This window comes from Bacillus sp. S71 (assembly GCF_016625265.1).
GTDB lineage: Bacteria > Bacillota > Bacilli > Bacillales > Bacillaceae_G > Bacillus_A > Bacillus_A cereus.
The window spans coordinates 173,014-222,279 of the sequence record NZ_JACVUW010000009.1; the positions used below are offsets into that span (position 1 = coordinate 173,014).

A 49,266-nucleotide genomic window follows, 5' to 3' on the forward strand; every position below is an offset into this window, starting at 1 on the left:
AAGAAAATCCCCATGATCATAATAACTGCAAATCCACCAATCATATCTGCTGGCAATTTATTATATACAGATGCCCCATAAATAATAGCAGCCAATACTACATATAACGGTAAAGGTATAACACCGATTTTTACATTCATAATTTTAGAAGCGAAAGATTCTCTTTGTACTTCATTTCCTCCAGAAAATGATACCGCTTCCACATTCTTTTGAATTCCCATATGGCACCCCCTCGTTTTCTTAATAACAATATTAAAACGCTTTCAATAGTAAAAATAGTTTTTGTAAGTTTTGTAATTGATTTTGTAATTAAAAAAAGTATAAGCGACTTATATTAAGTCGCTTATACGTAAAACTCTATTTTCTTTTGATCAACACATCTTAATTTACTTACAGGTCTTCCCACATGTTGGTACATCATTTCGTTTTCTAACACCCCAATGTCAGTCAAAAATATTACATATTTTCGAATAGAAACTCTTGAAATTCCAACTAATTGTGCCATTTCATCTGTTGTAAACACTCTTCCATTCAGCGACTCGATCTTCTGCCAAATTAATTGCAACGTTTGCTTCGTTAACCCTTTCGGAAGCTCTTTCGTAACAGTAGGCTCCCTTTTTTCTTTTTGTAAAATTAACGAATCTAATTCCGATTGACTAATTTTTTGTTGTTCTTTCATGAAAGTAAGTTTTTCTCGATATATAGTTAATGCCTCTTTAAATCGTTCAAATGTAAATGGTTTAATTAAATAATCTACTACACCATATTGTAATGCTTTTTTAATACTTCCCATATCATGTACAGCTGAAATCATTATAATATCGATTTCTTTTTCTTGATTCCGAATATACATTAAAAGCTCAAAACCAGTCTCTTCAGGCATAAAAATATCAAGTAATACTAAATCTACTCGTGATTTCTCTAATATTTCTATCGCCGACTTTACCGAGTTAACTGCTTGAACAAGTTCAAACCCTCCTACTTGCTCTAAATAATGCGTATTTAACATCGCTACCATCGGGTCATCTTCTACAATTAAAACTTTAATCATATTTGCCTCTCATCCCTACCTTTAGGTATTTCAATTGTTATCGTTGTTCCCTTTCCTACTAATGAATGCATATGAATTTCCCCATTTATTCGCTGTATACTTTCTTTTACAAGATACAAACCATAACCGCGGTTATCTCCCTTTGTGGAATAACCTTTCGTAAATAATTCCTCTATTTCTTTTTCTTGTATACCTTTTCCCGTATCTTGCACTGTAATAATTAATATATCCCCGTGTTGTATCTTAACTTCAACTTGTTTCTGTTCACAATTCGTAACTGCCTCTAATGCATTATCAATTAAATTTCCAACAATCGTAATAAGTTCATGGATAATACTTTCATCATCTATTTCCGGCATATAAGAATCTTCACTTATAATTAATTTTATATTTTTCTCTCTAGCATAGCTGAGCTTACCGAGTAAAAAACCAGCAAATACTGGACTTTTTATTCTTTTCATAACTCCACCAATTTCATATTGATGCTCTGATACCATGCCGCTTATATACTTCTGTAATTCTTCATACTGTTTCATATGTGTAAGCCCTAATACGACATGCATCTTATTCATAAACTCATGAGATTGTGCCCGTAATGCTTCTGCATATAGTCTAATACCAGTTAGTTCCTCTGCTAGTTTTCTAATCTCTGTTTTATCACGAAATGTTGCAATTGCACCAACTATTTCTCCTTTTACATATAAAGGAACTCGATTCGTCACAATCGTAATTCCGTAAATATTTTGTTCTTCGTTTAATTGTACTTCTCCCGTTTGCAATACTTCTTTTATACGTGAATTTGGCATATACAACTCAACATCTTTACCGATAAAATCTTCTTCAAGTCCGCTTTTTTTAAATAGACGTTTCGCTTCATTATTAATTAACGTTACTCTAGCCTCTCTATCTACAGCAATAATACCTTCCTTTACAGATTGTAGCATCGTATTTCTTTCTTCAAGAATTTTTGCTATCCTGTGCGGCTCAAGACCGAATAAGCTTTTCTTTATATGTCTAGCTAGCAATATTGCTCCTATAATTCCGACTAATACACCAACTCCGACACCAATATAAATGATATGTCTACTTTCCTTAACTCTCTCTTTTACATTATCTGCTGAAATACCAACAGCCACTGCTCCAAGTTGTTCACCTGTTTTGGAAAATATCGGTACAAACACTCGCATGGAAATACCTAAAGTTCCTTCTGCTAACGATACATGTTCTTTTCCTTTCAATACAGGCCCTTCATCCCCGCCAATAAAATGATGACCTATTTTTTGAGGATCTGGATGAGATTTTCTTATTCCATCCATGTCCATAACTACAATAAATTGAACACCTGTGTTTTTTAATATCCTATTTGTATACGTTTGGATTGCAGAGGTATCTGCTTTTCCAACCAAGCCATCGATTACAATCGAATCATTCGCCACAATGTGTGCAATTGTTTTTGCTTTCTCTGCTTGGCTATCCTCCGTCGTCCGTTCTACATTATGACTAATTAATATATCTGTCACAAGTAAAGAAAAAATTACAACTGTACAAACTAACAATGTAATCGTTTTCCACAAATTCCATAGTCTTTTTCTTTTGTTCATCCCGTTAATGACTCCCCTAATTGCTGAATAGAAAAATAAGTAAGGTGATATTATTTTCACCTTACTTATCTGCTATTATTATACTTTAAATTTACTAGTCATCGCTTGTAGTTCTTCGGCCATCTCAGCTAAGTTTTGCGAAGCTGAACTAATTTCTTCCATGGAATTAACCTGTTCTTCTGTTGAAGCTGCAACACTTTGCATACTAGCTGTATTTTCTTCTGCAGCAGCTGCAATTTCATCAATAGCATTTGTCACTTCATTTGCATCTCCAGCAATTCTCTTCGTTGTTTCTACCATTTGATTAACTTGAGAAACAATATGTGTAGTAGAACTTAAAATTTCCGTAAAACTTACTTTCGTTTTTGTTACAACATCAAGGCCTTGTTGAACTTCTCCATTCACATTATCCATTGCCTTAACAGTATGTTCAATATCCGCCTTAATTTCTGCGATTAAATTTGCAATCTCTCCAGATGACTCTCCTGATTGCTCTGCTAATTTTCTAACCTCATCTGCTACAATAGCAAATCCTCGTCCCTGTTCACCTGCTCTTGCTGCTTCAATAGCCGCATTCAAAGCTAACAAGTTTGTTTGAGTAGCGATATTTTGAATTGCTTCAGAAATAGCTCCTACCTGCTTTGATTTCTCATCAAGAAGTTTAATAATAGCATCTGACTCGGATACCGATCTAGAAATAGACTGCATTTGTTTTGCGGTTTGTTCAACTAAATCTTCTCCCTCTTCAGCTCTTTCTCGCGCATGTAATGAGGAAATAGAAATTGACTCTGCGCTTCCAGTTACATCTTGAATTGCTGTATTTACTTGTTGCAATGTAGCCGCACCTTCTTCAACACCTTGACTTTGTGATTCGGCCCCACCTGATACTTGTTCCATTGCAATTGTAATTTGGTCTGTCGCATCATTTGCTTGCTGCACGCTTGCTGTTAACTCTTCTGCCGATGCTGCAACATGTTCTGCTGAAAAGCTAATTTGGGTAATAACATCTTGTAAAGACGTAGACATTTCATTAAATGAATTCCCTAATTTTCCTATGTCATCCTTGGAATGGATTGTAATTTTCTCTGTTAAATCTCCCTTACAAATTTTATATGCCGATTCAGCTATTTTTCGTAATGGCCTTGTAATAGACTTTGTAATGAAATAAATTAATACACTACCAAATGCAATAGCAATAGCAATGACAATCAAAGTCTTATAAAACACTGGACTGGCAGCTTGGGTAATTTCTTCATCGAACATAACGCCAACTACTTTCCAGCCCGTTTTCTCATTTGTTGCAAAGATTAAATTCTTTTTATCATCTTGTTCTGTATAAGACACATTTCCTTGTTTATCTTCATAAATTGGTTTAATCCAAGGATCAGTAACTTTTGCACCTGGTTTTCTAGATGGATGACTAACAATTTGCTTATTTTGATCTAAAATAACTGCATAACCTTTTTCACCAATGTTAATCATTTTGGAAATTTTTAAGATGTTATCTAAGTTTAAATTAATTCCTATAACACCTTTACCATCTTTTACTTCTTTCGCAATCGTCACTACCATATTTTTTGTAGATGCTGACTGATATGGCGCAGTAACAATTACTTTCCCTTTATTTTCATGTGCTTCTTTATACCAAGATCTATCTGTTGGATTATACCCATCAGCCATTTGAATAAATGGTTCTCTTATAAACTTTCCCGTCTCTGTTCCAATATAAATACCTTCTACTTCTGGATGAAGCTTTATATATTGTGCTAACTTCGTTCTTACTATTTCTTCTTGTCCATTTGGATATGTATCCTCTGTTAAGATGTCTGCAAAGTACGTCGCATCAACAAATTTCTCTTCTATATTTTGAGAAATAACAGTATTTAAAATCGAAATATTCTCCTTTGCTTTATCTGTCATTTGATGTTCAAAATTTGTTTTGGCAGTTTGATATGAAACACCACCGATAATAATTCCTGGTATAGTTAAAATAATAAAAAATGAAATGATTAATTTTTTATTGATACTCATACATTTAACCCAGTTAAATATTTTTTGCATAATAAGCCTCCTTTATGTAATGTAGATACTTGTGTCATTTTATACAATTAACATGTATAAAACAATATATAATGATAACATGTAAATTTTTCGTCAATTATGCATTTTTGCATATTCACTCCTTATACGTATTTTAATCATAAAAATAAGAGAACTTTAGCATTATATATGCTAAAGTTCTCTCATTTCTTAACAGCTTCTACTCTACAAAACTTCTCTTATAATCCTCAAATCTTTACCCTTCGCCTTATAGTCATATTACTAAAACTCTTCGTCCTAATTTATTTGGCGCTCTTTACATAACTAATTGCCTGACTTCCCATTTGTACCCATGCCTGTTCAAAGGTTTCTCTCGGTACTTTTACATCTAAGCTATCCTCAAGTGGATCTCGAATATATACAGATTCCTGATCATATCCAATAAGTACAACACAATGTTCATTATACGTAATAGAAACATCTCCACTATTTGTTTCCCATGTAGTAAATTCATCTTCATCTAATGGTGCAAATGTTGCATTCGTGATCATGACTACAGGTTTCCCTGCTTTTACACTCTTATAAATTTCTTCTATATTCTTCCCTGTTAAGTCTACAGCTTTATTAGGTAAATATTTTTCCGCTAACTGAAAAAGTGGCCCATGATATACACCGTATCCTGATTCAGAGAATGTATAAATATTACCTACAAATCCTTCATTTGGATTCCCGCGCACACCATCTTCTATAAAATTAACTTTTTTTATTTCATTTGCTAATGTCATCTTATCCACTGAAACACCAGCGTATTGTAACATCATCGCTAAGCTTGTCACTTCACAGCCTCTATCCAATTCTGGTAACTGCTGAATTAATGGAACATTTGATAAGATGACTTTTTCATCGTTATTACTAAACTCCGTTTCTTTTCCTCTTTGTATATTTGAGAGTGTTAACTTCTCTACATACTTTGGAATTCCATTTGTATATACACTCCATATTGCTGCACCTAGTAAAGCTGTACATATATACCACTTCAATTTTCTTATCGCTTTCACGCCCTTATTAATTCGTTAAATAAGAATAAAATGCGTCAGCATCCGTTCGTATCATCGGTACAAAATTTAGTTCTTTTCCTTTTTCAGGCTGATCTTTTTTTATCTTTTCCGCTAACTCTTGAATATTCATATTCATTTTATCCATATTAAGCTCATCTGCCATTTGTAGCACCTTTTGTTCATTAATTTCTCTTAATATTTGATATATATCTTTACCATACAAATCAATATGATATTTTTTTGCTTCTTCCTGTACTTTTTGTTCGTACACTTCTTGTGCTAACTCTTCAATCTCTTTTCCTTTTTGAGAAATGTCTAACTTTCCTGCTTCTTCTCTTACTTTCTTTCCGTAGATTTCTTCCGCGATGTCTTCGATTTCTTTTCCATCTGTCGAAATACCTAATTTATCTGCTTCATCTTTAATTTTAATCGCATTAATTTGAGTAATTAAATCTACAATTGATGCATTCTCTATAGATATACCTAGCTTTAATGCTTCTTGCTTTACTTTTGTTTCATAGATTTCTTCTGACAGCGTCCCAACATCTTTTCCTTCAATCGATATGCCTAACTGCTCTGCTTCCCTTCCTACTTCTGTTTCATGAATTTCTTTTTCTAGTGTAATTTGTTCTTTTCCTTCCGTTTCAATACCTAGTTTCTCTGCTTTTTCTTCTGTATGCACTGCATGTATCTTACCATTGTTCAATTGTTCTTTACTGCGCTGTGTGTAATCTGTCTTTCCTTTTTGTGTTTCAGAAGGAGAGGCACCCCCTAATATACTTAAACTCATTACTCCAATAGTGAATACCGTCATCATTTTCTTTTTCAAAATCAATTCCTCCCTCTTCCACTTTCTTTTACATCATTCCCTATACATAATCGAAATAACGTTATGATCGATATAATCTGCTCAAATACCTTTTTATAATCGCTTCTTCATACGGCGAACTTTCTGTATATCATACATGTTATAAATAGTTTCTTAACTTTCCCTTAAAAAAAGACGACCTTGTAAAAACAAGGTCGTCTTCTTACTTATATTTTTTGGTTTTTAGGGAAAATCACTTCAAAACAAGTGCCATCTCCCCATTTGCTCTCTACTGATATTTTTCCATAATGCTTTTCTACAATCCAATTTGCAATTGAAAGACCTAATCCAGCTCCTTCTGACGTACTTCTTGCTTTATCCCCTTGATAAAAACGATCAAATAATTTCGGGATATCTTCTTCTTTCACTCCTATCCCGTCATCTTTCACCTGTATACGAATTGAACTACTCGTTTGCGTGCAATCGATTTGAATATGCCCACCTTCGTTTGTATACTTCATCGCATTATCTAACAGTATGACCATCATTTGATGAATCCGCTCTCTATCCCCCATAAAAGATACACCACGTTCTACTTTTAGCATCATTTCTTTTTCTTGATAAGAAGCAATCTCTTTATATGGAGCTACTATTTCTTCTAACAATTTATCAAGTTCAAATGTTTTCTTATCCATCTCAATTTGATTAGAATCAGAACGTGCTAGCAATAATAAATTACTAACGAGTTTCGATAACCGCCTACATTCTTTTGAAATTGTAGAAATATCCATCGCTTTTTCTTCTATCGTAGCCGATGGTGACTGGAATAAAACATCCGTTTTTGATTGAATAACTGCAAGTGGTGTCCTTAGTTCATGTGATGCATCAGAAACGAATTGCTGCTGTTTCTCCCATGAATTTTGAATAGGTACGAGTGCTCTACCAGCTAGGAAAAAACCGATACCTATCGCACAGAGGCTTCCTATGCTACAACCTATAACGAGGATTAAAAATAAAGTATTTAACATTCTTTCTTCCGCTGTTATATCTCGCACGATTTGAACTATTTCTCCATCTTTTTGAAGCGAAAATGATCTAAAATATCGTTCTTGTACTTTAATATCTTGTAAATCCTCTAATTTTTTTGGAGAAAACTTCTCCAAATTCTCTTCAAAAATAGAACAAAGTTTACGGTTATCTCCCTCTATTTTCACTGTTTTTCCATTCCAAGTTATTCTAACTATTCGCGGATCTCCAATTTGGATATTCTCCATGCGTTTTCTTGGTGGTATTTTAACATCTAATTTTTCTCTATACTGAGCCAGCATTTTTATAGATTGATCCACTTCATTATAAATACGCTTATATGTGTACGAATAAATAATACTACCTAATATACCTATTAATAGGATAAATACTAATGAATTCACTATAGTCAAACGAATGCGTGTCTTTTGAAACATACTTCCCTTTTTCATTGTTCTTTTAATATATATCCAATACCTCGAACGGTTTGAATATCTTTCTGATAACCGAATGGCTCTAATTTTTTACGCAAATGATGCACATACACTTCCACAATCGCTACTGTCGTATCTGAATCAAATCCCCAAACACGATCAAAAATTTGTTCACGCATTAAAATCTTCTCGCTATTTTGAATAAGATACTCTAGTAGCTCATATTGTTTCAATGTCAACTTAATACTTTGTCCATCTACTTGAACATCTTTATCTTTTCCGAACAATTCAATCCCTTTATAGCGAATCGTTTGCTGCGTTGTTAAACTACCACTTCTGCGTAGTAAAGCGCGAATTCTCGCTTTTAATTCAGGGGCCTGAAATGGCTTAACGATATAGTCATCTCCACCAAAGTCCAATCCCTTCACCCGATCTTCTAAAGAATCTCTCGCTGTCAAAAACAGGACTGGTGTTTCAATCTTTTCATCACGTATTTTTTGAATCACTTCAAATCCGTCCATCCCTGGCATCATCACATCCAGCAAAATTGCATCATATATATTTTGAAGAGCTAAAAACAATCCATCTTCTCCATTTATTGCCGTATCTACTTCAAATTCATCACGCAAAATTTGTACGATAGACTCTAATAACGAAGCATTATCTTCTACTACAAGTAAACGCATGCTCTCACCTTCCATCAAATAGTTCAATTCTATTTATTATTACATTTCTTCTCTTCATAACAAAAGAATGTAGTTACATTACGTAATTTCATTTTTAACTATTTCCTTCTAAAATTTTGAAGTTTTATTATAAAAACTTTGTCTTAAATTTAGCTTAATAAAAAATTGAAAGAGATAAGATTCCTCTTATCTCTTTCAATTTTTTATTACATATACCTTTTTACTCGGCAACTCTAAACAATTTAGCTGACCGCCATACACAGCCCCGCCATCAATTCCAATAATACGATTACTACCAAAATACACTCCGCACTCCTCACTACCATGAAGCGTTTTTGTTTCCGTATGCCCAAATACAACAACCTTTTCACCGCTATATCCATTATGAAATTCATTACGGATCCACATTAACGTATATGGTTCAGATTCAGAAACTCGTTTCATCGGTTCAACCCCAGCATGTACAAATATATACTCTTCTGTTTCAATATAATGATCTAATTCTTGAATAAACTTTATATGTTCCTCTAATACACGAGAGTGTAAAATTGGTTTTTGGAAGTCTTTCTCATTAACCACAATATCTTCTTCTACAAATCCATAGCTATATAATGTCTTATCTCCACCATTTCTTTTTACCCAATGGTTCCATGAACGTTCCTCATTTGTCGTTAACGCCTTAATCATCATATCTTCATGATTTCCCTTTAAAATGAGTGCTCCCTCTTCTTTCAATTCTCTTACCTTTTCAATTACAGCACGCGCATTTGGACCACGATCTACATAATCTCCCAGTAAGATTAATTGATCCTGTTTCGCATCATATTGAGCTTCTTCCAATAACTGTTCGAACTTTTCTATCTCTCCATGAATATCACTAATAACAAGAATTCTTTTCATATTATCCCCCCTCTTTCTAATTATAGTTCAAAACAACAGAAAATTCCGAATCTTAATCTTGAATCATATTTATCACGCATTAATGGGCCGTAAGACCCCCACTGATTAAAGTTTCACTTTATTACAAACTAAACTATTATCCTTACAACAATGTAAGTCTCTTGTCATCCAATTCGATAGTTGTAATTACTGTATTTCCTTATACTGAAAGTAAGAAATGAAACAAAAAACAAGGAGAGATGAGAGATGAAAAAAGTAATGGAAGTTGTAGTAGCGGTAGTAGAGGTTTTCGTAAATGGTAAACAAGTCGCAATGGAGTTAAATAAATAATGAAAAGGACAACATTCACTCTAGACCCTTTACTCATATAAAAGAGATAAGACTTCATCATTTCTTTGATCCCTTATCTCCCTATAAAGAAAGCCGTATCCCTTTTAAGGATACGGCTTTCTCTTATTTTTGACTCGTACGAGCTGAAATGCTAATTGCTCTATCTGTTGCTTTGGCAGCTTCATCTAACGCTTCTTTACTATTCTTCCCGTCATACATCGCTTCTAATGCTTTTACAACTGCATCTCGTGATTCTGGGAATACACTAATTAAAGCCCCTTGTGTTGCTGGAGATTGCTTCGTCGCTTGCAATTGATCTACTGTTACTTTCAACTGTGGATATTTTTCATATTGCTCTTTTACTAATGGCTCATTATATGCATCTGGATTAATTGAGAAATAACCTGTTGCAGTATGCCATTTTGCTTGTACGTCTGGCTTCGTTAAATATTTCATAAAGTCCCAAGCACCTTGTTGCGTTTCTTCTGAAACCATATTCGTCATCCATAATGATGCTCCACCAATAACAACACCATTTTGTTTCGAATCCTCTGGATACGGAATATATGAAACACCTACATTAAACTTAGATGCATCAATTAAATCACGAACACCTGCTGAAGAATCTAAATACATAGCAACTTGTCCAGATTGGAACGCGGCACGAATATCATCCCAACTTGCTCCATACTTTCCAAGTGCGCCAGCTTTATTTAAATCATCTAACATTCCAAATACTTTCTGTCCTTCTTTACCGTTAAATACCGCCTTCTTTGCAGCATCTTTACGGCCGTTTTCGTTATCTACATATAAAGCACCTTGTGTCGCTAACAATTCTTCAAAGAACCAACCGTAGTTAAGCATGGAGAATCCATATTGTTTTACATTTCCGCCTTCTTTAATCGTTAACTTTTTCGCTGCTTCTTGTAATTCCGCATATGTTTTTGGAGCTTTCTCTGGATCTAAGCCCGCCTTTGCGAAAGCATCTTTATTATAAATTAATACTGGTGTAGATGAATTAAATGGCATAGAATACATTTTTCCATCAACTGAATAATAATTTGTAATTGCTTTTTCTAATTTTGACGTATCGTACTTATCTTTTTTTATCCAGCTATCAATTGGTGTGATTTTTTTACTATCAATCATATATTTCGTTGTAATTTCACTCGATTGAACAAGCGCTGGCGCTTCTTTCGTTGCAGACATCGTTCTAAATTTTGTTAAAGACTCTTCATATGTCCCTTGGAACTCTGCCTTTATCTCATATTTATTTTGTGACTTATTATAGTCTGCAACAAGACCATCTAGTACCCCTTGTGTTTTTCCACCCATCGCATGCCAGAAGCGAATTACAGTTTTATCACCATTTTTTTCAATTGGTGCTACTTTTGCCTGTGCTTCAGGTTTTCCCTCTGTTTTACTATTTGAACAAGCTGCACTAGATAATGCCATTGTTGCTGCCATTAATAGAGCAGCACCTTTTTTAACTAGACTCATTTAAATCTCACCTTCTCTTAGTTATTTAATTGCACCTTTTGTTAATCCTTGTTGTAATTGCTTTTGCCCTAAAAATAGTAAAATCAATGTTGGAATAACGATAACCGTAACACCGGCCATTACGCTTCCCCAATCAGTTGCAACTTCTTGAGACTGAAGCTGCTTTACACCGATTTGCACTGTTCTTACTTTTTCATCAGTGGTCACTAAAAGTGGCCATAAATACATATTCCATGTTGTTAAAAAGCTATATACTCCAAGCGTAATAAAACTCGTTTTACAATACGGTATTACAACGCTGAATAAAAATCTTATATTTCCAATCCCTTCAATAAAAGCAGCTTCTTTCAGTTCATTCGGGAGTGTCATAAAATGTTGACGTAACAAGAAAATACCGAAAGCTGTTGCAAAAAACGGCACTGTCATCCCAGCGAAACTATTGATCCAGCCAAAGTTTTGAATCGTTAAAAAGTTAGGTACCATCGTTGCTTCCCACGGAATAAGCATCGTTGAAATAAACAGGAAGAAAATTAAGTTTCTCCCTTTAAATTGAAGAAAAACAAAAGCATACGCCGCTAAGCTTGATACGATAAGTTGTCCAATCATAACGACTGTCGATACAATTAAACTGTTATATAAGTATGTAAAAAGTGGTACTTTTTGAAAAATATTAATGAAATTATCAAAAGTAAATTGAGTTGGAAATAACCTTCTCATTTGAATATCGTCTGGTGTCATAAAGCTTATTAAAAACGCATACAGTACAGGAAAAAATACCATTACTGCACTAATTATGAGCAGCATGTATAATAAGAAATTTTGCTTCCACTGTTTAACAATCATTTATAATGCACCTTTCTCTCAGCAAACTTAAATTGAAGTAATGTAGCAATGAAAATGAAAACAAATAATACCATCGCTTGTGCACTTGCTGTTCCAAATTGATGATTCACAAACGCCTCTTTGTAAATCGAGTACACAATTAAATTCGTTGCATCATTCGGTCCACCGTGCGTTAAAATATCAATTTGTCCAAAGCTTTGGAACGCACTAATTAACGTTACTGTTACAATAAAGAATAAAGTTGGCGATAGCATCGGTAATGTAACACGGCGAAGCTTATATAAATAACTAGCACCATCTATAGATGCACTCTCATATAAAGACGTATCGATATTTTGTAAACCACCTAATATAACTAAAAATGCAAACCCTGTATTCACCCAAACTGTTGTAACTGATACAGAGAATAGTGCCCAGTCCGGACTCGTTAACCATGCGATTGCAGGAAGATTCATAGCGGCTAATATATTATTAAATAATCCTACACTTGGATGAAATAAAAATAGCCAAATCACTGCACTAGCAGCTACTGAAATTCCCATCGTCGAAGAAAACAGAACTCGGAATAACCCAATACCTCTTACCTTTCCATTTGCAATCAATGCAAGAAACAAAGCAAATATAATACTTGTAGGCACTGTATATAAAACAAATAGTAAAGTTGATTTTATACTTTTGTAGAAGGCTGGATCAGAGAATAAATATTGATAATTTTCTAAGCCAACGAAAAGATTAGCTTCTCCATGTATATCGGTTAAATAAAAACTATAGTAAATCGTCCTAAACAATGGATAGAACAGAAAAATCGAAAATAGCAAAATAGATGGCGCCAAAAACAATAATCCTATTCTTAAATCTTTCGTTCTCCCCCATATTTTTTTCTTTTTTGACACCTTTGTTTGAACTGGTAACTTACTTACTTCGATCATTATTTCGCCACCACTTTCAACTCTTCTTCAGCTACCACTTTTAAGCGTTCATTCGTGTTTTCGTTAAAGAAGCATAACTTTTCTTGTGAGAATAATAATTTTACTTTGTCACCTTTGTTCAAGAGTAACTGTCCGATGACTTTCGCACTCCAAGTTGTTCCATTTACCGCAAAGTTTAATATAGATTCATTCCCTAATACTTCTACAGATTGCAGCGTCACTTCTTGTCCTTCCTCAGACAGTGCAATATGCTCAGGACGCATGCCTATACGAATTATTCCTTCTGGTAATTGCTTTAACTGTCCAATAGATAATGGAATTTGCAATTTCCCTATATGTAATACACCTTTTTCTTTATCCACTTCTCCATCATTTATATTCATAGAAGGAGAACCTATAAAGCTTGCAACAAATTCGTTTGCTGGTTCGTTATATATGTCAAGTGGTGTTCCAACTTGCTGTATACTTCCTTTATTTAAAACCATGATACGATCTCCCATAGTCATCGCTTCTATTTGATCGTGGGTAACGTAAATCATCGTAATTCCTAATCGCTGCTGAATTTCTCTAATTTCAATTCTCATTTGCGCACGTAATTTCGCATCTAAATTCGAAAGTGGTTCATCCATTAAACAGATTGGTGCTTGACTCACGATCGCCCTAGCAAGCGCAACACGCTGTCTTTGTCCGCCTGATAATTGACCTGGTTTCATTTTCACATACTCTTTCAGTCCTACCATTTCAATAGCTTCCATTAGTCGCTTTTGTCGCTCTTCTTTTTGTACTTTTCTTACCTTAAGTCCAAATAAAATATTTTCTTCTACAGATAAGTGTGGATATAATGCATAATTTTGAAATACCATTGATAGATTACGGTCTTTCGGCTCTAGATCATTTGCAACACGTTCATTAATAATTAAATCTCCCGAAGAAATCTCTTCTAAGCCAGCGATCATTCGTAATAATGTGCTTTTCCCGCATCCCGAAGGTCCAACTAAAACAAAAAATTCGCCCTTCTTAATATGAACCGATACGCCTTTAACCGCTGTCTCTTCTGCATTTTTATATACCTTTGAAACATTTTTCAATTCAATCACAAAGTTGCACTCCTTTTTTCTTCATGTATCCATACTTCATAATGACTTGTTGAAATCGCACTTGCTCCTGCACGAATTGCAATTTCCGCATCTTCTCGCGTTTGAATCAACCCGCCTGCAATAATAGGAAACTCTATTTCCTCTACTAGCTGTTTAATTATAGAAGGCATAATCCCCGGCATAATCTCTACTGCATTTGGTCTAGTCGTTTTACAATTTTCAATTGATTTAGTAAGAGATAAAGTATCTACAATAAAAATACGTTGAATTGTTTTCAATCCAATTTTATTAGCATTTCGAATTGTCGAACCCTTTGTTGAAATAATACCTTGTGCCCCGATAACATCTTGAATATACAAAAGCGCTTCCTCTGTATTCGTATTTAAACCTTGTATAAAATCACAATGAAGAAATACATCATGTCCATGTTTCTGCAATTCATATACACGCTCTGGTAATTCCAGCATTGAACCAGTCATAAGAAAAACTGTTTTCGGCAATTTTTTGTATGCTTTGTATCCTTTCCAATCCTTTATCATCGCAATATAAGGTTCTTTAAACATTTATTCCACCTAACTGTTCTATTTTTATCCAAACTAAAAACACCTACTTACATAGAACGCCTTTCTCCTTATTTGAACTCTAGGGAATAGAGCACACCTAAGAAAGTGGCACATTATATGTAAGTGGGTGTTCTCAAATGTTCTCTACCCTAGTTATTTTGTTACCTTTACTATATTACGCATTTATTAAGTCAGTTTTGATAGATTGTTAATTAGGTGTTAACCGAATGTTAATATTCACCATATCACCATTTACATTAATCTATATATTTAAATACAAACAAATAGAACGAAACAATACTTAAAATTCAATCAATATGTAAATTCATTCCATAGTTAATAAGTTTTAGTTTGCTTACCACTGCTTGCGAAGCAAAGTTATCCCAAGCAGTACTATAAAGTGGAATGCGCTTTTCCTCTTGTATTGATAAGGCCCAGGCTGTAACAACATCAGTACCATATCCATTCCCTTGAAATTCCGCTAAAGTTTCCACACTTGCCTCAGCAGCTACGGGCGTACTTCTGGCACTGCAACAAACAGAAACTACCTTTTCATTTTTTACAATTGCAAAATAAGGTTTCCTCCATTCCATCTGTTCTATTAGATTAGGAAAATTTTCTCGCAAAAGCTCTCTATTCTTCTCAGTTATTTGTATTGCTCTAGTCGGCTTATGTAAATTACTATGAAACATGAAAGCAGGACCCATCCAAATATTTTCCACTGTTCTTTCTTCATTTAATATATTAATAATCTTTGCTATCTCTATATGCTTTGAAGGTTCTCGAATTAACTTCTCAATCTTACTTACCGTTTCATCATCCACATTACAATGATATCTCGTTATACTCCCTTCACGAGTTCTGCCAAGAAAAAAACGTGGTGCTTTCGGATTTCCTTGTTCATTTACATATTTCATTTTTCCTACTTGATTATGAACAAATAAAACCTCTGCCTGAATTACTATTAAATCAAGTTTTGAGAGCCTCATTTTTATCCTCCTTATTTACTCCATATACCATCCATTCATAATCTATTTTTCATGTTCAAAATAAAAATCCCATTTAAATACACATTACTGAATCCATCATACTAACTGATTTCTTCATTCTGTCTATCTAAATGGGATTATTTTTCGTTTTTTACTCTACTGGTTGTTGTGGCTGTACTACTTCATTCGCTCCAGCTAACCTCAACATATTTACAATATCTTTAAAACCTCTTTTTTCAGCGTATTGCAGTGGCGTCAGATGTTCCTTGTTAGCCATGTTTACATCTGCACCGTGATCAATAAGCAATTGAATTACTTTCTTATGGTTTTCACTACCATTTCCTAATACAATTGCTTCTAATAGCGCTGTTCCACCACGTTCATTTTTATAATTCACATCAATATCTGTATGCTCTAATAATTCTTTAACAACCTCTACATGGCCACGTTCAGATGCAGAAATAAGTGCTGTCCCACCTGACCTAGTCGTTTCTTTCGTATTAACTCCTGCATTAATTAATACTTTTACAATATCCGTATATCCTTCTCTACTTGCATAAAGAAGTGGATTACTTTTTTTCTCATCTTTAATTTCAATATTAGCACCTGCACCAATTAATGCTTTAACTGTCTCTACATGATTTTGGTACGTCGCTGCAAGGACAGGCGTTTCTCCGTTGTCACCTTCTACGTTTATATTCGCTCCATCCTGAATCAACTTCATAGCTGTCTCTGTGTCTCCAAGAGTAGCTGAAAGTAACAACTGTTTGTCCATTAAATTTATACTTTTCTCTTCTTTAGATTCTTCCTGTTCTTTATGCTTCTCTTTTTTCTTTTCATTTTTCACATGAACCGGTTTCGATTCTGGTTCTTCTTGCTTATCGCAAGCCACTACCGTCATTAAAAGTCCTAATAAAATACATAATAAAATTTTTTGTTTTCTCACAACTACAGCTCCTATGAAAGATAATGTTTTCTTAACCATTCCTCCATCACATACAATAACTCTTCTTGAGTACATTTATCCATAAGCCCTTTAGATTCCTTCTTTAATCGGATTATCTTAAGCTTATACTATGTTTCTCAACCTATTGAAATGATACGCCTGATGGCCCCATCATTAACATTATGAAGCAATTAGTTTAGCACGTTTTTACCGCATTTGTATACATTTCTAAAAAGTACATAAATGATTGCTTTAGGTTACTATATTCCATTGTAACCGTTCTGCTAAAAATTTTACACCTTTTCTATATTTGCACCTGAGTAATAATAGAAAAAGACAACTACATAGTTGTCTTTTTCTATTAATGATGTCCACCATGATTTCCTGCTTTCGGTTTCCCCATCATCTCTTTATTCATTTCCCATTTATGCTCTGCTAGCTCTTTATACGAAAGAACTTTCCCCTTATAGTTAGATACAAAGCTCTCTGCATCTTTTTTATTTTTAAATGAAATGACATTATAAGCCATCGGTGTCGTTATTGTTTTATCATATACGTAAGTAGCGTCTTCTAACGAAATCCAATCTTTCGAATCATAATCTCGGACAAATTTCTCTTTCGTCTTTTCATCTGAGTTGATCTCCATCCATTTATACATACAACCGATATCATCAAACTTTAACGCTTTTCCATTTTCTAAAATAATTTCTGTTGCAAATTGATTATCTGTTACCCCAATTTGGCAAATATCACATTTATCATGTTTCTCATCAATGGTAACAGCTGCTGTTTCCTTTTTTCCACACCCGACTACTGTAAATACGAAACATAAACATATAACAAGTACGACATATTTTACTTTCATCAATATTCCTCCCTAGAAACCGTATACTCCACGAAAAGAATACCAAAAGGTTGTGTGAGATTTGTGAAAAAACAATGTGCTTTTTGTAATATAGGAAACAAAAAAAGATGTGTAGTTCTTTCTACACATCTCTCATCACTCACAACCTGTAATTAATAAATCATCTTCTAATTTAACTAATAATGTATCCGCACTAATTTCCTGTCCAACTTCTACATTTACCAATCTTATATTTCCACTAATCCCGACTGCAATTTTTTTTAGCTCACCGTCATTTTTTCGGATCATCAGTAATTTTTCCCATTCATATACGTAAGAAGATTCATTAATAAAAATCTCCTCTACTTTTCCTTCATAAGAGCTATAAATCTCTTCTATTCTCGTTTTCATATAACATCTACTCCCTATTTCACACTTCACTATTTTCATCTTATTCTACCATTCTTACGAGGAGTGGCTTACTTTTTAAAAATTCAAATTAACTACCGTGAACAAAATGAACAAAATAAAAATTATGCTTCTAATGATGTTATTTTTCAAATTATTTACCATTTGAATAGATGCTTTTATTATAAATAAAAAACCTTTTTCTGAATTTTTATTCTATTTTGAAAGCGCAATCATTCTTTTGAGGGGGAAATTACATGTTAGCACTACTTGGATTTGCGATGGTATTTGTCTTTATGTTTTTAATTATGACGAAACGTATGTCAGCACTAGTAGCCTTAATATTAATTCCGAGTGTTTTTGCAGTAATTGGCGGATTCTATGCCAATATGGGGCCTATGATGTTAGAGGGGATTCAAAAATTAGCACCTACTGGTATTATGCTTATGTTCGCTATTTTATATTTTGGGATTATGATTGATAGCGGTTTATTTGATCCTGTCATTAGTAAGATTTTAAAATTTGTAAAAGGAGATCCTTTAAAAATCGTTGTCGGAACGGCTATATTGACTATTATCGTTTCTCTAGATGGTGATGGTACAACAACATACATGATTACAGTTTCCGCAATGTATCCACTATATAAGCGCCTTGGAATGAACCCCCTCATATTAGCTGGAGTTGTTATGTTAGGGGCGGGGGTAACAAATCTTACACCTTGGGGTGGACCCACAGCTCGTGTTATGAGCGCACTTGGACTTGAGGCTTCCGAATTATTTACACCTCTTATTCCAGGAATGATTGCTGGTGCAATTTGGGTTGTTTTCGTTGCCTACTATCTTGGAAAAAAAGAAAGAAAACGTTTAGGAATTATGGATGTACAGTATTTAAAACAAATGCAAACAATGGATGAGCAAGCTGCAACTGTTGAAGCTGCAGCGCATAAACGCCCTAAACTTCTATGGATTAACTTTTTATTAACCGCTGCATTACTTGTTTGTCTCATACTAGAAGTTATGCCGTTACCTGTTTTATTTACAGTCGCTTTTGCTATTGCTGTTATGATTAACTATCCAAACTTAGAGCAACAGAAAGAACGTATTGCTTCTCATGCAGGGAATGTATTAGCAGTTGTTTCTCTCGTATTTGCTGCCGGTATTTTCACTGGTATTTTATCTGGAACAAAAATGGTAGATGCAATGGCTAACAGTGTAGTAACTCTTATACCAGATGCACTTGGACCACAACTACCAATTATTACAGCACTTCTCAGTATGCCATTCACATTTTTCATGTCTAATGATGCATTTTACTTCGGGGTATTACCTATTTTGACGAAAGCTGCTGCTACTTACGGAATTAGTGCAGCTGAAATGGGACGCGCTTCCTTACTTGGGCAACCCGTTCACTTATTAAGTCCTCTTGTCGCTTCCACTTATTTATTGGTCGGAATGGCCAAAGTTGATTTCGGTGAACATCAACGCTTCACTTTATTGTGGGCCGTTGGAACGACAATGGTTATGTTAATTACCGGAATTGTAATTGGGATTATTCCAATATAAGATGCAAAAAAACAGTAGAAGAAATAAAATCCTCTACTGTTTTTTATTATGAAGAAGCAAGAAAATAACGTCTCTCCGGTCTCCCAACACTTCCATATATTAGCTCTGCGTGGACTTTCTTCCCAGATATTAAATACTCTAAATAGCGCCTTGCCGTTGATCGGCTTACTCCAATCATTGAGCTTAACATTTCTGCTGTAATCCCTTCTTCATTAACTGTTAACATATGCTTTTTTACTTTCGCTAAAGTATAAGGATCTATCCCTTTCGGGGCATATTCTATTTGATCTCCCTTCACGCCTCTTTGAGACCATAAATATTCAATTTGTTCCGTAGATAATTGATTGTTCTTCTTTAACTGTATAATCTTTTTTTGATAGCCTTCTAGACTTGCTTTAAATCGATCAAACATTAGTGGCTTTACGATATAATCTGTTACTCCGCCCCGTAGGGCGTGCCTCACTACATCTGTTTCCGATGCCGCTGTAATCATAATGATATCTGTATCGTGCAAATGATTCCTAATATATGTGACAAGTTCCGTTCCTTGCATATCAGGTAAGTACACATCTAATAACACGAGCTGTGGCTTCACAAGCTCTAGCCATTCTTTCGCTTGTTCTCCAGTCGTTGCCGTTCCAATTACTTTAAATCCCTCAATTTTTTCAGTAAAACGACGATGAATGTCAGCAATCCGAATATCATCTTCTACAATTAATACTTCAATCTCCTCACCCATTACTATTCGCCTCTCTCTTTCGGTAGTGCAATAATAAATAACGCACCCCCTAAATCCCCTTTTTCTATTGCAATACTTCCATTTAAATCTTCTACTAACTCTTTCACTTTTGCTAATCCATACCCTCGCTCTCCTCCTTCTTTCGTCGAAAAGCCTTTATAGAATATGCTAGTAATTATTTCATCATGAATCCCTTGCCCTGAATCTTCCACTTCAATTAATATTTCTTCTCCAATATCAGTTACAAACATCCTTACTTTCTTATCATTCTCTTCATTTTTTTCAATTGCTTCAAATGCATTCGTAATTAAATTCCCTAAAATAGAAACGACATAATTACTCTCAATATGTGGACTTAATTTGTCTAAACCACTTTCTCTATCTAGCATAAAATCAATCTTCAACTCTCGTGCTCTATTGTAAAATCCAATTAAAATTCCACCTAGCCATGGATTTTGAATCCGCTTCATAATAAATTGAACAAAATCTTGATATACCGCTGTTTCCTTATGAATAAGCTCTAAAGCATCTTCGTATGATTCTAATTGGATAAGACCTGAAAGCGTATACAATAAATTGTTATATTCGTGCGTTTGCGCTCGTAATGCCTCTGTATATTGCTTCGTCTGAGATAATTCTGCTGTTAACTGATCCATTTCAGATTTCAAACGTAAGCTCGATACAACGCCAGTTACTTTATTCTTTACTTTAATAGGTAGACGGTTCGCAATAACAGCCTGTCCTTTTATATTTAATTGACGATCAAACTGTTCTTCACCAGTTTGAAGTACATCTAGTATCGTTGAATTAGGAATTACATTTAAAATAAATTCCCCAATAATATTTTGTTGCTTATCTAGCGAAAGAATATCATAAGCTGCTTGATTGACTAAACTAATCATGCCATTTTTATCGATTACAATAATCCCTTCACGTACAGATTGAATCACTGTACTATGCTCTTCATATAAAGATGAAATTTCTTCTGGTTCCATCCCGAACATCATTCTTTTTATACTTGCCGCTAAATATATAGAGCCGATTATCCCAATTAAAAGACCTATTATTGTAATCCAAAATACACGCTTTCCATACACTTCTACCGCTCCATGAATATCAGCCATTGAAAACCCAACAGACACCACACCAATAATTTCATTTTCCTGGTTACGGACTGGGACTTTCCCACGCAACGAAGGGCCTAATGATCCATTAGCTTTAGAAACATAAGATTTCCCTTCTAATAAAACGCCTCTATTATCTCCGCCAACCATTTTTTCTCCTATTTTATCTCGCTCAGGATGCGCATAACGAATCCCCTCTTTGTTTCCAACTACAATAAAGTCAGCCTCTGTATCAATTCGAATTTTTTCTGCGATTGGCTGAATAATAGAAGCTGGATTTTCTTTTTGAAAAGCTTCCTGAATTTCTGGTATCGCGGCAACTGTTTTCGCAACATGCAAAGCCCGTTTACCAATTTGCTCTTCTACCGTTTCAGATAATATGTAATAAAATAAATAACTCGTTAGCATAAGTACAACTAAAATAAGTGTACTAATAGTTAATGTAATTCTCGGTTGGAGTTTTAATTTTTTAAATTTCAAAACCATTCCCCTAACATGATTAAAGATAGAATTTAAAGAAAATACAGTTTTTTTATTATCATAACACGGTTACTATATATTTCTTTCTTTTTTATCTTCATAAAAAAAGAAACGAAGCATAAGTACTACTTCGTTTCTTAACAGTTTATTATTATATTTTAAACTTACCAATCATCTCTTGTAATTCTTCTGCCATTTGTGATAAATGGACTGCTGCTGCATTTATTTCATCTACTGAAGCTAATTGTTCCTCAGAGGAACCAGCAATATTTTGAACACTTGCGGCATTTTCTTCAATCGTAGCTGCAATTTCATTAATAGATGCACTTACTTGTTTTGCATCTACCGTCATTTGTTTTGCTACATCTACCATGCTATCAATTTGTACAACTGTATCATTTGTAGACTTCAATATTTCGACAAAGCTTTGCTTCGTTTCATTTGCAACTACAAGTCCTGATTGTACTTCTGCTCCAACTTGATTCATAGAGCTTACTGTTTCTTTTATATCAAATTGAATCTCTTTCACTAGTTTCCCAATTTCCGTAGAAGACTGTCCTGATTGTTCTGCTAGCTTTCGCACTTCATCTGCTACAATTGCAAATCCTCTACCTTGCTCTCCAGCTCTCGCAGCCTCAATTGCCGCATTTAACGCTAATAAATTTGTCTGTTCTGCAATATGTTGAATTACTTCAAGGATTGCTCCAATTTGTTTCGACTTATCGTCTAACAAACCAATGATTTTGTCTGATTGTGAAACAGACTCATGAATTAATTGCATTTGATTCACAGTTTGTTCAACTAACTTCCCACCATTTTCAGCTTTTTTCTTCGTATACATAGAGGCTGTAGATACTAATGAAGAACTATCTGCAACACGCTGAATTCCTTCTGTAACTTCTTCTAACAATGTTGCTCCTTCTTCAACTTCTTTCGTTTGTATTTCTGCACCACTTGATACTTGCTCTATAGCCTGTGTAATTTGTTCCGTTGCTTCGCTTGTCTGCTTCATACTAGCTGTTAATTCTTCTGAAGATGCCGCTACATGACTTGCTGAAGTGTTTATATTGGAAATGACACTTTGTAACGATGCAGCCATCTCGTTAAAACTTTCTCCTAGCTGTCCAATTTCATCTTTAGAATGAACTGTAATTGATTCTGTTAAATCACCTTCACTAATCTTCTTCGATGATATGACAAGTTGTTTTAACGGTTTAATAATAGACGCAATTATGAAGTAAATTACAATCCCACCGATTATTAGTGAAATTCCAAGAACAGTTATTGTTTTATAGAAAATAGGTTCAGCCGCTTCGATAATTTCTTTGGAAGGCATAATTCCTGCTATTTTCCATCCAGTTTTCTTATTCGTTTTAAAAGTGATATTGCGATCTTCACCATCTAATGAATAATGAAAATCCCCAGCTTCCTGTTTATACAATTCTTTACTAAGTTTCTCTTCTAATTTCTCTCCTGGCTTCATTTTCGGGTGCGCTACTACATTTTTATCTTGATCAAATATCGCTACATATCCTTCCTTACCGATATTAACCATCTTGGAAGTAGTAACGATATCATTAATGATTAAGTCAATCCCAAGAACTCCACTTTTATCCTCGTTTTGTTTTGCTAGTGTAATAACAATATTTCCTGTCGTTTTTGACTTATATGGAGCAGTTACAATTACTTCTCCGCCTTTCTTCACTGCCTCTTTATACCAATCTCTTTCTGTAGGATTATATCCATCTGGCATCTGAATAGCTGGTGATTGAATGAACTGTCCATTACTAGATCCTGTATAGATTGCTTCCATTTCTGGATGCAGTTTATTGTATTCTTCTAGTTTATTTTGTATGTTTTGAATTTGATCTGCTTGGTAACTTGATTGTGTAAATAATTTCGTAAAATAAGTTGCATCTATTTTTTTACTATCCAATTCCTTATTAATTACATTATCCAAAATTTTTATATTATCTTTCGCCGAGTTTAAAATTGTTTCATTAAAATTCGTCTTCGCCTGTTGATAAGACGTCCAACCAATTACAATACTTGGAAGAATTAAAATAATAATAAATGATACAAGTAACTTTGTTTTTAAACTACTACTCCTTAATTTCCCTTGAAACATACTTCTACCCCTCCATACCGTTTTAAATGTAATTAATTAACATTTAATCTTTCTATAAAAATAATACGATTTAAATGTATCAATGAGACTCTCTATCTTTTTATACATCTAAAGAATTGATACATATCTTTTTCATTCTATATAAATTAAATAATTAAAACAATGTATAAAAATGTATATTATTCGAAATATTATAATTCATAGGAGAACCTCTAGTATTTCACTTACTAGAGGTTCTTTCCACCTTACTATTCTTTATCTTTATCTTTTTCTACTTCTTTTTTCTCATCTTCTACTACAGATACAATAGGTTTATCGCTTGATAATTGTTGTACCGCTCCTTTTCCTGCAAATCCTTCTAATAGCTCTTTTAAGTCAATGCCAGAAGAAGCTTTTAACGTTTCTTGCATCGTTGCCATTAAATCAGTCGCATAACCCGCAACTTTTCCGGCCCCGCTATTTTTACCACCGCCGCCTGTATCGACAACTGTGATTTTATCAATATTACTAAGCGGACTTGCAAGTTCCTTCGCATAACTTGGAAGCATTTTAAGAACCATATCCATAATTGCCGCTTGACCATATAATTCAAATGCTTCTGCGATTTTTTGTTTCGCTTCTGCTTCTGCTAAACCTTTTAATCTAATAACATCTGCCTCTGCTGTACCTTGTGCTTTTTGTACTTCCGCTTTCGCTTGACCTTGTGCTTTTTCAATTTCCGCCTTCGCTAAACCTTCTACACGTACTTCTTCTGCACGTGCTCTCGCTTCTGCTTCAATCTTATATTGATCCGCATCGGCTTTTTTAATTTGTTTTACTTTTTCTGCTTCCGCTGATTGCTCAACAGCATAGCGATCTGCATCGGCTTTTTTCTTAACTTCTGCATCATATTGCTTTTCACGACGCGCAATCTCTTTTTCTTCTAATTCAATTTGTTTCTCACGCTCAATGATTTTAACGCGCATTTGCTCTTCTGTAACACCTTGTTGTGCTTTCGCTTGTTGTAATTCGTAAGAAAGATCCGCATCTGCACGTGCTTGCTCTTGTTCCCTCTTATAGGACTGTACTTTTAATTCTTTATGTTTTTCAGCTTCAGCGATCTGTGCATCACGTTGATATTCTGCTTCTTTTGCTTCTTTTTCTGCACGTGCTTTTTCAATACGTGCCTCTTTTTCACGCTCTGCGTTCGCAATTGTTGCATCACGCTTAACTGTCGCAATTTGTGGCTGACCAAGCGCATCTAAGTATCCGTTTTTATCCATTATTTCTTTAATTGTGAAGGAAACAATGCGAAGTCCCATCTTCTTTAAATCTGTAGAAGCTACTTCATGTACCTTTTGAGCAAATTGCTCTCTATTACTATACGCATCTTCTACTGTCATAGAAGATAAGATAGCACGGAGATGCCCTTCTAAAACTTCTTTTGCTTCTATTTTTAACTCTTCTGTTTCTTTTCCTAAATATTGTTCAGCTGCCGTGGAAACTTCTTCAATTGTTGATCCCACTTTAATAATAGAAACACCGTTTACTGTGATCGGTACACCTTGTTTCGTATACGTATCACGTGTACCAACTTCTAATTTATAGTTTAATAAGCTTAAAGGCTCTGCTCTTTGCATAATTGGAACTACAAAAGTACCGCCCCCACGAATAATCTTAATCTTCTTTCCATCATCAGTGGTAACTACATTCTTTCCTCCACCAAGCCAGTTCCCTGTAACAATTAACGCTTCATCCGGACCAACCGTACGATACTTCGTAATAAATACTAAAATGAGTAGAATTAAAATTGCGAGTAAAACTCCACCGATAATTAATGGAATCGTCATGTAAATTCCCCCTTATAATTTTGGTTTCTTTAAAGAATAAGCGATGTTTTGTACAAGTAAAACACCATCTTGGACTCCCTCGATAATAACCTCTGTTCCTTGCGAAATATCTTTTTTTCCAACTGTTTTAGCTGGGATTGCATTACTTCCAAATTGGGATGAAATTAATACTTCACCAAATCCTTCTGTAGGAATTGTCGTAATGACTTCTCCTTTGCAACCGATAAATTCATCCATACGTTGTACGGTATTTTGTTCTGCTTCTGCAATCGGCTTTAAAATTAATATTTTCATTATAAATACACCAATAAAGGATATAGCACATGCAGCCCCGAAAATAAGAATGCTATTAAAGGAAAATAAATATTCTCCTATATAACTAAGTCCACATAACATGGCGAAAAAACTAAGTAATAAAGTAACAACGGATACAGATCCGCCCCCAAAACTAAATATCGATTCAAATATATCTCCAAAGAAGATATAAATAACAGTGAGTATAGTAGCAATAATAAATCCATATAAATAAATTGTTTCAAGTGGATAACCAAACAAAGCCATTTCTTATCCCCCTCTCTTAAACAATCCCTTTTTTGTTATGTGTATGCCCCACCTCTTTCAAAGATTATTGTTCTTAATTTTCAGTTATTTACCTTTTAAATAAAAGCCTGTAAGACAGGCCTCTAAAAAAGAACAGGAGAAACCTATTGTGACAGGCTCCTCCTAGAAAATAACCGATATATTATATATCTATATAATATACTATTTTCCACAAAAAGTAAAGTTAAACATACATTGGAAAAGCACTTATTTTACTGACAATTCGTATGTTCCATCGCCATTATCATATTTATATACATACAAGTAATACTTACCTGGTTTTGCATTAAATTTTGCTTCTATATGATTCCCATTAGCTTGACCGTAAGCCGCATAATTTTGCATATCTGATTCATGGTGAAGTACCCATGTCATCCCAATTCCATACTCATTTAAAACAGAAATGTCGATATCTTTCGCTGATGCTACATTAAATGTATAAACATCAGTGTGGTCCCCGCCAATAAGACTACCTTTTATAGTACTATTTAGCCCGATACGATTTGCTTCCTCTGGACGATTATTTGGTTCTGATTCTGTTAAACTTCCATCTTTAATCGTAACAGTTGTTTCGCTTCTGCTCTCTTTTCCCTTATCATCTTTTACTCTTAACGATACTTTATAAGAACCTTCTCTTTCATATACATGTACTGGATTCACTTCTGCACTTGTGCTTCCATCTCCAAATTCCCATAAATAAGAAGCAATTTTTCCATCTTCATCGTTTGAGCCATCACTTTTAAATTGAATTCCCTCTTTTACAAGACCACTATAAGGGCCATTTATATTAACCGTTGGAGCTTTATTTTCTCCATCATCTTTTGCGATTCCATGGAAGACTACATCATATTCAAATTCATTTGAGCTATTCACACGATAATTGACGAAGTATGCTGTAACAGTTTTGTAGCCACTCCATTCTTTTTGCGCCAATTGTTCTAAAGATTCATTTACTCTTTTACTCATCGCTTTCCAATCTTCTGATTCACCTTTTGTGACACTACCTGTATACGTACCTTCTAATGTAAATGTATTAAAGAATTGAGAATTATGTTTTGTCATTTTTGTATCTTTCATAGGCAACGTATCACTAATTTCTTTCTTCACCGCTGCTAACGACTTCGTTGCATGTTCAGCTAAATAATCATCAGCTACTTCTGGTACAGTGTATGTATCTTGCTTATCAATTAACTGCTGCATATACTCTTGATACTCTTTATTTAACTTAGGATCTTTACTTAGATTTTCACGATATGCATCATAATTTTTTACGTCATTCGCACGAATCAAATCTTGAATTTTATCAAATGTTTCAAACTGATGCGTATATAAGTAAGACTGCAATGCGAACGAGTAATTATAGAAATCCCAAGAACCGTATTTAGCAAATAGTGTACGCTCTGCTGTATAACGGCTTGCAGGATCAGATGATAATCCGCTAATTATACTCTTTCTTGGTACAACGTTATTCGTACGAGTAGATCCTGCGAAAAACTCTGCATTTCCTTCTTGGAACCAAGTTAGCCTTTCATTTTGATACATATCTCCTCTTCCAAATAGACCTGGTACTTCATATCTTCCTTGCAGGTAATGAGTAAATTCATGACGGAATAACTCTTCTAAACTATAAATACTTTGCTCTGGTGTACGCTCATATGTAAAGAATGTTCCTGTTTCTTCTATATAAATTCCACCGTTGTTTGTTTCATATCCATACAATTGCCTATTTAACTGATATTCATCTGGACTATTATAAATTACGATTGTTAATACATCATCCGCATTTCCTGGCTCTAACGCTTTGTCATTGCCAATTACACGGTGATACTGTGCCTTTACTTCCTTCGCAGCCCAATATAGTCTCTTAATTTTTTCTTCTGATACTTTATCTCCTGTTTTGAACACAATTGATCCATCGTCGAATGTATACGTTTTTGGTAAGTATTGCTCTTTTCCTTCTTTACGTATTTTCTCTAAATCTACTGTATTCCCGCTATAATCTTTACCATTATAATTTGTTGTAATTTGTTCTACCGCAACAAAATACGGTTCACTTAAGCGCGGGTACATATGCATTGCTTGTGTAACAACCTCTAATCCTTTATTTGGATTGCTATGAAACTTCCCTAAACGGCTAGCAAAATAAATTCCATTATTAACGAGCCATTTATTTTCTGACGTTACTTCATTTAGAAGAGCAATACGATTTATTTCATTAATAAACCCATCTACTTTTCCATACCACATCGTTTCATTCGCTTCTTTACGAGCCTCAGTTAAGTAAGACTGTATATCATAGTCAATACCTTGCATAATATCGTATATTGCTTGTCCCTTCATTCGATCATTTACATAAGTAGTATAATTATCATTGTATTGCTTTAAAATATTCGATGCGTATTGAACCGTTTCAACATCGCTTGAAGCATTACTAATTAATTTACCGTATGCAGATACGACTGTATCTTGTTCAACTGTACCAAGCTTAAAGTTTGGATTTTTTGCGATTGCTTTTAAAGCAGGTAAACATTTATCCTGGAAGCTTCTTTCATTTAAGTCGCTTAATTCACTATTATAAAATGCAAGATAAAAAGCTGAACGCAACACTTCAGTAAACGTTTGAATTCCTTTTGAATCATCTTTCGTAAATGTACTACCTCTATGAGCTAATTCATCTATAATGACTTGCATTTTTCCTTTATCTTTATAAAAAGCCTTTGCATCTTCATTAAACTGGAATAAGTCTGTAATTTGGTGCCACTTAATACTGCCTAACGTTTCAACTAATTCTTGATCATTCATTTTGTTTAAATCAGCCATTGAATAGCTTTCTTTAACTTGCTTTACTGCAGTTTTCTTCGTAATAGATGCTGGTCGCTGTGAAAAATCTCCTACTTTTAAACGTTCTTTAAATGATAAAGTTTCATCAACTTTTGAAATATGTCCAACTTCATCTACCGACTTTTCAATTCCAACCGGTTTCGTTTTCAACACGTTATACGGTACTTTTTCTTCCGCTGCTGCATGAGTTTGAAGTGCGCCTAACGATAAAGCCATTGTACTAATGCTAAGCATCACTTTATTGATCTTTGATTTCTTGTTCATATCCTTGCCCCCTATTTTAATATTCCATTCAAGAATTTAACATAAAATCTGGATGTAACAATATAAAATGCAATATTTCATATTATTTCTTCCTATAATTTGTACATATCGTGAACGCATTTCTCTTTACCTCCCTAAAACAAATTACATCCTTTCATGTTACATAAAGGGAATTTTTTGACAATTAAAAACTTAATTGTTATGATTATTATAATTGTTAACTTTATTAAATAAGGGTGGGATTCTATGATAAAAAAAGAAAACAGTGTATTTTATATCTCCTTCTTGCTAACAACATTATTCATTATATGGGGAATTACCCCAGCAAGTTGGATACAAGGCTACGATTTACAAAGTGTTACATCTTCTTTAAACTCATTTATCCTCAATAAATTTGGGTGGTTTTACTCTCTACTTATGACTACAATGATTATTTTGGCTGCTTATTTAGCATTTTCTAAGTACGGTTCTATTCGTCTTGGTAAAGATGGAGAAAAGCCAAAATATAATTATCCATCTTGGCTATCCATGTTGTTTGGGGCAGGAATGGGAATTGGACTCCTCTTTTATGGAATCGCTGAACCGATTTCACATTTTACAGATCCATTAACAGGAAAAGCAGGTACAGAAGAAAGCGCCAAACTCGCTATGCAATATTCATTTTTCCACTGGGGACTCTTTCCGTGGTCACTATACGCAATGGTCGCTTTAACAATTGCATATTTCACATTCCGCAAACAAAAAGGTAGCACTATCGGGGCTACAGTTACTCCATTATTTAATCGATCGAAAAATTCCCGTATCGGAAAAACAGTTGATATTTTAGCTGTTTTAGCCACAGTGTTTGGCATTGTACCATCTGTTGGGATTGGTGCTCAACAAATTGCTGGAGGATTAAGCTATTTATTCCCTTCCATTCATAACACTTTACTTACCCAGCTCGTACTTATAGCTATCTTCGCTGTTTTATATTTAACAAGTGCACAAACTGGCTTAGATCGTGGGATTAAATATTTGAGTAACTTGAATTTCTCTCTTGCAGGTATTTTACTCATCTCTTTCTTACTTTTAGGGCCAACCGTATTTATTATGAAATATTTCACATCTACACTCGGTTCTTATATTGGAGCTTTGCCTAGTATGGGATTAAATTTAGGAGCATTTAATGAAAAATCTTCTTCTTGGATTGAAAACTGGACTATTTTCTATTGGGGATGGTGGATTTCTTGGTCTCCATTCGTCGGCACATTTATCGCACGTATTTCTAAAGGGCGTACAATAAAAGAATTTATTTTTGGAGTTGTATTAGTCCCAACTCTTATCTGTACATTTTGGTTTGCAGTATTTGGTGGTACCGCAATTCATATGGAAATGTTCCAATCGCTTGGAATAGCTGATGAAATTGCAAAAAATGGTACAGAGATTGGATTATTTGCTGTTATTTCACATCTACCATTCTCTACATTTTTAACGATTATCGGGTTAATTTTAGTAGCCACATTTTTCGTTACTTCTGCTGATTCAGCAACATTTGTTGTTTCCATGCAAACGAGTAACGGAAGCTTATCACCGAAAAATAGTTTAAAACTTATATGGGGATTAACAATCGCGATCATTGCAGCTCTTTTATTACAAGCTGGAGGATTAAATGCACTACAAATTGCAGCTATAATCGCAGCACTACCATTTTCTATCGTAGTCGTTCTTATGGTTACTTCGCTCTTTAAAGAGCTGCGAAAAGAAGATGTTAATTCGCAAACGAAAGAAGTATCTCAAAAAATAAAAAAAGTTATGTAACAATTGGCACCTCAAATTACTTCTGAATCCGTGATGACTGAGGAAAAAAGTAAATTAATAAAACCCATTCATATGAAATATTATTTTCATACGAATGGGTTTTTCACTCTATTATATAGTGTTGTAAACATGCCTTCTCCTCAAATCCTACTTTCTTGTACAATTTCATCGCACGATCATTATTCGTATTCAAACATAATTCTATCTCCTTCATTCCTTGGAAGGAAATAATATACTGAATTGCCTTTTGTAATAACCGCTCTCCGACACCTTTTCTTCTACTATTTTCAGCGGTTGCAATAAATTCGATATTCGCTTCTTGAAACTCTGGATTTACTTCCACATATACATAACCTTCTAACTTATCATTCTTCATACTTACAAATAATTTATTCGTATTACTTAAACGTTCAATAATTTCGTTTCCGTCATAATACGTATTAGAAAACACATGATTGTGTAAAGCGATAAACTGCTCAAACACTTGTGGTAAAGCCTCTTCTACATTACATATAATACGGTGCTCCACAATATTATTTAAAACGAGAATACTATGTCGACCTTGTTCTTTTGCATGTAAATTCCTCATTAAACGGGCACAATTATTATTTTCCACATGATAAAAACCATAAAATCTCTCAATATGAAAAGGCACCTTTTCTATAAGTTCCTTCCACATATGTAAAGCAACTTCTTCCCAATTCTCTGCGATAATAAACGGCCCCCATATCTCTGCACATTTCTTTACTTCATCCACATCAAATCCTAATAAACCTATTAAATTATTATTCTCATAAGTAGCAACAAAAGATTGTTCCCAGCCTATATCTGAAAAATCATGAATAATTGTCTGTAACAACTCCTCTTTCTCATCTCCACAATAGCCAACATGATGAGTAGCATCTTTATTCATATTCGCAATAAATGCTGCCACCTCTTCAATTTTCAAAATAGAACTGACATACATAACCTCTCCTCCTTCACTAATATATTCACACCTTTTCCATTTATATCCTTCTAAAAAAGACATCACCATAAGCATATTTCAAAATGAAATCGCCATGATAATGTCTTCTCAAAAACTCATATAATCATCTTACGTTATAATAAGATAAAACGTTTTTTATTTCTTAAATAATCTCTTTCTAAATACAAACATACTCAGTGCTGAAAGAACTAACGCTATGCCTGAAAGTAATGTTGATGTATTCTCTTGTCCACCTGTTGCTCCTAATGATTTCTTACTTTCTTCTTGCTTATTAACAGCTGGTTTATTTTCTTTCACAACTTGATTATTCACGTTTTGTTCTTGGACTACTGCTGATTGATTTACCGCGTCTTTTGAACCTTCAATTTCTTTTCCTGTTTCTTTTACCTCCGCTTTCGATCCTTCAACTCCTGTTGTTGGCTCGTCCACTTCCTCTTTCGCTTCTTCAACTTCTTTCGTTGGCTCTTTTACTTCCTCTTTTACTTCTTTTACCGGTTCTTTCACTTCTTCTTTTGTACCTTCAACTTCTTTTATCGGTTCTTTCACTTCTTCTTTTGTACCTTCAACTTCTTTTACCGGCTCTTTTTCTTCTTCTTTTGTTTCTTCAACTTCTTTTACCGGTTCTTTTACTTCTTCTTTTGCTTCTTCAACCTCTTTTATTGGCTCTTTTATTTCTTCTTTCGCTTCTTCAATTTCTTTTGTCGGCTCTTTTACTTCTTCTTTTGCTTCTTCAACTTCTTTCGTTGGTTCTTTTACTTCTTCTTTTGTTTCTTCAACTTCTTTCGTTGGTTCTTTTACCTCTTCAACTTCTTTTGTTGGCTCTTTCTCATCTTCTTTTCCCACTATATTCTGTATAACTGTTCCGTTAAATCTTATACTAATTTCATCAGAATCTAAATCAAATTTATACACCTTTTCACCTGGGGTACTCCATTTTATTACTCCGTTATTAAACGTCCCTCCCTCACTTGCCAATTGAATATTTTCAATACTTTCTCCTTCTAAATCATATACAGGAACTTGAATTTCTTCGTTTATTTTTGCATCATTTAAAATGATATTTTGTCTTCCCACGTCAATTGTAAACCACTGACCTAATTGTATTAACGGCCTTACATCACGAATCTCATTTCCAGCTAAATTTAAGCTAAATAAGTTTAGCATGGAACCAATAACCGTTACATCTTTAATATGATTGTCCGCAAGATTTAACCACTGTAAATTTTCCAATGAAGATAGTGGTGTTATATCTTCAATTTGATTATGAGATACATTCACATTATTCAATTGTTTCAAGTTTGAGATGAACTCAATATTTTTCAGACCTACTCCTTCTAAAGTGAGGTTTTCTAAGTTCGTCATGTACTCTAAACCTGTTATATCTTTTATCTCATTTCCTTTTTCTTTAAGTATCTCTAATTTTTTAAGCTGTAATAAATCTTCTTTTGTGATAGGAGCGTTTACATTCTCTCTACCTAAATTCTCTTTATTAATATGTTGTTGTAAAGTTTTATCGAGAATTACATTTTGACTTTCTTTTTGTTTTTCAACTATATTCTGTATAACCGTGCCATTAAATCTTATTTTACTTTCAGTAGAATTAGTATCTAGTTTAAATTCATATATTTTTTCTCCAGGACTATTCCATTTTATAAATCCGTTATTCAGAGTAGCCCCCTCACTTTGTAGATTAATATTTTGAAGTGGCTCTCCTTTAAGGTTGTATACTGGGATTTTTATTTCTTCATCTACACTTGCTTCATTTAAAAAGATTTTTTGTCTTTGAATGTCAATTGAAATTCGCTTACCTAATTCCTCAACAGGCCTTACGTCAGAAATTTCATTTGCTCCAAGATTTATCTCATGTAAATTTGTTAAAGTGCTCAACGGCGATATATCAGAGATATAATTCTCTTCTAAATTCAGCACTTGTAAATTTCCTAATTGAGATAGTGATGATATATCTTTTATTTCACTATCAGAAATTTCTAGTTCAATAAGATTACTCATTTTACTAATAGATTCAACATTATTAATTTTATTGTTCCCTATCCATAATAGTTCCACATTATTTAATCGATCAATTCCCGTAAGATCACTAATTTGATTATTTGCTAAGTATAATTGTTTCATAGTTGATAATGTAAATAATGGCTGGATATCTTTAATGTTATTACCGATTAAATCTAATGTTTTAATTTTTTTCATTTTACTTAATGGTGTAATATCAGAAATTTTATTATCTCTTAAAAAAAGCATATTAATATTCTCTAGCTGCTCAATTGGGTGAATACTTTCAATTGAATTAGACGTTAAATCAACGTACTTCAAACCTCTCAATTTCGAGATGGCTGATATGTCCTTTACATTAGACTCTCGTAACGTCAACTTCTCTAAGTTTGTCATATACTCTAAACCAGTTATTTCAGTTATTCCTTTGCCTGAATAAATGGATAATGTTTTAATTTGTAATAAATCTTTCTTTGTGATTGGCGCATCAACATTATCTCTATCTAAGTTGTATTTATTAATATATTTTTGTAATTGCTTATCTAATATTACATTTCCGTTTTCATCTTGTTTCTCCTCTTTATTTTCCTTTTGTTTTTCAGGAACATTGTTCTCTAAATTCAATGTATTTACTTCAAACTGTACTTGGTACTTATTGTCATAGGCCATTGTTGGAATATAAATATGCATTCGCATATTATATCTTTTTCCTAATTCCCCTACTTCAAACTGAATCACTTTCGTTCCATTTTTCTTTTTATCTTCTGATATTACTTTCACATCATGAAACACACCTGGAGTATGAATATCCTCTGTTTTCAAGTATTGAAAGAAATCACTATCACTTAACGTTGCTGTTACAATTTTCTTTCCATTCTCAATTGTTAATTTCGGATCCTTTATATAAACAGCTGCCATAGACTCTTCATTCGTTTTATCTTTATAGGCTTTAATAACAGCATCAAATGTACCATCTTTTAAACCTTGTCCAGTTTTATTCGCCTCAATCGCTACCGCTGCTAAAGCAGGTGTCGAATACACAGCAAACGGAAGTGATAACGTCGCCACTATAATCATTGCATTTATACGTTTTCTTTTATTTTGTTTCAACTTTACATCTCCTCTGAAATATATAATTCGAAATGTAATCATTTCTCGAATAAATGATAATGATTTTCATTATCATTGTCAACTAAAAAAATAAAAAGTTTACAAAAAAAGAACCTCTTTAAAAGAGGTTATGCCATTTTCTCACCTGATTCTTCTCTAAAAAAGCTTTTCATCGCATGAAATACGTCTGCTTTTTGCTTTAAAATATAGTATCTAAAGTTTTCATCTTTAATATTTTTATAGGCTGACATGAGTGTACTGTGGCGATTGTATTGGTTCACTTCCCCATACCCAAACATATTACACTTCTTCATTAATTCTTCCACAAGCTTTACACATCTAGCATTATCTGATGTTAAATTATCACCATCTGAAAAATGGAATGGATAAATATTATAGCGGTCTGGTGAATATTTATTATCGATTAGCTCGAGTGCTTTTTTGTATACGGAGGAGCAGATTGTTCCACCACTTTCTCCTTTTGAAAAGAATTCTTCTTCTGTAACGACTTTCGCTTCTGTATGATGAGCAATAAATTCAATATCAACTGTTTCATACTTTGTGCGTAAAAATCTTGTCATCCAGAAAAAGAAGCTACGTGCCATATACTTCTCCCACATTCCCATCGATCCACTCGTATCCATCATCGCTAAGACAACAGCCTTTGAATCTGGCTTTAATACTTCATTCCAAGTACGGAACTTTAAATCTTCTTGATGAATTGGATGGAAAGACGCTTTACCACGCATCGCATTTCGTTTATATGCGGATATCATTGTTCGTTTCTTATCGATATTTCCCCATAATCCTGTTTTTCTAATGTCATTAAATTCAACATGTTCAATCCGGTTTTCATCTATTTCTTTTCTCTTTAAATTAGGCAGCTCTAACTCTCTGAAAAACGCTTGCTCTAATTCTAAAATAGAGACTTCAGCTTCATAGTAATCTTCCCCAGCTGCATCTCCTGCTCCTTGCCCTTTTCCTGGCCCTTTTTGTTTTTGACCACCTGATCCATCTCTCGCAACGACATCACCAACTTTGCTGTCACCGTTTCCTTGCCCTACATGTTTATTTTTATCATAATTGTATCTAATCTTATATTCATCTAGAGAACGAATTGGTATTTTTACAACATCCTTGCCATTAGACATAACTATACTTTCTTCTGTTACAAGATCGGGTAAATTATTCTTAATTGCCTCTTGTACTTTTTCTTGATGGCGCTGTTGGTCGTCATATCCTTTGCGATGGAGGGACCAGTTTTCCTGTGAAATCGTATAATTTGGTTGATTTTCTTCGCCCATTCCTTTCCCTCCTTACTGTAATTGTCTTCCTGTATGAACAGCAAGCTACAAATTTTGTTCTGTAATGTGCAAGCTAGAATATTTGAAAGGTAACTGCCCATAGAAAATCATCCCATAAACATTTATAACGTTTTTCATACAATACCCCGAGCATCCTAAACAAAATTTTGCCACTCACATAATAGAAAGAAATATTCAGCCACTGATAAGAAAGAAACACAATGCATTGTTGCACACATTTTTACTTTGCAACATATTGTATTGTGTTGGCTTTTTTCGTATGAATGGTTGGTTACTCTATCATATGCATATTGTAAAAATAATTGACAATAAATTCATCAAATTGCATCTTAATTTATTACATTTGGACAAGGTATGACACTTTACACACATATGAACGGATAATAAAACGCTGTCCCGCAAAATACAAGAGACAGCGTTTTGTTATCAAACTATCGGTTTAACAAGCTACCTACATAGCGTAGTAATTCATTTGCTGAAGAAGAATTATAGCCATGCTCATCAATTAAACGCGCAACAACATCATTGATTTTCTTAAGCTGATTTTCGTCCGGTGTTTTCGTTGATGTTGTAATTTTCACTATATCTTTTAAATCAGCAAATAGTTTTTTCTGAATCGCTTCACGAAGACGTTCATGTGAATTATAATCAAAGCGTTTTCCTTTACGGGCATAAGCAGAAATGCGAATTAAAATCTCTTCACGGAATGCTTTCTTAGCATTTTCTGAAATTCCAATTTGCTCTTCAATTGAGCGCATTAGTTTTTCATCTGGACTCATTTCTTCCCCTGTTAACGGATCACGTAATTTCGATTTATTGCAGTACGCCTCGACGTTATCTAAGTAATTATCCATAAGCGTCTTAGCTGATTCTTCATATGAATAAACAAACGCTTTTTGTACTTCTTTCTTCGCGATTTCATCGTATTCTTTTCTCGCTAATGAGATGAAATTCATATAACGTTCACGGTCTTCATTACTAATCGATGGATGCTGATCCAGCCCATCTTTTAAAGATCTAAGTACATCTAACGCGTTAATAGATGGTACCTCTTTTCGAATGATTGTAGACGAAATTCGGTTAATGACATAACGAGGATCAATACCCTTCATACCTTCATCTTGATATTCGCGTTGTAATTCTTCTACATCAATCGCATTATAACCTTCTACCGTTTCTCCATCATACAAACGCATCTTTTTAATTAAATCAATATCCGGACGCTTCGGATCTTTTAAACGAGTTAAAATAGTGAACATTGCTGCAACGCGAAGTGTATGTGGTGCAATGTGAACATTCGACACATCACTTTCACGAATCATTTTTTCATAAATATGTTCTTCTTCACTTACTCGTAAATTATAAGGAACTGGCATTACAATAATTCTTGAGTGTAATGCTTCATTTTTCTTATTTGCTATAAATGAGCGATACTCTGTTTCATTCGTATGCGCTACAATTAATTCATCTGCTGAAATAAGCGCAAATCTTCCCGCTTTGAAATTCCCTTCTTGCGTAAGCGATAATAAGTGCCATAAAAACTTCTCATCGCATTTTAACATCTCTTGGAACTCCATCATTCCTCGGTTTGCCTTATTTAATTCTCCATCAAATCGATACGCACGCGGATCTGATTCTGAACCATATTCTGCAATCGTAGAAAAGTCCAGACTACCTGTTAAATCTGCAATATCCTGTGATTTTGGATCAGACGGGCTAAATGTACCAATCCCTGTACGGCGATCTTCAGAGAAGAAAATACGCTCTACAACTACATCCTCAATTCTTGATCCGTATTCTTGCTCTAAACGCATGACATTTAGTGGTGATAAATTTCCTTCAATTCTAACTCCATACTCATCAAAGAAATCATCTCGTAAATGATGTGGAATTAAATGCAGTGGATCCTCATGCATTGGGCATCCTTTAATTGCAAAAATTGCTCCGCGATCTGTTCTTGAATATGTTTCTAATCCTCGTTTCAACATTGTAACTAACGTTGATTTCCCTCCACTAACAGGACCCATTAATAATAAAATTCTTTTTCTAACATCTAATCGTTTTGCAGATGGATGAAAATATTCCTCTACAAGACGTTCTAGAGCATCCTCTAATCCAAAGAGCTGATTACTAAAGAAGTTATACTTTCTTCTACCATCAACTTCTTCAATTCCGGCATCTTTTATCATATTGTAAATGCGAGAGTGTGCTGTTTGAGCCACCCATGGTCTTTCTTTCACAAGCTCCAAATACTCCGCAAACGTACCTTCCCATTGTAAACGTTCTTCTGCTGCTCGATGCTGTTCAATCTTTTTTAGAATATCCATTATAGCTCCTCCCCCATCTCCTTGTTCAATCGGATTATTATAAAAGGTATGCTAGGATGTCCTTAAACATTCTTTAAATCAAAACGAAATATATAATAGCACGCTAAAATTCTCTCCAAAATTCAAAGAAAATTCTGTATAATATAGGTATTAACGTTTTTACACTGCTATTCATTATAAATAAATTCTTTTCTTCTAAGAACCTTACATACATTTTGGGTAATAAATAAAACTCGTGAACCGAAAAAAGTAAGGAGGATATTAGTATGAAATTATTATTAATTTTAGGTGTATCACTCACATTTCTTACAGCTATTTTTACATCCGGTTACAATGACAAACCAGGTACACATAAAAAATGATGTGCTTTTAGCACATCATTTTTTTATGCATTATTTATAATACATATTTTCCATATCATATTTGGATAGTGGTCGGCTATAATAATAACCTTGTACAAGCTTCACATTCTTTTCTTTCAAAAACTGTATTTGCTCCTTTTTTTCTACTCCCTCTGCAATTACATTCAATTCTAAGGTATGAGCTAAATGGATAATTGCAGCTGTAATATTCGTATCACGTTCATCTATATGTATACCTTCCATAAAAGAACGATCAATCTTTAAAGTATCAATTGGATATGTTTTTAAGTAACTTAAAGATGAATAGCCTGTTCCAAAATCATCTAAATGAATCTTTAAATTTTGTTCTTTTAATTGTAGTAACACTCTCTTCGATATATCTTTATGTATAAGAGCTCCTTCTGTAACCTCTATCGCTAATAAATGAGCTGGTACATTGTACTTATTTAAAGCCCGTGTAATCATCTCTATTAATGTAATAGAGCGAAAGTGTCTAGCTGAAATATTAACTGCAATTGGGACCACTTCATATCCTTTATTTAACCATTCGCGCAGTTGCTGACACACTTGATTTACTACCCATTCATCGAGCTTAATAATAAATCCTGTTCTTTCTGCCAACGGAATAAATTGGTTTGGAGAAACAAATCCTAATTCCTTATTCTCCCACCTTATTAAAGCTTCCATACTAGCTATTTTTTTCGTTTCAATATTAATTTGTGGCTGATAATATAAGAAAAATTCATTTTTTTCTATAGCACGATGTAACTGGTTTTCTATTATAAACCTTTGTTCACGCTCACAGTCTAATCCACTACAATAAAAATGATAATGTCCTTTTCCTTTTTCTTTTGCTTTTTCTAAAGCAGCATCGACTCTCTGAAATAGTATTTTTTCATCTTCTCCATCTGCTGGAGCCATTACAATTCCAATTGACGCACTTAAATATACATCTTCTTCCTCGATTACGAAATATTCACTAATATTTTTCAGTATGCTTTTTGCAACTTCCTCTACACATTCTTTCGTTATATTTTCTATCAACATAACAAATTGATCATCGTGTTCTCTAAATAAGTGCATACCTTCTATTTTTAGATTGCTTAAACATTCTGTCACTTTTTGTAATACTTTATCTCCCTCTTTATGACCAAATGTATCATTAATACGATGAAACTCATCTAAATCTATAAATACAAGAGCAAAATTTATACTCTCTTTTAAAAAAGTATTTAACTTATTTGTACATGAAATTCTATTCATTAATCCTGTTAACTGGTCATAGTAAGCTAAATATTCTGTTCGCATTTCGTTTAATACTTGCCTTGTAACATCTCTCGTAACAATATAAACTCCAACAATTTCACCGTTCACAATAATCGGGATAGTTCTCAAAGAAATATATAGCTCGTACCCTTCTTTATGAACATATTTCTTTGAAACAATTTGTTTTGCTTTTCCTTGCATCGATCCCTTAAATATAATTTGAAAATCTTTTTCATATTCTTTATTAATAAATTCAAAAATAAATTTATTATTTAATTCCTCATACCGGTATCCAAATATTTCATACGTTGCCGGATTTGCATATGTAACTCTCCCTATAGAATCTATAGATATAATTGAGTCATTATTATATTCCAGTAACGACTTAAATAACATTTGTTTTTCCTCTATCTCTTTCTTCTCCTCAATTTGAGCTGTAATATCTCTTGTAATACAAATAACAAATTGACATATTCCTTCTTCATCGCAGACAGGATTAAGTGAAGATTCATAATGTATCTCACCTTTTGGTAATTTGACTACATCACAAAAGGTGTGTGCTTTCGTTTCTCTCACTACTTTTTCATATTGCCTTTGCAATATCCCCGCTATATCTTTTGGTAATACTTCTGCAAAAGTTTTTCCATAGCACTCTTCGCTTAACCTAGCATAATCCATTCCTATTTTATTCACATACATATATTTAAACGTTTCATCATCAATAACTTTCAATATAAATACTAAATCTTGAATAGCATGTAATAACCCTTGTCTAATTAAATCCATATCTATCATACTTAAAAAGGTATTTTGATTACTATATTCTTCCTTCATACTTATCTCAACCCGTCTTATCTATTTTTAATCATATATCCCATTCTATATGATTATGTCCTCTCTTTTAAATGTATGATTACATATTATTTTTATTTTATAAAAAAAAGTCGCCATATGGCGACTTTTAATAAACGATTTCTAAATCTAATCCAGGGTAATTTTGTTGACGGAATGCTTCATAAATTAAAATTGCTGCTGTATTAGATAAATTTAATGAACGTACTTTATCTGTCATTGGAATACGTAAACAATGATCAAAGTTTTCTTCGATTACATTAGCTGGTAAGCCGTTTGTTTCTCTTCCAAATACAAAATAGTAATCCTTCTCGCGCTTGCTATAGTCAAACGCTGTATGAGCTTTCTCGCCATACTTCGTTAAATAGAAGAATTCACCATCTTTATTTTTTTCATAAAATTCTTCAATTGAATCATAATACGTAATTTTCACGTGCTGCCAATAATCTAATCCGGCACGCTTTAACATTTTATCATCCGTTGAAAATCCAAGCGGTCTAATCAAATGTAATTCTGTTCCAGTTGCTGCACAAGTACGAGCAATATTCCCTGTATTTGCTGGAATTTCTGGCTGATATAAAACAACATGTACTCCCACGCGATATTCACCTCTGTTTTTTGTCTACTACGTATTATACCACTTGAGCGAAAAATCTCTACCCATTAATAATATGAAAGAATTTATATTTCATTTGTGGTGTATATTTACTAGAGTCTTCATAGTTCCAATAACGTCGACGGCTATTCGCTGAATGTGCATTTACAAGCGGCATACCATCTGCATCTTTTGCTACTACAATCGTCGTATGATTCCATCTTCCGTCATCCTCGAAATCATAAGCAATAACATCTCCAAGAATAAGTTCTTCTGGCCTCTCTACCGCCTCTGCTCGAAGTCCTGTTGTAGCACCTGACAAATACCAATAAAAAGAATGTGCAACAGCCCAGCTCCAACTCCACTGATTCTCCCTTTGCCACCATCCTTTACGAATATTAGGATATCCGTTCATAGGTACTTCTCCAGTATGAAGACATTGAGAAATGAAATTCGTGCAATTATCAGGGAAATTACGATACATAGGATTTCGGTCATCCCACCAACGCTCTGCATATTTCACTGCCTCTAAACGATTATATTGATAAGAACCGTACTTCTCTTTCGTAATTTCCCTTTCTAATGTCTCAACCATTCTAATTTCTTCTGACACTTCAATATCATAATCGCCTATAATCCGACTATTATTTAAACAAACTCTTCGTTTTAATTGTTCCTCTTCAATATAAAATAATTCTTTATGCTTAATTAAATATTTAAAATGTATTTGATAATCAATTTCTTGATGGTCATTACTATTTAATTGCCTAATGAAAGAAACATCCGCAGTTGCTTTCACTATATGTGCACTACGCCTTTGAAACAATTGTTTCTTTCTCTGTGCCATTTGTAGTAAATCCTCAGCAATACCATCCACGTCTGTTCGTTTCTCTGTGATATATGCTAAAAACTGTTGTACTTGCTTTTCAATATTCATTTTTACAGCCATTTCGTTTCCCTCCCATATTACAATATGAAAAAGGGAAATATTATCTACTCTTTTTTCTGTGCTAACAATTCAAGCCCGCGATCCATTTCATGAAGCACTTCTTCATCTTTCTCACGTTCCATCGCTTTCTCAATCGCTTCGCCTACTCCATCTCCCCCAATTTTCCCAAGTGCCCATGCTGCCGTTCCGCGCAATACCGGTCTTGGGTCATCTTTCATAACACCAATTAAATCAGGAATTGCCGATGCTTCTTTAAAATGTGCTAATGCTAAAATCGCATTTCTTTGCAGTGGCTTTTTCCCTCTCCATGACCCTGACATAATCCCATATTTCTCTTTAAAATCACGATTACTAATTGTTAAAAGTGGCGTTAATAATGGTTTAACTAGCTCAGGATCCGGCTCCATCTCAGGATGATTATGAAAATCCATTCCTTTATTTTTCGGACAAACAGTCTGACACGTATCACATCCATATATACGATTTCCTATTTTATCGCGATATTCTTCAGGTAGGAATCCTTTCGTCTGTGTTAAAAACGCAATGCACTTCTTCGAATCTAACTGTCCCCCCTGTATTAAAGCACCTGTAGGACAAATATCGATACATTTCGTACAGCCCCCGCATTGATCTTCTATCGGCTTATCTGGCGGGAATGGAACATTTGTAATCATTTCCCCTAAGTATACGTAAGAACCAAATTCAGGTGTAATAATAGCACAGTTTTTCCCACTCCAGCCAATGCCTGCACGCTCTGATACAGCTCGATCACTTAATTCACCTGTATCAACCATGGACTTCACTTCTATATCTGGAAGTTTTTCAATTAAATATGCTTCTAATTTTTGCAAACGATCTCGTAAAACAAGATGATAATCTTGTCCCCAAGAAGCACGGCAAAAAATTCCACGGCGTTCTCCACGCTTACTTAATGGTGCATTTTTTAATTTTGAAGGATATGCTAAAGCAATCGCAATAATTGATTTAGCACCCGGTAATAAAAGTTGCGGATTCGTTCTCTTCTCTATATCAGGCTCTTCAAATCCAGATTGATAATTTAATTGTTGTTGCTGGATTAAGCGCTGCTTTAATTCCTCAAAAGGAGAAGCACTTGCAAAGCCTATTTTATCTATGCCAATTGTTTTACTATACGCAATTACATCTTGCTTTAATTGTTCAAAATCCACTCTTAATCGCCTCCTCAGATGAATCCATCATCCCTTATGTAACGACTTTATTGGTTAGTAATTCACTTTTGGAATACTATTATTTACTTCTATTTTCGCATGTAATTATATTTTTCAAACATTAAAAAACGCAATGCCTCGTTTATCTCGGAAACGAAACACTGCGTTGATCACAATTTATAGAAAAACATTTAATAAAATTTGGAGCGGGTGAAGAGAATCGAACTCTCGACCAGAGCTTGGAAGGCTCTTGTTTTACCACTAAACTACACCCGCAAATATGAATTACATATAAGATATTAGAATAACTTATGTAAAGTAGTATAGCATGTTAAAAAAATAGAGGCAAGAATTTTATCGAAAAAAGTCGAAAAAGTGATGAGAGACCTCATCACTTTTTCAATTCTTTATCAATGGCCTTCTTCATACTATCGAAATCAGGGTTTGCAAGATTTCCGTTTACATATACTGAAGGAGCACCTTGAACTTTTAATTTTTGAGCACGATCTGAATCTTTACGTACTTTTTCTTTAATTTCTTTACTGTGTAAATCTTTCTTAAATTGCTCTACATCAACTTTTGGAAGTTTCTCTTTCACAATGCTAAGAAGCAAATCTTCTGTAATCCATTCTTCCGTATCTTTCTTTTGATTTTGATAAATCTCATCATAGAAAATCCAGAATGAATCTTTATCTTGTTTATAAATTGCTTCACCAGCTGCTGCACCTAAATCCGAGTCTTTTCCGATAAATGGGAAGTTAATAAAATATAACTGCACTTTGCCTTTATCAATATACTCTTCTTTTAATCGAGGTAATACTGTTACATCCCAAGTACGACAAGCAGGACATTTAAAGTCTCCAAATTCAACTACCTTAACTGGAGCATCATCTTTCCCTAAAGATTGTTGCGTAGAATAAGCAAACATCTCATTCCCTTTATCTTTTTTGTCATTTATGATGCTATACGCAATTGTTCCAATTACAATCAATACTGCGATAGAAAAAACTATACCAAGAGCCATGAGTTTATTTGATTTCATATACATTCCTCTTTAATTTCATATTCTGTATACAGCATTGTACACAATACACATAATATCAACACTTATATACGTCACGCAATGAACACGCTCACATAAATTACAAAAACACAATAATTGTGACGATATTGTGTCACAATTTGTCACAATTTATTCAAAAAAAGAAGCTCCTCTTTAGGAACTTCTCTTAACTTACTGCTTTTTTACGCGCACTATTTAACATCGACTGCTCTATTTTTATATCATGACGAATTACTAATTTCTCACTAACTGCTTGAACATACTCATCATGGCTTATATAGCCTTCTTTCTCCATTAGTCTCAAAACGACATTTCGTCTCTCTACTGCTTTATCATAATTTTGGGCAGGTGAGTAATAAGCAGGTGCTTTTACTACAGCAGCCATCATTGCACTTTCAGCCAACGTTAATTGGTTCACCTTTTTACCGAAGTAAAGGTTTGCTGCTTTTTCAATTCCCCATGCTCCTTCACCATAATAAATGTTACTTACATATAATTTTAAAATTTCATCCTTCGTAAATGTGCGTTCAATTTTTTTCGTATAAAAAATCTCTTTCCACTTACGAGAAAATGTACGCTCATTCGTTAAAAAAGCATTTTTAGATAGCTGCTGTGTAATCGTGCTTCCTCCTTGCACGACACCACCAGCCTTTATATTCTCAACAGAGGCCCTAATAATTGCTATATAATCTAAACCGTTATGATGATAAAATCTTTTATCTTCTGTCGCAATAAATGCATGTGTTAATGATTCTGGCACCTCTAAATTAGCCGGTACATGTAATTTACTAATGTCACTTTTCTCAATCATTACATTTCCAATGAATAATAACGTACAACTTAACAATAATAATAATATAATGGCTTTATAAAAAAGTTTAGTCATTGGATTTAATGCAACTTTTTGATGATAGTTCACCCTAGATAATACTCGTTCTTTCATCTTGAACACCTCTTTTCCACACAGCATATAACTCTTACTTTAAGAATACATTGTTGTAAAAAAATATCCCATCGATTTCTCTTACACGTACCTTACATCATTGTAAGGTATAAAGTGAAACTTTAATCAGCCCTCACCAATCACGTTCCCGGCAAATAGCGGGGTAAAAAAGTATTGTATCACAGACCTTTTTTATCTACTATTCATCTGAAATATTGAATATAGATTATATTCAATCACGAATAACCAATAACAGAGTAAGCCTTAAGGCTATTATATTTTCACTTTACACTTTAATTATATCATCTATAAATATATATACTTTTGACTATCTAGTAATCTTAATGTATATAACATATACATTATACAGAACAAACGTTCTATAAATCAATACTAACACTATTATTATTTTGACCTTTTTCTTAAACAGTATACAAAAAAGAGTAGTGATTTGAATGTATCTCAAATCAGCTACTCTTTTCTTTACAATCTTCCTATTAAATTATATGGCTGTACTTCCCACGTTTCATATGGAATACAATGTGTTGCTCTCATTGCATCAAGCGTTCTGGATTTCATATGAGGACGCGTTATATACTCATCTATGTTCTCTTCATTTAAATCAACAAATTTAGCCTCTTGTATTTCTTCAGGTTGAATTTTTATTTCGCCACTCACATATGCTACTTTAAAAACAACAGCTAGAATGTGCATAGAGGCATTATAATAAACCCCGGTAATTCCGATAGGCTTCACCGTTAACCCTGTTTCCTCTTTTATTTCCCTACAGACAGCTTGATCGAGTGCTTCTCCTTCTTCTACCTGTCCTCCTGGCATTTCCCACGTATCAGCTCGCCAGTGTACCTTTGTTAATAACACTTCATTTTTCTCATTTGTTAAATAACCTGCTACGGCAACTATATGCTTTGGTGTCTTATGTTCCATACTGAGCCTCCTAGAAATAATGGTTATTTCATATATCCCTATAAGCATATTCCCTATCTACACCAAAATACCTTTAATAATTCATCACCTTAATTAACTTCATAAAAAAAAGCCCCTATTCGTTAAGCGAACAGGGGCTTTCATCGTATTACTCTCCTAAGTCTACGTTGTGGTAAACTTGTTGTACATCTTCTAAATCTTCTAATGCATCCACCATTTTCTCAAATTGTACTTGAGCATCTTCAGGAAGTGTAACATCACTTTGTGCAAGCATTGTTAATTCTGCAACTGTAAATTCTTCAACACCAGCACCTTTAAGTGCAGATTGTACTGAATGGAATTGATCTGGTTCAGCATACACGATAACAGCATCTTCTTCTTCTAGAATGTCACGTGCATCTACATCTGCTTCCATTAAAATTTCAAGAACTTCATCTGATGTTTTACCTTCAAGGCCGATAACAGCTGTCGCATCAAACATGTAAGCTACAGAACCGTTTACACCCATGTTACCACTGTTTTTGCTAAATGCAGCTCGTACATCTGCTGCAGTACGGTTTACGTTATTTGTAAGTGTATCTACAATAACCATAGCTCCATTTGGTCCAAATCCTTCATAACGAAGCTCGTCATAATTTTCCTCTGAACCGCCTTTTGCTTTTTCAACTGCACGATCAATAATTGTTCTTGGTACATTGTATGTTTTCGCACGTTCTAATACGACTCTAAGCGCTTGGTTTGATTCTGGATCTGGCTCGCCTTGTTTTGCCGCCACATAAATTTCACGTCCAAATTTCGCGTATATACGGCTTGTATTTGCATCTTTTGATGCTTTTTTGTCTTTAATATTGTTCCATTTACGGCCCATACTTTCCACTCTCTTTCTCGTTTTAAATCTACATAAAAATATTAATATGAAATATAATGTGTGTTCAACACATTTTTAAAAGAAATATAAAAAGTTCATTTTTGATTCATATTACAGACATAATATAAATCACTATCATTTTGTTCTTTCGACAAGTTATATTATACATGAATTCCTAAGTTTATTACGAATTTTAGCATCACATAATATAATTTAACAAAAAAGACTCTAACATTTCTATTAGAGTCTTTTTATATTGCTGATACCATTTTCCATAATATTCCTATAATTACTTTCTATTGTTGTATAATAAAAACAGGAAAAAATTTGAAGAAAAGATAGAGGGAGAATTATGACACATTCAAATGAGAAAAAATTACATGCTTTTAAAGGAATAGGAGAGAAGTTAAACCCAACTATCTATCAAGTAAGATTCATGAAATAAGATGAACCAATCCAATTTGAGGCGTTTCCTGAATTGAAGGAATTAGGGGACTGGTTAAGTACTTCAACGCAAATGTGGGCGTGCCACTCAACAATGTATAAGTACAACAGAGAAGAGTTTAAAAAGAAGTTTTTAGAAATTACAAACTTAACCGTTGATAATGTACTAATATCTACTGGTGGTGTCGGATTTAACTTCATGTCACCAGGGTGGAGAAATTCTCTCTAAATACCGCAATTAAAAGGATAAAATTGAATGTTTGTTTTTATCCTTTTAATGTTTCGCAGTTTACTCACCGTACACTTTTTGTGCTTATTTTGTCATGTAATGAAAAGAAAACAAAAAAAACTCTATACTAATTGTATAGAGTTTTTTACGACGTTCATGATACCGATGGTCGGGGTCGAACCGACACTCCCGAAGGAACACGATTTTGAGTCGTGCGCGTCTGCCAATTCCGCCACATCGGCACAAAAGAAAAGGCGGCAACCGGATTTGAACCGGTGATAAAGGTTTTGCAGACCTCTGCCTTACCACTTGGCTATGCCGCCATATTAAATTTTATTGGAGCGGAAGACGGGATTCGAACCCGCGACCCCAACCTTGGCAAGGTT

At 34.0% G+C, this 49,266-nt stretch carries 38 protein-coding genes, 3 tRNA genes and 3 pseudogenes (1 of these 44 only partly in view); 3 read left to right on the plus strand and 41 right to left on the minus strand.

The features are described from left to right. From IBT51_RS19645 to IBT51_RS19730, 19 genes and pseudogenes are all read right to left on the minus strand, one after another. Positions 1-221, minus strand: partial view of a 2-hydroxycarboxylate transporter family protein gene (locus IBT51_RS19645; RefSeq protein WP_200458548.1) — the 5' portion only. Its footprint begins 1,126 nt before the window's first position; 221 of the gene's 1,347 nt are visible here — the first part of the coding sequence; it begins with the start codon at positions 219-221; its stop codon lies off the left edge, out of view. A gap of 122 nt (positions 222-343) precedes the next feature. Continuing rightward, positions 344-1,051: a response regulator gene (locus IBT51_RS19650; protein WP_053565282.1), complete on the minus strand. Its 708-nt coding sequence runs from the start codon at positions 1,049-1,051 to the stop codon at positions 344-346. Beyond that, positions 1,048-2,652: a sensor histidine kinase gene (locus IBT51_RS19655; protein WP_200458549.1), complete on the minus strand. Its 1,605-nt coding sequence runs from the start codon at positions 2,650-2,652 to the stop codon at positions 1,048-1,050. Before IBT51_RS19655 ends, IBT51_RS19650 begins: the two co-directional genes overlap by 4 nt. 78 nt (positions 2,653-2,730) lie before the next feature. Further along, complete coding sequence (locus IBT51_RS27445; protein ID WP_433846465.1) at positions 2,731-3,678, minus strand: methyl-accepting chemotaxis protein; 948 nt, start codon at positions 3,676-3,678, stop codon at positions 2,731-2,733. Beyond that, a pseudogene (locus IBT51_RS27450) lies at positions 3,670-4,713 on the minus strand (cache domain-containing protein); the annotation flags it as partial. The gene IBT51_RS27445 and the pseudogene IBT51_RS27450, both read right to left, overlap by 9 nt. A 281-nt stretch (positions 4,714-4,994) precedes the next feature. After that, positions 4,995-5,750 (minus strand): C39 family peptidase, encoded by a 756-nt coding sequence (locus tag IBT51_RS19665; RefSeq protein ID WP_200458551.1) that lies wholly within the window; start codon positions 5,748-5,750, stop codon positions 4,995-4,997. 7 nt (positions 5,751-5,757) lie between these two features. After that, positions 5,758-6,579: a transporter gene (locus IBT51_RS19670; RefSeq protein ID WP_200458552.1), complete on the minus strand. Its 822-nt coding sequence runs from the start codon at positions 6,577-6,579 to the stop codon at positions 5,758-5,760. Between the two features lie 206 nt (positions 6,580-6,785). Continuing rightward, on the minus strand, positions 6,786-8,036 hold the full coding sequence (locus tag IBT51_RS19675; protein WP_082188062.1) for a sensor histidine kinase: 1,251 nt from the start codon (positions 8,034-8,036) through the stop codon (positions 6,786-6,788). Further along, positions 8,033-8,704, minus strand: coding sequence for a response regulator transcription factor (locus IBT51_RS19680; RefSeq protein ID WP_053565530.1), 672 nt, complete (start codon positions 8,702-8,704; stop codon positions 8,033-8,035). Before IBT51_RS19680 ends, IBT51_RS19675 begins: the two co-directional genes overlap by 4 nt. A 195-nt stretch (positions 8,705-8,899) precedes the next feature. Further along, the gene (locus tag IBT51_RS19685) at positions 8,900-9,604 is read right to left on the minus strand and encodes a metallophosphoesterase family protein (RefSeq protein WP_000821972.1); all 705 of its coding nucleotides are present in this window, start codon (positions 9,602-9,604) and stop codon (positions 8,900-8,902) included. Positions 9,605-10,057: 453 nt separating this feature from the next. Next, a complete protein-coding gene (locus IBT51_RS19690) occupies positions 10,058-11,434 on the minus strand; it encodes an ABC transporter substrate-binding protein (protein ID WP_098679337.1) in 1,377 nt (458 codons plus the stop codon). A gap of 21 nt (positions 11,435-11,455) precedes the next feature. Then, complete coding sequence (locus IBT51_RS19695) at positions 11,456-12,277, minus strand: carbohydrate ABC transporter permease (protein WP_000635946.1); 822 nt, start codon at positions 12,275-12,277, stop codon at positions 11,456-11,458. Continuing rightward, positions 12,274-13,206, minus strand: a complete 933-nt coding sequence (locus tag IBT51_RS19700; RefSeq protein WP_000573794.1) for a carbohydrate ABC transporter permease — start codon at positions 13,204-13,206, stop codon at positions 12,274-12,276. The genes IBT51_RS19695 and IBT51_RS19700 overlap by 4 nt, the downstream gene beginning before the upstream one ends. Next, a complete protein-coding gene (locus IBT51_RS19705; RefSeq protein WP_000571382.1) occupies positions 13,206-14,303 on the minus strand; it encodes an ABC transporter ATP-binding protein in 1,098 nt (365 codons plus the stop codon). The genes IBT51_RS19700 and IBT51_RS19705 overlap by 1 nt, the downstream gene beginning before the upstream one ends. Further along, complete coding sequence (locus IBT51_RS19710; protein ID WP_064531964.1) at positions 14,300-14,866, minus strand: glycerol-3-phosphate responsive antiterminator; 567 nt, start codon at positions 14,864-14,866, stop codon at positions 14,300-14,302. Before IBT51_RS19710 ends, IBT51_RS19705 begins: the two co-directional genes overlap by 4 nt. 308 nt (positions 14,867-15,174) lie before the next feature. Further along, positions 15,175-15,855 carry a GNAT family N-acetyltransferase gene (locus IBT51_RS19715; RefSeq protein ID WP_200458553.1) on the minus strand — a complete coding sequence of 227 codons (681 nt, stop codon included), beginning with the start codon at positions 15,853-15,855 and terminating at the stop codon, positions 15,175-15,177. Positions 15,856-16,006: 151 nt separating this feature from the next. Next, positions 16,007-16,876 (minus strand): ankyrin repeat domain-containing protein, encoded by an 870-nt coding sequence (locus tag IBT51_RS19720; RefSeq protein WP_000287335.1) that lies wholly within the window; start codon positions 16,874-16,876, stop codon positions 16,007-16,009. A gap of 286 nt (positions 16,877-17,162) precedes the next feature. Next, positions 17,163-17,666: a nitrous oxide reductase accessory protein NosL gene (locus tag IBT51_RS19725; RefSeq protein ID WP_200458554.1), complete on the minus strand. Its 504-nt coding sequence runs from the start codon at positions 17,664-17,666 to the stop codon at positions 17,163-17,165. A 135-nt stretch (positions 17,667-17,801) separates the two neighbouring features. Continuing rightward, complete coding sequence (locus tag IBT51_RS19730; RefSeq protein WP_000857376.1) at positions 17,802-18,056, minus strand: hypothetical protein; 255 nt, start codon at positions 18,054-18,056, stop codon at positions 17,802-17,804. A 254-nt stretch (positions 18,057-18,310) separates the two neighbouring features. On the opposite strand from IBT51_RS19730, the gene IBT51_RS19735 reads away from it, so the two are divergent. Then, positions 18,311-19,615: a CitMHS family transporter gene (locus IBT51_RS19735; protein WP_053565293.1), complete on the plus strand. Its 1,305-nt coding sequence runs from the start codon at positions 18,311-18,313 to the stop codon at positions 19,613-19,615. Between the two features lie 46 nt (positions 19,616-19,661). Here the strand turns inward: IBT51_RS19735 and IBT51_RS19740 are convergent, their stop codons facing one another. The 7 genes and pseudogenes from IBT51_RS19740 to colA all read right to left on the minus strand — a co-directional run bounded on the left by IBT51_RS19740 (position 19,662) and on the right by colA (position 29,620). Next, positions 19,662-20,354: a response regulator gene (locus IBT51_RS19740; RefSeq protein ID WP_000503468.1), complete on the minus strand. Its 693-nt coding sequence runs from the start codon at positions 20,352-20,354 to the stop codon at positions 19,662-19,664. A gap of 2 nt (positions 20,355-20,356) precedes the next feature. Continuing rightward, positions 20,357-21,964 (minus strand): ATP-binding protein, encoded by a 1,608-nt coding sequence (locus tag IBT51_RS19745; RefSeq protein ID WP_075718229.1) that lies wholly within the window; start codon positions 21,962-21,964, stop codon positions 20,357-20,359. A 145-nt stretch (positions 21,965-22,109) separates the two neighbouring features. After that, entirely contained in the window at positions 22,110-23,057 is a 948-nt protein-coding gene (locus IBT51_RS27455; RefSeq protein WP_372584488.1) for a methyl-accepting chemotaxis protein, read from the minus strand. Continuing rightward, positions 23,052-24,086 (minus strand): annotated as a pseudogene (locus IBT51_RS27460) (HAMP domain-containing protein); the annotation flags it as partial. The pseudogene IBT51_RS27460 and the gene IBT51_RS27455, both read right to left, overlap by 6 nt. Positions 24,087-24,334: 248 nt before the next feature. Continuing rightward, positions 24,335-25,915 (minus strand): flotillin family protein, encoded by a 1,581-nt coding sequence (locus IBT51_RS19755; RefSeq protein WP_098014254.1) that lies wholly within the window; start codon positions 25,913-25,915, stop codon positions 24,335-24,337. Between the two features lie 12 nt (positions 25,916-25,927). After that, on the minus strand, positions 25,928-26,476 hold the full coding sequence (locus IBT51_RS19760) for an NfeD family protein (RefSeq protein ID WP_053565297.1): 549 nt from the start codon (positions 26,474-26,476) through the stop codon (positions 25,928-25,930). A 246-nt stretch (positions 26,477-26,722) separates the two neighbouring features. Beyond that, positions 26,723-29,620, minus strand: coding sequence for a collagenase ColA (gene colA / locus IBT51_RS19765; RefSeq protein WP_200458556.1), 2,898 nt, complete (start codon positions 29,618-29,620; stop codon positions 26,723-26,725). Between the two features lie 246 nt (positions 29,621-29,866). Here colA and opuD point away from each other — a divergent pair, with 246 nt between their 5' ends. Beyond that, entirely contained in the window at positions 29,867-31,417 is a 1,551-nt protein-coding gene (opuD, locus tag IBT51_RS19770) for a glycine betaine transporter OpuD (RefSeq protein ID WP_064531949.1), read from the plus strand. Positions 31,418-31,520: 103 nt separating this feature from the next. Here the strand turns inward: opuD and IBT51_RS19775 are convergent, their stop codons facing one another. The 13 genes from IBT51_RS19775 to IBT51_RS19835 all read right to left on the minus strand — a co-directional run bounded on the left by IBT51_RS19775 (position 31,521) and on the right by IBT51_RS19835 (position 48,207). Further along, on the minus strand, positions 31,521-32,384 hold the full coding sequence (locus tag IBT51_RS19775) for a GNAT family N-acetyltransferase (protein WP_000289531.1): 864 nt from the start codon (positions 32,382-32,384) through the stop codon (positions 31,521-31,523). A 156-nt stretch (positions 32,385-32,540) separates the two neighbouring features. Continuing rightward, the gene (locus tag IBT51_RS19780) at positions 32,541-35,525 is read right to left on the minus strand and encodes a leucine-rich repeat domain-containing protein (protein ID WP_200458557.1); all 2,985 of its coding nucleotides are present in this window, start codon (positions 35,523-35,525) and stop codon (positions 32,541-32,543) included. Positions 35,526-35,653: 128 nt separating this feature from the next. Then, positions 35,654-36,829, minus strand: coding sequence for a sporulation protein YhbH (yhbH, locus tag IBT51_RS19785; RefSeq protein WP_000503516.1), 1,176 nt, complete (start codon positions 36,827-36,829; stop codon positions 35,654-35,656). Positions 36,830-37,281: 452 nt separating this feature from the next. Continuing rightward, entirely contained in the window at positions 37,282-39,177 is a 1,896-nt protein-coding gene (locus tag IBT51_RS19790) for a PrkA family serine protein kinase (RefSeq protein ID WP_000353273.1), read from the minus strand. Positions 39,178-39,569: 392 nt separating this feature from the next. Next, the gene (locus IBT51_RS19795; RefSeq protein ID WP_200458558.1) at positions 39,570-41,639 is read right to left on the minus strand and encodes a sensor domain-containing protein; all 2,070 of its coding nucleotides are present in this window, start codon (positions 41,637-41,639) and stop codon (positions 39,570-39,572) included. Positions 41,640-41,766: 127 nt separating this feature from the next. Continuing rightward, on the minus strand, positions 41,767-42,255 hold the full coding sequence (gene trmL / locus IBT51_RS19800; RefSeq protein ID WP_000538147.1) for a tRNA (uridine(34)/cytosine(34)/5-carboxymethylaminomethyluridine(34)-2'-O)-methyltransferase TrmL: 489 nt from the start codon (positions 42,253-42,255) through the stop codon (positions 41,767-41,769). 58 nt (positions 42,256-42,313) lie between these two features. Then, the gene (locus IBT51_RS19805; RefSeq protein WP_098630224.1) at positions 42,314-43,201 is read right to left on the minus strand and encodes an amidase domain-containing protein; all 888 of its coding nucleotides are present in this window, start codon (positions 43,199-43,201) and stop codon (positions 42,314-42,316) included. 44 nt (positions 43,202-43,245) lie between these two features. Beyond that, the gene (gene queG, locus IBT51_RS19810; protein ID WP_050842518.1) at positions 43,246-44,388 is read right to left on the minus strand and encodes a tRNA epoxyqueuosine(34) reductase QueG; all 1,143 of its coding nucleotides are present in this window, start codon (positions 44,386-44,388) and stop codon (positions 43,246-43,248) included. 202 nt (positions 44,389-44,590) lie between these two features. Continuing rightward, positions 44,591-44,664, minus strand: a tRNA-Gly gene (locus IBT51_RS19815). Between the two features lie 115 nt (positions 44,665-44,779). Further along, positions 44,780-45,430 (minus strand): DsbA family protein, encoded by a 651-nt coding sequence (locus tag IBT51_RS19820; RefSeq protein ID WP_053565313.1) that lies wholly within the window; start codon positions 45,428-45,430, stop codon positions 44,780-44,782. A 187-nt stretch (positions 45,431-45,617) separates the two neighbouring features. Next, on the minus strand, positions 45,618-46,394 hold the full coding sequence (locus IBT51_RS19825) for a transglycosylase domain-containing protein (protein WP_000664716.1): 777 nt from the start codon (positions 46,392-46,394) through the stop codon (positions 45,618-45,620). A 483-nt stretch (positions 46,395-46,877) separates the two neighbouring features. Continuing rightward, positions 46,878-47,339: an NUDIX hydrolase gene (locus IBT51_RS19830; protein ID WP_000400463.1), complete on the minus strand. Its 462-nt coding sequence runs from the start codon at positions 47,337-47,339 to the stop codon at positions 46,878-46,880. A 148-nt stretch (positions 47,340-47,487) separates the two neighbouring features. Further along, positions 47,488-48,207: a YebC/PmpR family DNA-binding transcriptional regulator gene (locus IBT51_RS19835; protein WP_000532949.1), complete on the minus strand. Its 720-nt coding sequence runs from the start codon at positions 48,205-48,207 to the stop codon at positions 47,488-47,490. A gap of 352 nt (positions 48,208-48,559) precedes the next feature. On the opposite strand from IBT51_RS19835, the pseudogene IBT51_RS19840 reads away from it, so the two are divergent. Then, positions 48,560-48,880: pseudogene (locus IBT51_RS19840) on the plus strand (DUF3884 family protein). 160 nt (positions 48,881-49,040) lie between these two features. On the opposite strand, the gene IBT51_RS19845 reads toward IBT51_RS19840, so the two are convergent. After that, positions 49,041-49,122: transfer RNA gene (locus IBT51_RS19845), tRNA-Leu, on the minus strand. Between the two features lie 10 nt (positions 49,123-49,132). Then, positions 49,133-49,203, minus strand: a tRNA-Cys gene (locus IBT51_RS19850). Between the last annotated feature and the right edge of the window lie 63 nt (positions 49,204-49,266).

Excerpts from the sequence above, each read along its gene's own strand:
- IBT51_RS19650 (WP_053565282.1), bottom strand. The coding sequence starts at position 1,051 with ATGATTAAAGTTTTAATTGTAGAAGATGACCCGATGGTAGCGATGTTA.
- IBT51_RS19655 (WP_200458549.1), bottom strand. The coding sequence starts at position 2,652 with ATGAACAAAAGAAAAAGACTATGGAATTTGTGGAAAACGATTACATTG.
- IBT51_RS27445 (WP_433846465.1), bottom strand. The coding sequence starts at position 3,678 with ATGTCTACGTCTTTACAAGATGTTATTACCCAAATTAGCTTTTCAGCA.
- IBT51_RS19675 (WP_082188062.1), bottom strand. The coding sequence starts at position 8,036 with ATGAAAAAGGGAAGTATGTTTCAAAAGACACGCATTCGTTTGACTATA.
- IBT51_RS19680 (WP_053565530.1), bottom strand. The coding sequence starts at position 8,704 with ATGCGTTTACTTGTAGTAGAAGATAATGCTTCGTTATTAGAGTCTATC.
- IBT51_RS19685 (WP_000821972.1), bottom strand. The coding sequence starts at position 9,604 with ATGAAAAGAATTCTTGTTATTAGTGATATTCATGGAGAGATAGAAAAG.
- IBT51_RS19690 (WP_098679337.1), bottom strand. The coding sequence starts at position 11,434 with ATGAGTCTAGTTAAAAAAGGTGCTGCTCTATTAATGGCAGCAACAATG.
- IBT51_RS19695 (WP_000635946.1), bottom strand. The coding sequence starts at position 12,277 with ATGATTGTTAAACAGTGGAAGCAAAATTTCTTATTATACATGCTGCTC.
- IBT51_RS19700 (WP_000573794.1), bottom strand. The coding sequence starts at position 13,206 with ATGATCGAAGTAAGTAAGTTACCAGTTCAAACAAAGGTGTCAAAAAAG.
- IBT51_RS19710 (WP_064531964.1), bottom strand. The coding sequence starts at position 14,866 with ATGTTTAAAGAACCTTATATTGCGATGATAAAGGATTGGAAAGGATAC.
- IBT51_RS19715 (WP_200458553.1), bottom strand. The coding sequence starts at position 15,855 with ATGAGGCTCTCAAAACTTGATTTAATAGTAATTCAGGCAGAGGTTTTA.
- IBT51_RS19720 (WP_000287335.1), bottom strand. The coding sequence starts at position 16,876 with ATGTACTCAAGAAGAGTTATTGTATGTGATGGAGGAATGGTTAAGAAA.
- IBT51_RS19725 (WP_200458554.1), bottom strand. The coding sequence starts at position 17,666 with ATGAAAGTAAAATATGTCGTACTTGTTATATGTTTATGTTTCGTATTT.
- IBT51_RS19730 (WP_000857376.1), bottom strand. The coding sequence starts at position 18,056 with ATGAAAACGAGAATAGAAGAGATTTATAGCTCTTATGAAGGAAAAGTA.
- IBT51_RS19735 (WP_053565293.1), top strand. The coding sequence starts at position 18,311 with ATGTTAGCACTACTTGGATTTGCGATGGTATTTGTCTTTATGTTTTTA.
- IBT51_RS19740 (WP_000503468.1), bottom strand. The coding sequence starts at position 20,354 with ATGGGTGAGGAGATTGAAGTATTAATTGTAGAAGATGATATTCGGATT.
- IBT51_RS19745 (WP_075718229.1), bottom strand. The coding sequence starts at position 21,964 with ATGGTTTTGAAATTTAAAAAATTAAAACTCCAACCGAGAATTACATTA.
- IBT51_RS27455 (WP_372584488.1), bottom strand. The coding sequence starts at position 23,057 with ATGGCTGCATCGTTACAAAGTGTCATTTCCAATATAAACACTTCAGCA.
- IBT51_RS19755 (WP_098014254.1), bottom strand. The coding sequence starts at position 25,915 with ATGACGATTCCATTAATTATCGGTGGAGTTTTACTCGCAATTTTAATT.
- IBT51_RS19760 (WP_053565297.1), bottom strand. The coding sequence starts at position 26,476 with ATGGCTTTGTTTGGTTATCCACTTGAAACAATTTATTTATATGGATTT.
- colA (WP_200458556.1), bottom strand. The coding sequence starts at position 29,620 with ATGAACAAGAAATCAAAGATCAATAAAGTGATGCTTAGCATTAGTACA.
- opuD (WP_064531949.1), top strand. The coding sequence starts at position 29,867 with ATGATAAAAAAAGAAAACAGTGTATTTTATATCTCCTTCTTGCTAACA.
- IBT51_RS19775 (WP_000289531.1), bottom strand. The coding sequence starts at position 32,384 with ATGTATGTCAGTTCTATTTTGAAAATTGAAGAGGTGGCAGCATTTATT.
- yhbH (WP_000503516.1), bottom strand. The coding sequence starts at position 36,829 with ATGGGCGAAGAAAATCAACCAAATTATACGATTTCACAGGAAAACTGG.
- IBT51_RS19790 (WP_000353273.1), bottom strand. The coding sequence starts at position 39,177 with ATGGATATTCTAAAAAAGATTGAACAGCATCGAGCAGCAGAAGAACGT.
- IBT51_RS19795 (WP_200458558.1), bottom strand. The coding sequence starts at position 41,639 with ATGAAGGAAGAATATAGTAATCAAAATACCTTTTTAAGTATGATAGAT.
- IBT51_RS19805 (WP_098630224.1), bottom strand. The coding sequence starts at position 43,201 with ATGGCTGTAAAAATGAATATTGAAAAGCAAGTACAACAGTTTTTAGCA.
- IBT51_RS19820 (WP_053565313.1), bottom strand. The coding sequence starts at position 45,430 with ATGAAATCAAATAAACTCATGGCTCTTGGTATAGTTTTTTCTATCGCA.
- IBT51_RS19825 (WP_000664716.1), bottom strand. The coding sequence starts at position 46,394 with ATGAAAGAACGAGTATTATCTAGGGTGAACTATCATCAAAAAGTTGCA.
- IBT51_RS19830 (WP_000400463.1), bottom strand. The coding sequence starts at position 47,339 with ATGGAACATAAGACACCAAAGCATATAGTTGCCGTAGCAGGTTATTTA.
- IBT51_RS19835 (WP_000532949.1), bottom strand. The coding sequence starts at position 48,207 with ATGGGCCGTAAATGGAACAATATTAAAGACAAAAAAGCATCAAAAGAT.